Here is a 56148-nt window from a genome sequence, read left to right as displayed (position 1 = left end):
CCACCCTGGCACTGTTCCTGGTGTTTGCGTTTCCCGGTTTCATCGGCCGCTACTTCTGGAAGAAGCGCGGTATCTAAGCCGCTGCGCAGCACAACAAAAACGCCACGATCTGATCGTGGCGTTTTTGTTTGGCTGTCGACAGCGTGGGCCACGCTCCGGGTAGCCCGGGATGTTTGGAGATAAAGGTCTCAGCTCCCGATCGCAGCGGAGCAGGGCAGGGTTGGGGCTGTGCTGCGGCCATGTCGTCATGGTTGCGGCCAACCTTGGTCACGCGCAGGCCGGCACCAATCGGTATCACTTCTCTTCCGCTGCAACCGTGTCTTTACCCGGTGCGGAAAGCCCACTCACCGCCGGCTTGTCCCGAAAACAAAACGGGCAAGGTTGGCCGCAGCCGTCCTTGCCCGTGCTTGCTACCACCGGTTCAGTAAAAGCGAGCCTGTCCCTGTGGCCGGGTCTTGAAGCGCTTGTGCAGCCAGAAGTACTGTTCCGGCGCCTCCAGGATGCGCTGCTCCAGAAAGGCGTTCATGCGGCGGGTATCGGCTTCCAGGTTGTCGCTGGGGAAGTTGTCCAGCGGCGGATGGATGTCGAGCACGAAGCGCGCGCCTTCGCGGCGGGCGATCGCCGGCACTACCTTGGCTTTGGCGATGCTGGCAATGCGCGACAGGCCGGTGATGGTGGCAGCGTCGGTGGCGAAGAACTTCACAAAGATGGCGTCGCGCGGGCCGAAGTCCTGGTCCGGTAGGTACAGGAACGGGGTGTGTTCTTTGCGCATGGCCTTGATGATGCTGCGCAGGCTCTCCTGCCGCGACACGATAAAGGCATTGTCGAAGCGGTTGCGGCCCTGGTAGAACTGCGCGTCCAGCGTCTTGTTCTTCTGGTGCGAATAGACGCTGACCAGCGGTACCTCCAGGTTCAGGCGCAGCGCGCAGATCTCGAAGGCGACGAAGTGCGGGTAGAACAGCACCACGTCCTCGCCCGCCTCGCGCAGGCGGGTGATGTGTTCCAGCCCGCGCACCTCCACCAGCTGGCGCAGCCGCTGCGGCGACGACCACCACACGATGCCGTACTCCAGCACCAGCTTCATCATCTCGACAAAGTGGCGGCGGATCAGCTGGCGGCGTTGCGTCAGCCCCATGTCGGGAAAGCACAGGCGCAGGTTGATCAGACCGACGCGACGGCGTTCGCGGGCGAGCAGGTAGGCCAGTTGCCCCAGGCCCCAGGCCAGGGAGTGGATGACGGGCAGCGGCAACAGGCGGATCAGCCACAGCAGGGCTAGGGCGAATTTCATGCGGTATTCCAGTTAGGCTTGATCGGGGGACGGAGCGCCGGACGGCGTTTTGTAGCGGTTGTAGCTCCACAGATACTGTTGCGGCCAACGCTGGATCAGGCGTTCGACATTGGCGTTGACCACCGCGGCATCGGCCTCGCGTTCGCCGCTGAACTCGCCCTGCTGGCGGCTGATGTGGATGTGGAAGCCGGCACCGCCGGCCAGCCGTTCGCCTGTAAACCACAGCACGGCGACATTGTTCATCTGTGCCAGCCGCGCCAGCAGTGTCATGGTGAACGCCGGCTTGCCGAAGAACGGCGCCCACGCGCCTTCGCCGCTGCCGGGCACCTGGTCCGGCAGGATGATGGTGGCCTCGCCGGATTTCAGCGCCTTCATCAGCTGGCGCACGCCGGCGCCGGTGGCCGGCGCGGTGCGGCCTTTGCCGCGGGCGCGGCCCTCGTTCATGATCGGCTCCAGCCACGCCAGCTTCGGCGGACGGTACATCGCGGTCAGCGGGAACGGCAGCCGGGCCGAGATGTAGCGTCCGGCAATGTCGTAGCTGCCGAGGTGTGGGGTGACGAAGATTAGCCCCTTGCCCTCCGCCAGCGCCGCCTCGACATGCTCCCAGCCGTCGCAGCCCTGTACCAGCGAGGTGATGTAGTCCGGCTCGCGGCACCAGGCGATGGCCAGTTCCAGCGCACCCTTGCCGGTTTCTGCTGCACAGAGTTTGACGAGCGATTCGTAAAGCTGATAACTTCCAGCGATTTGACTGGTTTTGAGGTTTTCGCGTATGCGTTCGCGAAAACGCGGCGATAGGTAATAGAGGATTTTCCCCAGTAGGGCGCCCAACCGGTGCAGTGCCGGTAACGGCAACGCGGCCAGGGTCTGCAGGATGAGTCGTGCGATTCGGGTCATCATGGTCTGCTGGAAAGTAAACGCGCTATTTTATCATTAACTCAAAGGCCATTATTCGGGAACGGACACAATGAGCGAATATCTTTTTACATCTGAATCGGTATCTGAAGGCCATCCGGACAAGGTCGCGGACCAGATTTCCGACGCCATTCTGGACGCCATCCTGCGTGAAGACAAATACGCCCGCGTTGCGGCCGAGACTCTGGTCAACACCGGTCTGGTCGTACTGGCCGGCGAGATCACCACCACCGCCAACATCGACTACATCAAGATCGCGCGCGAAACCATCAAGCGCATCGGTTACGACAATACCGAGCTGGGTTTTGACCATCGCGGTTGTGCCGTGATGGTGTGCTACGACAAGCAGTCGCCGGACATCGCCCAAGGCGTCAACGAAGGCGAAGGCCTCGATCTGGACCAGGGCGCCGGCGACCAGGGTCTGATGTTCGGCTACGCCTGCGACGAAACCCCGACGCTGATGCCGTTCCCGATCTACTACGCGCACCGTCTGGTGCAGCGTCAGGCGGAACTGCGCAAGGACGGCCGTCTGCCGTGGCTGCGTCCGGATGCCAAGAGCCAGATCACCTGCGTCTACGACAGCGAAACCGGCCTGCCCAAGCGCATCGACACCGTGGTGCTGTCCACCCAGCACGCGCCGGAAATCGACCACAAGACACTGACCGAAGCGGTGATCGAGGACATCATCAAGCCGGTGCTGCCGGCGGAAATGATTACCGCCGAAACCAAGTTCCTGATCAACCCGACCGGCCGTTTCGTCATCGGCGGCCCGATGGGTGACTGCGGTCTGACCGGTCGCAAGATCATCGTCGACACCTACGGCGGTGCCGCACCGCACGGTGGTGGTGCCTTCTCCGGCAAGGATCCGACCAAGGTTGACCGTTCCGCCGCCTACGCCGGTCGCTACGTGGCCAAGAACGTGGTCGCCGCCGGTCTGGCGCGCCAGTGCCAGATCCAGGTTTCCTACGCCATCGGCGTCGCCGAGCCGACCTCGATCTCGGTGGACACCTTCGGCACCAACGCCATTCCGAACGAGCGCATCGTCGAGCTGGTAAAACAGCACTTCGACCTGCGTCCGAAGGGCATCGTGCAGATGCTGGACCTGTTGCGTCCGATCTACACCAAGACCGCCGCCTACGGCCACTTTGGCCGCGAAGAGCCGGAGTTCACCTGGGAACGTACCGACAAGGCCGCCGCGCTGCGCGCCGCTGCCGGCCTGTAAGCTACTCACCTTGTTGTGCACCAAGGCCTCGCAAGAGGCCTTTTTCTTTGCCGCCCGGCACCGCCCGCGGCGGCCTTGTCGCCAGTGCGGCGTGCTTGCGGCCAACCTTGCGCCGCAAGTTCTGCCATAATGGCGGGATTCCGGGGAGCGCTGCGAGGCCACGCCCCAGGCCCGGAAACGCAAAACGGCGCTCACCTGCTTTTCATTGAACGGCTCCGATCGGGCCGCTTCAGGATAACCCGTGCCGGGCACGGGATGCGCGGGTGAGCCATCCCTCCCGGCCTTCGTGACAAAGGAATACACGATGGCTGCATTCAACGACTATCTCGTTGCCGATATCAATCTGGCAGATTGGGGCCGCAAGGAACTCAATATTGCCGAGACCGAAATGCCGGGCCTGATGGCCACGCGCAAGGAATACCAGCACAGCCAGCCGCTGCGCGGCGCGCGCATCGCCGGTTCGCTGCACATGACGGTACAGACCGCGGTGCTGATCGAGACGCTGACCGCGCTGGGCGCCGAAGTGCGCTGGGCATCGTGCAATATCTTCTCCACCCAGGACCACGCCGCCGCCGCCATCGCTGCGGCCAACATTCCGGTATTCGCCTTCAAGGGCGAGAGCCTGGACGAGTACTGGGAGTTCAGCCACAAGATCTTCGAATGGCCGGAAGGTCAGCCGGCGAACATGATCCTCGACGACGGTGGCGACGCCACCCTGCTGCTGATGCTGGGCAGCAAGGCGGAGAAGGACCTCGGCGTGATCGGCCATCCGACCAACGAAGAAGAAACCGCGCTGTTCGCCTCCATCAAGCGTCACCTGGAAATCGATCCGCAGTGGTACTCCAAGCGTCTGGTACACATCAAGGGCGTGACCGAGGAAACCACCACCGGCGTGCATCGCCTGTACCAGCTGGAAAAGGACGGCCTGCTGCCGTTCCCGGCCTTCAACGTCAACGACTCGGTGACCAAGTCCAAGTTCGACAACCTGTACGGCTGCCGCGAATCGCTGGTCGACGGCATCAAGCGCGCCACCGACGTGATGATCGCCGGCAAGGTTGCTGTGGTGCTGGGCTACGGTGACGTGGGCAAGGGCTGCGCGCAATCGCTGCGTGGTCTGGGCGCTACCGTATGGGTCACCGAAATCGATCCGATCTGCGCGCTGCAGGCGGCGATGGAAGGCTACCGCGTGGTACGCATGGATGAGGTCTGCGATCAGGCCGACATCTTCGTCACCACCACCGGCAACGTCGGCGTGATCAATCACGAGCACATGAAGAAGATGCGCAACAACGCCATCGTGTGCAACATCGGCCACTTCGACAGCGAGATCGAAGTCGCTTCGCTACGCCAGTACCAGTGGGAAAACATCAAGCCGCAGGTCGACCACATCATCTTCCCGGACGGCAAACGCATCATCCTGCTGGCCGAAGGCCGCCTGGTGAACCTGGGCTGCGCCACCGGCCACCCGAGCTTCGTGATGTCCAACTCCTTCACCAACCAGGTGCTGGCGCAGATCGAGATCTTCGCCAACGAGCACAAGTACGAGAACAAGGTGTACGTGCTGCCCAAGCATCTGGACGAGAAGGTGGCGCGCCTGCACCTGGAGCGCATCGGTGCCCGCCTGACCGAGCTGTCCGACGAACAGGCCAGCTACATCAGTGTGCCGAAAGACGGCCCATATAAGCCGGCACACTATCGTTATTGATATTTGATGTCCGGTGAAAACGGACAGGGCCGTAAAATGCCCTGTCCGTTTTTTTGTGCGGCCAACGTTGGTCGCCGCCCGTCAGCGGCGCCAGACCGACACGGGATGCCAGGGAAACCATCACCAACCTTGCCGCAAGAGCTTGCCATGACCGAACGTAACCGTACCTTCAGCTTCGAATTCTTCCCGCCGCGCACCCCGGAAGGCGTGGCGAAACTGCGTACCACCCGCCAGCAACTGGCGCAGTTCAAGCCGGAGTTCTTCTCCGTGACCTTCGGTGCCGGCGGCACCACCCGCGACGGCACGCTGTCCACGGTGCTGGAAATCCGCAACGAGGGCTACGCCGCCGCACCGCACCTGTCCTGCATCGGTTCCACCCGAGACAATATCCGCTCCATTCTCAACGAATACCGCAACCACGGTATCCGCCACATCGTGGCGCTGCGCGGCGACATGCCGTCCGGCATGGTCGAGGCCGGGGAGTTCCGCTACGCCAACGAGCTGGTGGCCTTCATCCGCGAAGAGCACGGCGACCACTTCCATATCGAAGTGGCGGCCTATCCGGAATTCCACCCGCAGGCCAAGTCCGCCGAGGACGACATCAACAATTTCGTGCGCAAGGTGAACGCCGGTGCCAACTCGGCGATGACGCAGTACTTCTTCAACGCCGACAGCTATTTCCGCTTCGTCGACGAGGTGCAGGCACGCGGCGTGGACATCCCGATCGTGCCGGGCATCATGCCGATCGCCAACTTCGGCCAGCTGTGCCGCTTCTCCGACATGTGCGGTGCGGAAGTGCCGCGCTGGCTGCGTTTGCGGATGCAGGCCTATATGGACGACAGCGCGTCGATCCGTGCACTGGGGTTGGATGTGGTGACCGAATTGTGCGACCGCCTGCTGGCGAACGGCGCGCCGGGGCTGCACTTCTACACCCTGAATCAGGCCGGCACGGTGTCCACCATCTGGCAGCGCCTGGGGCTGTGAGCGCGGCCGCTAGCTGCGGCGCGATGGCACCATGAAAAACCGCAGCGCAGGCTGCGGTTTTTTCATGGGCTCACGGCGCTGACGCAGCGGTTGCGGCCCTGTGCCTTGGCCTGGCGCAAGGCGTGGGCCGCCTCGCCGATCAGGTCGTCGATATCGTCGTGGCGGCGCAGGTCCAGCGTGGCGCAGCCGACACTGACGCTGACAAAGCTGGATACCCGCGATGCCGGGTGCGGCAACTGCAGCGCGGCGACCGCCTGGCGCAGCTCCTCGGCCACGGCGGCGGCTTGCGCCGCGTCGTGCTGCGGCAGCAGCAACAGCATGGTGGCGCCCTTGATACGCACCGCGAGGCCGGGATGCGTCGTCAGCTGCGCCTGCAGCAGCTGCGCGATGTGCAGCAGGCAGTCGTCACCGGCTAGGTGGCCGGCGTGGCTGTTGTAGGCGGCGAACTGGTCGATGTCCAGCATCAACGCCGACAGCGCCTGCTGGCGCAGGAAGGCCTGTTCGAACAGCGGCTGCTTGTCCTGCTGCAGGCGGCTGACGCTGGCCAGCCCGGTCAGGCCGTCGCAGTGACTCTGCGCCTGCAGCCTGGCGTTGGCCACCGCCAGCTGCTGCGTCAGCGCCTCGTGCTGTTGCAATTGCTGGTGACGCAGCAGCAGTCCGGACAGCTGTTCGGCAAACAGCCGCAGCAGCGTCAGCTCCTTGTCCAGCCAGTCGTGTTGGCGGTTGACCACCTCGCAGCCGAAGATGCCGTGCAGCGGCGCCGCGTGATCGAGCGCGATCAGAACCAGGCTGCGGATGCCGTGCTCGGCCAGCAGCAGGCGCTCGCCGTGGCCGTCCGGCGGAATCTCCTCCAGCCGGCTGATGGTGAGCTGTGCCTGCTGTCGCAGCTGCGGCAGCAGCCAGGGCGAGTGCTGCAGTGACGTTTGCAGGTAAAAGCCGCCGTCTGGCGGCAACTGGGCGTTTTGCCAGCTGATGTGCTGCTGCAGCGCCTGCCTGTCATCCAGCAGCAGCAGGTAGCAGCGGTCGACGCCCAGCAGGTGGCCGATGCGCGCGAGGGCATCGGCGACGGCGTCGCGCTGTTCTGCCGGCGGCAGGAGCAGGAAACTGTGCGACAGCTTGGCCAGCAGTTGCTGCGAGCGGGTTAGCTGGTCGAGTTCAGTGGTGCGCTGGCTGGCCAGCTCGCTGAGCTGTTCGCGTTGCTTTTGCAGCTCGTTGCCACGCTGCTGTTGCTGCTGCAGCTGTTGCTGCCAGCCCTGGCGATAGCGCTGCAGCTGTTTGCCCAGCAGGCTCAGCTCGCGCTCGCCGTCGGTCAGCGGCAATGGCTGCTCCTTGTGCAGCTGGCCGACCAGCTGTTCCAGCGGGCGCAGCAGGTGGCGCTGCATGAAGTGACGGCACAGCAGCAGCATCAGCAGCATGGCGGTCATCAGGCTGGCGGCGAACAGCAGGCTGCGCAGGCGCAGTTGCAGCAGCAGCTCCTGCTGGCCGAGGTGCAGGCGCAGGCTGGCCAGCGGCTGGTTGCCGGAGCGTTCGGACTGTACCGGGAAATCGCGGATCCACTCGCTGTGCGCTGTCGGGTGCAGCTGGCTGCTCTGGCGCTGGCCGAGGTTGGTGATCAGCTCGACGCGGTTGACGCCGTCGAGCTGGTTGATGCTTTCCAGTAGTTGCTGGGTGTTGTGCTGGTCGAGGTCCCACACGCTTTGCGCCAGCACGCCGACGAAGCGCTGTTCCACCAGCGTGTGCAGCTGTGCCAGCCGCTGCTCGATGTCGCGCAGGCCGAGCAGGTAGTGGCTACCGCCGCCGAGCACGCCCAGCAACAACAGGCACAGCACGCCGCGCCATTGCAGGCGGCTGGATAAGGAATTGGTAGCGGCCACTGGGGATCCCGTTTTGCTGCCGAAGGTGTTCTGGATGATAGCGGAATGGGGCTGCGGCAGGAAATGCCCCCGCACGCGGCGGGGGCAGGGGACTTACGGATTCAGGTGCGAGATCGGCAGCGAGGTGGTCTGCTTGAATTCCTTCAGCACGAAGCTGGACTTCACGTCCTCCACCCCTGGCTGCTGCAGCAGGTCATCCATCACGAAGCGCGAGAAGTGCTCCAGATCCTCGAAGTACACCTGCAGCAGGTAGTCCATCTCGCCGGTCATTGCGTAGCAGTTGACCACTTCCGGCCAGCGCTGCACCGCGTCCATGAAGCCCTGCAGATGGGCGTTGCCGCGCTTTTCCAGCGTGACGCGCACGAAGGCCTGCAGGCCGAGGCCGATCTTGGCCGGATCCAGCAGCGCCACGTACTGACGGATGACGCCGGAGTCCTCCAGCTGCTTTAGGCGGCGCAGGCAGGGCGACGGCGATAGTGCCACCTTTTCCGCCAGTTCCACGTTGGTCAGCCGGCCATTGGCCTGCAATGCGGCCAACATTTTTATATCTGTCTTGTCCAGGGGTGCCGTAGGCATGTTATCTCCTGATGATGGGTTTGCTCTGGAATATTGTTTTAAGTTTTTTGTTTTCTCGGCACTATATCGCAAGAAAATTGCGGTTGAGTTTACTTAGAATAAAGCGCCTGAGCCAGACATTTTACACGGTGGCGCCAGATCGCCGGATATTGTCTACATCATGCGGCCGCGACTGCGTCCGACACGCAACGGCAAGCCAGCCGCCTCGCACACGCCGGGCGGCGGCACCACAGAGACAGCGTCGACCACGACGCGCAAGAGGAGAGATGAATGAAAATGGAACATCAACTGATGAACCCACTGGCAACCGATGGCTTCGAGTTTGTCGAGTACACCGCCCCCAACGCCGAAGGCGTCGAAAAGCTGAAAGCGCTGTTCCTGTCGCTCGGCTTTATCGAGATTGCGCGCCATCGCAGCAAGAACGTCAGCCTGTTCCGCCAGGGTGACATCAATTTCATCCTCAACGCCGAACGCACCCAGCCGGCCTCCGAGTTCGCCACCGTGCACGGCCCGTCCGCCTGCGCCATGGCCTGGCGCGTGAAGGACGCCGCCAAGGCTTATGACTACGCGCTGGCGCACGGCGCCAAGCCGTATGTGCGCCCGGTCGGCGCCATGGAACTGAACATCCCGGCGGTGGAAGGCATCGGCGGCTCGGCACTGTACTTCGTCGACCGCTACGGCCACGACAAGGACATCTACGAGATCGACTTCGTGCCGCTGGAAGGCGTCGACCAGCACCCGGCCGGTGTCGGCCTGCAGGTGATCGACCACCTGACCCACAACGTGATCCGCGGCAATATGGAGAAGTGGGGCTCGTTCTACGAGAACATCGCCAACTTCCGCGAAATCCGCTACTTCGACATCGAAGGCAAGCTCACCGGTCTGGTATCCAAGGCGATGACCAGTCCGTGCGGCAAGATCCGCATCCCGATCAACGAGTCGTCCGACGACAAGAGCCAGATCGAGGAATTCCTCAAGCAGTACAACGGCGAGGGCATCCAGCACATTGCGCTGACCACCGAAGACATCTACACCACAGTAGAAACGCTGAAGGCGCGCGGCACCCGTTTCCTCGACACCCCGGACACCTACTACGCCAAGGTTGACCAGCGCGTGCCGAACCACGGCGAGGACTTGGCGCGGCTGCAGAAGAACAGCATCCTGATCGACGGCGCGCCGGTGGAAGGCATCCTGCTGCAGATCTTCACCGAAACCGTGATCGGGCCGATCTTCTTCGAGATCATCCAGCGCAAGGGCAACGAAGGCTTCGGCGAAGGCAACTTCCGCGCGCTGTTTGAATCGATCGAGGAAGACCAGATCCGCCGCGGCGTGCTGAAGGCTGACTGAGCGCGCCGGCGGCGGCGTGACAGCCGCATTGCCGCGTGAACGCATAGCAGCACAAGGTTGGCCGCAGCAGATTGCTGCGGCCAACGTGTATCGACACCGTTCCAGACGAGACCACCCACATGAAACTCGCCACCTACCAGAACAACACCCGCGACGGCCAGCTGATGGTCGTCAGCCGCGACCTCTCCCGCGCCATCGCCGTACCGCAGATCGCCGCCACTCTGCAGCAGGCGCTGGATAACTGGGCGCAGGCCGAGCCGCAACTGCAGCAGGTCTACATTGCACTGAATCAGGACGAGGCCGCCGGTGCCGTCGCCTTCGACGCGGCGCGTTGCCACAGCCCGTTGCCGCGCGCCTACCAGTGGGCGGACGGCAGTGCCTACCTCAACCACGTCGAGCTGGTGCGCAAGGCGCGCGGCGCCGAGGTGCCGGAGAGTTTCTACCACGACCCGCTGATGTACCAGGGGGGCTCCGACGCCTTCCTGCCGCCACGCTCGCCGATTCCGCTGCGCGACGAGGCGTGGGGACTGGATTTCGAGGGCGAGGTGGCGGTGGTCACCGGCGACGTGCCGCTGGGCAGCGATGCCGCCGAGTGCGCCACCCACATCCGCCTGCTGATGCTGGTCAACGACGTCACTCTGCGTAACCTGATTCCGGGCGAACTGGCCAAGGGCTTCGGCTTCTTCCAGAGCAAGCCGGCGACCGCGTTCTCGCCGGTAGCGGTGACCCCGGACGAGCTGGGCGACGCATGGCAGGACGGCAAGGTGCATCTGCCGCTGCTGGTCGATTACAACCACGCCTTCTACGGCAAGCCGAACGCCGGCGTCGAGATGCAGTTCAGCTTCCCGCAGCTGGTGGCGCACGTGGCCAAGACCCGCGAACTGGTCGCCGGCTCCATCGTCGGCTCCGGCACCGTGTCCAACCACGACCGCAGCACGGGCAGCTGCTGCCTGGCCGAGCAGTGCATGATCGAGATCATCGACACCGGCGCGGCGATCACCCCGTTCATGAAGGTGGGCGACACGGTGCGCATCGAGATGAAGGATGCCGCCGGCCACAGCATTTTCGGAGCCATCGCACAGACGGTGGTCAAGCATGGCTGACGCGGCCAACGTTGGCCGCACGCTGTACGGCTATTTCCGTTCCTCGGCCGCCTACCGCGTGCGCATCGCGCTGAACCTGAAAGGGCTGGCCTACGCCCAGGCGCCGGTCAGCCTACTGCGCGGCGAGCAGCGTAGCGCCGATTATCTGGCGCTCAATCCGCAGGGACTGGTGCCGGCGCTGCTGGACAACGGCGTGCTGCTGACGCAGTCGCTGGCGATCTGCGAGTACCTGGACGAGGCCTATCCGGACAGTGCACGGCTGCTGCCGGACGGCGCGGTGTTGCGGGCACGGGTGCGTGCGGTGGCGCAGGCCATCGCCTGCGACATCCACCCGCTCAACAACCTGCGCGTGCTGAATTATCTGAAAACCGAGCTGGGACAGGGCGAGGACGCGCGCAACGGCTGGTACCGGCATTGGGTAGCGACGGGCTTTGCCGCGCTGGAGCAGCAGCTGGCCGCCAGCGCCGGACGCTACTGTTTCGGCGACGCGCTGACGCTGGCCGATGTCTGCCTGCTGCCGCAGGTGTTCAATGCGCAGCGCTTTGCCATCGACATGGGCGGCTACCCGTTGCTGGCGCGTATTGCGGCCAACCTTGAGCAGGTACCGGCGTTTGCGGATGCCCAGCCGTCACGGCAGCCGGACGCGCAGTAAATGGTTAAAAACCGCCGTTATCGGCGGTTTTTTCCGGAAATGCCTTGACGCGCAAATTCTGATCTGCTTTAATGCGTGCCTCTGATGCAGCACGCAAGTGCGCGGCAAAGAGGCCAATTAGCTCAGTTGGTAGAGCAACGGATTGAAAATCCGTGTGTCCTTGGTTCGATTCCGAGATTGGCCACCACTTTCCCCCTGCGCCAGATGTTTGGCCAATTAGCTCAGTTGGTAGAGCAACGGATTGAAAATCCGTGTGTCCTTGGTTCGATTCCGAGATTGGCCACCAAATATGAAAAGCCGCAATCCTTAACGGGTTGCGGCTTTTTGCATTGCTGTCCCTCCTGTGGCAGAGCAGGGCGGTCTTGGCTCCGGCGCGGAGCAGTGCCCGCCTGCGCGATTGCGCCGCAAAGAAGGCGCTGCCGCGGGCGCCGTTGCGGCCCGGGGCGCCCGCCTCAGGCCAGCTTCTTGATGTAGGCGGCGACGCCACCCAGCAGCATCTCGATCGAGATCGCGGTCAGCACCAGTCCCATCAGCCGCTCCAGCGCGGTAATCGCCTGTTCGCCGAGCAGTTTCTGCAGCCGGCCAGAGAACAGGAACACCAGTAGCGTCACCAGCATGGTCAGCGTCAGTGCGCCTATCCACTCCAGAATCCGCTCCGGCTCGCGCGTCGACATCAGCAGCACGGTGGCCATCGCCGACGGGCCGGCAATCAGCGGCACCGCGATCGGCACGATGAACGGCTCGCCGCTCAACTGGTTGCCGGCGTGGCCGCCTTCGCCGGGGAAGATCATCTTCAGCGCGATCAGGAACAGGATCACGCCGCCTGCCACGCGCAGGCTCTCGTCGGTGAGGTGCATCACCTCCAGGAAACCCTTGCCGAAGAACATGAAGGTCAATAGCACGCTGAAGGCGATGAAACACTCGCGGAACACCACGCGGCGGCGGCGCTCCGGTTTCACCTGCTTCAGTGCCGAGATGAACAGCGGGATGTTGCCCAGCGGATCGGTGATCAGGATCAGCAGGATGGTGGCGGAGAGAAAGGATGTGTCCATGGCTGCCTCGGTAGGGGTGGATGGCAAAAGGGCGTGCGATGAATTATCGCACGCCCTTGCTTAGTGGCTACTGCCATGCCCCGTTGCTGAACGGGGCTGTCGCATTATTCCTTGCGGTTGGAACCGGCCACCAGCGGGAAGGCATAGACGCGGCACTCCAGCGCGCCGTTGTACAGCAGCGGCCGCGCTTCGGCATTCAGGCGCATCAGGGCCGGCAGACGGCTGTCGGCGGTCATCAGGTGCGCGGTCCAGCCGGCAAAGTTGCGCTTCAGCCAGGTCGCCAGGCGCGGGTACAGCTCGGCCAGCGAATCCTGCTCGTCGAGGCGGACGCCGTACGGCGGGTTGCACACCAGCAGGCCGTTGGCGGCGGGCGCCTGCAGCTCGGTGGCGTCGCCGTGGCTGAGCGTGACCAGCGACTCCAGGCCGCAGCGTGTCAGGTTGTGGCGCGCAATCTCCACCATTTCCAGCGACGCGTCGTTGCCGTAGATCGCCAGCTTTTCCAGCGGCCGTACTGCCAGCTCGGCATCGTTGCGGATGCTGTGCCACAGCAGGTCGTTGTGGGTGTTCAGCTTTTCAAAGGCAAAGCTGCGCAGGCGGCCCGGCGCGCGGTTGAGCGCGATGTCGGCGGCCTCCACCAGGAAGGTGCCACTGCCGCACATCGGGTCCAGCAGCGGCTGGCTGCCGTTGTAACCGGCGCTGAGCAGGATGCCGGCGGCCAGGTTTTCACGCAGCGGTGCCTCGCCGGTTTCGTCGCGCCAGCCGCGCTTGAACAGCGCTTCGCCGCTGGTGTCGAGATAGATCTGCACGTCGAAGCCGGACAGGAACACGCGGATGCGGATGTCCGGGCGGCGTGTGTCCACGCTCGGGCGCTCGTCGTTCAGCGCGCGGAAGCGGTCGCAGATTGCGTCCTTCACGATCAGCGACACGTAGTCGATGCTGCGCAGGCGGGCGTGGCCGTCGGTCTTCACCTTGATGGTGTTGCTGACGTCGAACAGCGCCGGCCAGTCGATGCTCTTGGCCAGAGTGTAGATGTCGCGCTCGATCTGGAAGCTGCCTTGCGCCAGCTGTTGCAGCAGGCGGCTGGCGGTACGCGAGTGCAGGTTGACCCGCATCATCACTTCCTGGTTGCCGGTGAAGTGCACTCCGCCGTCGGTCAGCTGCAGTTCGCTGCCGCCTTGCTGGCTGATTTCCTCGGCCAGCAGTTTTTCCAGGCCGCGCGGGCAGCTGGCGAACAGCGCCAGCTGGCCTTGCTGCAGGATGCGCGGTTGCGGCTTGGCGTACGGTGTGCGGCCAACGTTGGCCGCATCGCCGCGTTGCGGTGCGCTGCCGCGCGGGGCATCGCTACGCTGTGGTGCATTGCCCTTGCCGAACAGCGTGCGGGGCGCCTGCTCGTCGCGCGGCGCGCTGCGTTCGCGGTCGAAGCGTGGCTTGCTGTCCTGCTGCCATGGCTTGCGTTCGCCGTCGCGTGCCGGGCTACTGCGGTCGAAGGTACGGTCACGCTGGAAGCCGCTTTCGCGCACGCCGCTTTGCTCGCCACGGGCGTCAAAGGTGCGGTTGCGCTGGAAGCTGCCTTCGCGGGCTTCGCCGTACGGGCGGTCGTCGCGGCGTGGTGCACGCTCGTCGCTATCGTGCGCTTCGTCACGGCGTGGCGATTTCAGAAACGATTTCGGGCGGGCTGGCTCGGCGGCTTCGCGCGGCTCGGCGGCCGGAAAGCTACGCGGTGCGCTGGCGTCATCGTCGCGGCGCGGCGTTTTCAGGAATGATTTCGGACGTGCCGGCTCGGCCGGTTCGCGCCGTTCCGGTGCCTGGAAGTCCGGGTGCGCTTTGCCGCGGATGCCGGCCACGCGGTCGCGGGTGTAGCTGCGCTCGCCACTGGCCGCCGCGCTGTCGCTGCTGCTTGGTGCTGCCGGGGTGTTGTCTTCGCTGATCTTGCGGTTGCCGAACAGTACTTTCGGGCCGTTGCCCTCGGCGGCCGGGCTGCGCGGTGCGCTATCGCGCTGGAAGCCGCCTTCACGCGGCTGCTCACCGCCGAAACGTGGCTTATCGTCAAAGCGCGGTTTGTTGAAACCACCTTCGCGTTGTGCCTGGTCGCGGTCACGCTGGAGGCCGCCTTCGCGCGGCTTGTCGCCACCAAAACGCGGTTTGTCGTCAAAGCGCGGCTTGTTGAAGCCGCCGTCACGTGGTGCCTGCTCGCGGTCGCGCTGGAGGCCGCCTTCACGCGGCTTGTCGCCACCGAAACGCGGCTTGTCAGCGTCAAAGCGTGGCTTGTTGAAACCACCTTCGCGCGGAGCCTGGTCGCGGTTGCGCTGGAAGCTGCTCTCGCGCGGCTTGTCGCCGCCAAAACGCGGTTTGTCGGCGTCAAAGCGTGGCTTGTTGAAGCCGCCGTCGCGCGGCGCCTGGTCGCGATCACGCTGGAAGCCGCCCTCGCGCGGCTTGTCGCCGCCGAAACGCGGTTTGTCATCAAAGCGCGGCTTGTTGAAGCCGCCTTCACGTGGTGCCTGGTCGCGATCGCGCTGGAAGCTGCCTTCACGTGGCTTGTCGCCACCGAAGCGCGGTTTGTCGTCAAAGCGTGGCTTGTTGAAGCCGCCTTCACGTGGTGCCTGGTCGCGGTCGCGCTGGAAGCTGCCCTCGCGCGGCTTGTCGCCACCGAAACGCGGTTTGTCGTCAAAGCGTGGCTTGTTGAAACCGCTGTCGCGTGGCTGATCGCCACCGAAGCGCGGTTTGTCGTTGCCGAAGCGCGGGTCCTTGTCACGGGGGGCGCCGAAGCGACCTTCCTGCCGTGCATCGCCGGCGCGTGGTTTTTGCTGGAATGGCTTGTCGCCACGCGGGCCGGGCGGGGCATTGTTCCCGGCTGGTGGCGTGGCGCGCTCGGCGGTCGGAGTGGGCTGACGGCGTTGCGCGGCGCGCTGGCGGGAACGGAAGGTCGACATCTGAGGGTAATCCTTTCAAAACAATCCTTTATTCTAGCTGATTTCGCCGGCAACTTCTTGGTAGTCGCGGATGATTGGTTTACCATGGCCGGTTCGATTCGGATTGGATGATGCGATGACCTTGCAGTCGGCGTTTGCGGCGCGCCTAGTCGCCTGGCAGAAACAGCACGGCCGGCACGGTTTGCCGTGGCAGGTCAGCGATCCTTATCGCGTGTGGCTGTCGGAAATCATGCTGCAGCAGACGCAGGTGAGCACGGTGCTCGGCTACTACGCACGCTTCCTCGGGCGTTTCCCGGATCTGGCCACGTTGGCCGCCGCGCCGGTGGACGACGTGCTGGCGCACTGGAGCGGCCTCGGCTACTACACTCGTGCCCGTAATCTGCACAAGGCGGCACAGCAGGTGATGGCCGGCTTTGGCGGCGAGTTTCCGGCGCGGCGCGAGGCGATCGAAACGCTGCCCGGCATCGGCCGTTCCACCGCGGCGGCGATTGCCGCCTTTGCCTTCGGCCAGCGTGAAACCATACTCGACGGCAATGTCAAACGGGTGCTGACGCGCTGCTTCGGTATCGACGGCTATCCCGGCGACAAGAAGGTGGAGGTGCAGTTGTGGACGCTGGCGGAGAGCCTGCTGCCGGCCGCCGACGGCGACATGGTCGCCTACACCCAGGGGCTGATGGATCTGGGTGCCACCGTCTGTAGCCGCGCGCGTCCGGCCTGCGGCGTCTGTCCGATGGCGGACGGTTGCGTCGCCGCCCGTGACGGGCGCACCGCCGAGCTGCCGCAGCGCAAGCCGAAAAAGGTGCAGCCGGAGCGGGAGACGGTGATGCTGATCGCGCTGCACCGGGGGCAGGTGCTGTTGCAGCGCCGGCCGCCTTCAGGCATCTGGGGCGGCCTGCTGTCGCTGCCGGAGTTCGAGTCCACGCTGGCGATTGCCGACTGGCTGGCGGACAACGGCGACGGCGAACTGCTGCCGGTGTGGCCGGAATTGCGCCACGTGTTTACCCATTTCCGTCTCACCATCACGCCGCAGTGCGTGCCACTGCAAAGGTTGGCCGCAAGCCATTGTGCCGAAGACGGCCGTGTGTGGCTGCCGCTGGCACGCGCGCTGGACGCCGGGGTACCGACCCCGGTACGCAAATTGCTGTTGCAGGCCTTGCAGTCGCCGGCCGGCGCCACCATTGATTAACCCCGATACGCCATCACAGGCAGGGTGAAAGACTAGACCATGGTTTCCGTTGTTCGATCTGTTGCCGATACGCTGGCCGATGCGGCCGATCCGGGGCGCTGGCTGGCGCAGCTGTCCAGTTCGGTCGCGCCCGACGACATGGCGATGCTGGAAAAGGCGTTTGCGGAAGCGCGCGAGCTGTACCGCGACAAGAAGCTGCCGCACACCGGCGAGGACGTGTTCAGTCACGCGGTGGCGGCGGCGGCGATCGTCGCCGACCTCAACCTGCTGACCGACGCCATCGTTGCCACGCTGCTGTTCGCGGTGCCGGACTACCGTGCCGACTGGCAGGAGTGGCTGCCGAAGGCGTTCAACCGCACCGTGCTGACGCTGGTGGAGGGCGGCAACCGTGTGCGCCGCCTCACCGAGATCGCGCGCATCGACAGGTTCGCCACTCCGGAAGACAGCGCGCGGCAGGCGGAAACCATGCGCAAGATGCTGCTGGCGATGGTGGCCGACATCCGCGTGGTGCTGATCAAGCTGGCGTGGCGCACGCAGACCATGCACTACCTGCCGCAGTGCGACGAGGTCATTCGCCGCCAGATCGCGCGCGAGACGCTGGAACTGTTCGCGCCGCTGGCCAACCGCCTCGGCGTGTGGCAGATCAAGTGGGAGCTGGAAGACCTCGGCTTCCGCCACACCGACCCGGATAACTACAAGAAGATCGCCAAGCTGCTCGACGAGCGGCGGCTGGAGCGCATCGACTACATCGAACGGGTGCTGGACACCCTGCGCGGCGAGCTGCGCCAGGCCGGAGTCAAGGGTGACGTCGCCGGCCGGCCGAAGCACATCTTCTCCATCTGGAAGAAGATGAAGAAGAAAAAGCTCGACTTCTCCGAGCTGTACGACATCCGCGCGGTGCGCATCCTGGTGGAAAAACTGCAGGACTGCTACACCGTGCTCGGCCTGATCCACAGCATGTGGCAGCCGATTCCCGGCGAGTTCGACGACTACATCAGCAATCCGAAGGCCAACGACTACCGCAGTCTGCACACCGCGGTGATCGGCCCGGAAGACCGCGTGGTGGAGGTGCAGATCCGCACCTTCGAGATGCACGAGCACGCCGAATTTGGCGTCGCCGCGCACTGGCGCTACAAGGAAGGCGGCAAGGGCGACAGCCAGTACGAGGAGAAGATCTCCTGGCTGCGGCAGTTGCTGGACTGGCGCGAGGACATGTCCGGCTCCGACCGCGAGGGCCTGGCCGATGCGTTCAAGACCGAGCTGTTCGCCGACACCATCTACGTGCTGACGCCGCAGGGGCGGGTGCTGGCGCTGCCGCAGGGCGCCACCGCCATCGACTTTGCCTACGCGCTGCATACCGACGTCGGCCACCACTGCCGCGGCGCCAAGGTCGAGGGCCACATCGTGCCGCTGTCGACGCCGCTGCAGAACGGCCAGCGCGTCGAGGTGCTGACCGCGAAGGAGGGCGGCCCGTCGGTAAACTGGCTGCACGAAGGCTGGGTCAAGAGCCATCGCGCCATCTCCAAGATCCGCCAGTACATCCGCCAGCAGAACCTGGACGCGGTGCGCGAAACCGGGCGCCACATTTTTGAGCGCGAGCTGGCGCGCCATCCCGGCGTGCAGCCTAACCTGGCGCAGGTGGCGGAAAAGCTGGGCTACGACAAGCTGGACGAGGTCTATGCCGCGCTGGGCCACGGCGAACTGGGCACCCGCGCCGTCAACCAGGCCTTCGTCAGCTTTGCGCCGCCGCCGCCACCGGACGTCAATCCGGAAGACATCGTCCGTCGCAGTCGCGGCGGCCACGACGCCGGCGGCGTGCTGATCGAGGGCGTCGGCAACCTGATGACGGTGCTGGCCAAGTGCTGCCGTCCGGCGCCACCGGACAGCGTGGTCGGCTTCGTCACCAAGGGCCGCGGCATCTCCATCCACCGCAGCAGCTGCATCACGCTGAAGCGGCTGTCGGCGGACGTGCCGGAGCGGCTGATCGCCGCCGACTGGGGTGAGCAGAAGGGCAGCGTGTTCCCGATCGACATCGACATCCTCGCCAGCGACCGCCCGGGGCTGTTGCGCGACATCTCCGACGTGTTCTCGCGCGAGAAGCTGAACGTGATCGGCGTCAACACCCTGTCGCGCGAGCAGAAGGCGCGGCTGCGCTTCACGCTGGAGGTGCGCCACGTGCGCGACATCAGCCGCGTGCTGTCGCACCTGATGGAAGTGCGCGGCGTGCAGGAAGCGCGCCGCGTGTAAGCGTCGGCCACGGCAGGCGGCAGTACCCGACAAGGTTGGCCGCAAGCGTTGCGGCCAACCTTGTTCCATTTGCGGGGCCGACGCCCGTGAGTCCGCCACCGGCGGCGCGCAGTGCCCTGGGTGGCCGCGCACTGCGCCTGGCTACCGTTTCGTGGTGTCAAGATCGCGGCCGGCGACAGCGCTGGCGCTTGCCGGGCGCCGCGCTATCATGGCAAGCATGGGCCGCACTCCGGGCGGCAGGCTGCGTGGCGGCCTGTTGCGCATGGCGGCATGACACAGGAGAGCAAACATGGCGACACCGCATATCGGCGCCGCAGCCGGCGACTTTGCCGACATCGTGCTGATGCCGGGCGATCCGCTGCGCGCCCGGCTGATCGCGGAAACGTATCTGCAGGACGCGGTGCAGGTCACCAGCGTGCGCAACGTGTTCGGCTACACCGGCAGCTACCGCGGCAAGCGGCTGTCGGTGATGGCGCATGGCATGGGTATCCCGTCGGCCAGCATCTACGCCACCGAGCTGATCAAGGACTATGGCGTGGGCACCCTGATCCGCATCGGCTCCTGCGGCTCGGTGGATGACGTGCGCCTCAAACTGCGCGAAGTGGTGATCGCCATGGGTGCCTGCACCGACAGCAAGGTCAACCGCCTGCGCTTGCTGGATCATGACTTTGCCGCCATCGCCGACTTCGAGGTGCTGCGCACCGCGGTGGAGGTTGCCGCGCGGCTGGGCAAGCCGGTGCGGGTCGGCAACGTGTTCTCTACCGACCTGTTCTACGGCGTGCAGCCACAGCTGCTGGACGCGCTCAAGGGCATGAATGTCAATGCTGTGGAAATGGAAGTCGCCGGCATTTACGGTGTTGCGGCGCAATATGGTGCCCGCGCGCTGGCCATGCTCACGGTGTCGGACGTGATTCCGACCGGGGAGGCCATGGACGCCGAAGCCCGCCAGAACAGCTTCCACGACATGATGGAAATCGCGCTGGAGACCGCGTTGCAGCTGGATTGAGCGGGGCCGGCTGCGGCATGCGGGCCACAGTTGGCTCCACTGTGGCGCAACTTAATACTGCGCTGCACAAAAAAACTTGCAAAACCCAATACGGGTCACCATAATCACAACTGCATCAGGACGTTGCATATCGTGTGCGTTTTGGTGTTGTCTCCTCCATCCTCCTTCTAAAGGTGGAACTTGGCGCGATCAGTCTCTTGGTTGCGCCCTTTTTTTTGCTTGTTGTCCACACTCTGTTGCCGCAGCGGGTGTTTTTGGTCGCGATTCCCCGGTGAAAGCCAGCTTCGGTTTGACAGCGAAATAGTCTTGTAATAGACTCCGGAACTTTCAAGAATTACGATGGTAGAGTTCCATGAAGACCTTTTCTGCCAAGCCGCATGAGGTAAAGCGCGAGTGGTTTGTGGTCGACGCCGAAGACAAGGTGTTGGGCCGTCTTGCCGCTGAAATCGCACGCCGCCTACGTGGCAAGCATAAGCCGGAGTTCACTCCGCACGTTGATACTGGTGATTACATTGTTGTCGTTAACGCAGAAAAACTGCGCGTAACCGGTAACAAGGCACTGGACAAGAAATACTATCGCCACTCTGGCTACCCTGGTGGTATCTATGAGCGCAACTTCACCGAACTGCAAGACAAGTTCCCTGAGCGCGTTCTGGAGAAAGCCGTAAAAGGCATGCTGCCTAAGGGTCCGCTGGGTTACGCGATGATCAAGAAGCTCAAGGTTTACGCCGGCACCGAGCATCCACACACCGCGCAACAGCCTAAAGTGCTGGAAATCTGATCAGAGGCAATTAATAGATGAACGGTAAATATTACTACGGTACCGGCCGTCGCAAGAGCTCTGTAGCTCGTGTGTTCATGCAAAAAGGCTCCGGCCAGATCATCGTTAACGGCAAACCTGTCGACCAGTACTTCGCTCGCGAAACTGGCCGCATGGTAATCCGTCAGCCACTGCAAATCACCGATCACCTCGAGTCCTTCGACATCATGGTGAACGTATGCGGTGGTGGCGAAACTGGCCAGGCTGGTGCCATCCGTCACGGTATCACCCGCGCTCTGGTTGACTTCAGTGCTGAACTGAAACCGACCCTGTCGCACGCCGGCTTCGTTACCCGCGATGCCCGTGAAGTTGAACGTAAGAAAGTCGGCTTCCGCAAGGCACGTCGTCGCAAACAGTTCTCCAAGCGTTAATCTGTTTGTACCGATCGAAAAAGCCACCCAGCAGGGTGGCTTTTTTCTTTGTTGCAATGCCTTGCCGCACTCCTTACCATGTCGCCTTTGCGACATTTTTTTATATTGTTAGGAGCGCAGCATGATCAAGGTGGGCATTGTTGGCGGCACCGGGTATACCGGCGTGGAGCTTTTGCGTCTGTTGGCCAACCATCCTTCGGCCAAGGTGACCGCCGTCACTTCGCGCAAGGAAGCGGGGATGAAGGTCGCCGAGATGTTCCCGTCGCTGCGTGGCCGTGTCGATATCGCCTTTTCCACGCCAGATGAAACCGATCTGAAAGCCTGCGACGTGGTGTTTTTCGCCACGCCGCACGGGGTGGCGATGGCGCAGGCGCGCGAGCTGCTGGAGGCCGGGGTCAAGGTCATCGACCTGGCCGCCGACTTCCGCCTGAAGGACCCGGCCGAGTTCGCCAAGTGGTACGCGATGGAGCACGGCTGTACCGACCTGCTGGCCGAGGCGGTCTACGGCCTGCCGGAAGTGAACCGAGACGCGATCAAGAGCGCGCGCCTGATCGGCATGGCCGGCTGCTATCCGACCTCGGTGCAGCTGGGGTTGTTGCCGCTGCTGGAAGGCGGCAAGCAGTATGTCGAAACCACCACCCTCATCGCCGACTGTAAGTCCGGCGTCTCCGGCGCCGGGCGCAAGGCCGAGGTCGGTACCCTGTTTGCCGAGTCGGCCGACAACTTCAAGGCCTACGGCGTGAAGGGGCACCGCCACTCGCCGGAGATCGAGCAGGGTCTGTCGCTGATCCATGGCGCGCCGGTGAAGCTGACCTTCGTGCCGCACCTGACGCCGATGATTCGCGGCATCCACTCCACCATCTACGCCCGCATCAAGCCGGAAGGCCGCGATGTCGACTACCAGCAACTGTTCGAGCAGCGCTTTGCCGCCGAGCCGTTCGTCGACGTGATGCCGGCCGGCAGCTGCCCGGAAACACGCTCGGTACGTGGCGGGAATACCGCACGCATCGCGGTGCATCGCCCCGGCAATGGCGATTTGCTGATCATCCTGGTGGTGGAGGATAATCTGGTGAAAGGGGCATCCGGCCAGTCGGTGCAGGTGATGAACCTGATGTTCGGGCTGCCGGAAAATGCCGGTCTCGACATCGTGCCGTTGCTGCCCTGAACTTGAAGACTCGCCAGACGACCCAATATCCGACTAAAATAGTAGGATGAAAGGCCGTCTTGCGGCCTGTCCTGTACCGTGAGGCTTAAAATGACTGCTGCTGCTGAAACCCTGTCCCCGATCAACTTTACCGACAGCGCCTGCGCCAAAGTGCGTGACCTGGTGGCTGAAGAAGGTAATCCTGACCTGAAACTGCGCGTGTTCGTCACCGGCGGTGGCTGTTCTGGCTTCCAGTACGGTTTTACGTTTGACGAGATTGCCAACGAAGACGACACCACCATTGAACGCGAAGGCGTGGTGTTCCTGGTCGACCCGATGAGCTACCAGTATCTGGTCGGTGCCGAAATCGACTACCAGGAAAGCATCGAGGGTTCGCAGTTCGTGATTCGCAATCCGAATGCAGAGACCACTTGTGGCTGCGGCTCGTCGTTTTCGGTATAAGTACGGCATTGCCAGCACCTGAAACCCGGACCTGGTGTCCGGGTTTTTCAACTTCAGGGTCCCCACGATGCAAAACAAGATGCCGCCCATCATTCTGCCCAAGATCGACTTCACCCGCGAGTTCGCCTTCAGCGACCAGGAGTTCGAGCGCATCCGGCAGCTGATCTACAAGGAAGCCGGCATTGCGCTGAACCCGACCAAGAAGGACATGGTCTACGGCCGGCTGGTGCGCCGCATCCGCGAGCTGAAGCTGAACAGCTTCGCCGCTTATATCGACTTCCTGCAATCGATCGCCGGCAAGCGCGAGTTCGAGCAGTTCGTCAACGCGCTGACCACCAACCTGACCTTCTTCTTCCGCGAAGAGCACCATTTCCAGATCCTGGCGGAGCACCTGAAGAAGCTGGCCGGCAAGGGCGAGATCAATATCTGGTGTGCGGCGTCGTCGACCGGCGAAGAGCCGTACTCGATCGCGATCGCCGCGCTGGAAGCGCTGGGCAGTGGCAGCCGCATCCAGATCCAGGCTACCGACCTCGATACCAGCGTGCTGGAGGTTGGCCGCAAGGGCATTTACAGCGCCGACAAGATCTCGCGGCTGCCGGCGGGGCATGCCGCGCGTTACTTCGACAAGCTGCCGGACGGCAACTACCAGGCCAAGGCGCAGCTGCGCGAGATGATCAGCTTCTCGCGGCTGAATCTGGTGGATGCCAGCTGGGCGCAGCGCAAAAGCTTCGACGCGATCTTCTGTCGCAACGTGATGATCTATTTCGATCGTGACACCCAGCTGGCGGTGCTGAAGAAATTCCACCCGCTGCTGAAGGCGCACGGTCTGCTGTTTGTTGGCCACTCCGAGAACTTCTACTTCGCCGCGGACTATTTCACCCTGCGCGGCAAGACGGTGTACGAGCTGGCCAAGGCCCGGGCGTAATCGGGCGTACCGATATTCACGCGGGCAGCGCCCGCGGCAAGGAAAAACATGCAGGAAATGACCCCTTACGAGCTGCTCGGCGGCGCCGGCGTGGTGCGCTGGCTGACCGACCGCTTCTACGACATCATGGACAGCGACCCGGCGGTGAAGCCGCTGCGCGACATGCACCCGGCGGATCTGACCGCATCGCGAGAGAAGCTGTACATGTTCCTCTCCGGCTGGCTGGGTGGCCCGCCGTTGTTCATGGATACCTTTGGCCATCCGCGACTGCGGCAGCGGCACATGCCGTTCGCGGTGGACGGCGAGGCGCGCGACCAGTGGATGAAGTGCATGACGCAGGCGGTGAACGAGCTGGTGTGCGAGGACTGGCTGAAGGCCAGGCTGCTGGAGGCGTTCTACAATACCGCCGACTTCATGCGCAATCGTGAAGACTGAGCGGTCTTCCACTCCCCCAAAAACATTGCGGCCAACCTGATACCAGGTTGGCCGCAATGTTTTGCCGTGAGCGGGGGATCAGCGCGGGCGGTGGCCGCGTTCGATCATCACGCCGACGTGCTTCACGTCCGGCAGTATGTTGAGCTTGGTGACCGCCACCTTGGTCCACGGCGCGCCGAATTCCTCGCGCACCATGCGGGCGATGTGCTCGGCCAGCGCCTCGATCAGCAGGAAGTGCTGCTCGGCCAGCGACTGGCGAATGCGCTCCACCACCACGCCGTAGTGGATGGTGTCGCCAATGTCGTCGCTATGGCAGGGTACTTCGCTGGGGATGCCGATCTCCAGATCCAGCAAGATAGTCTGGGGCGCCAGGCGCTCCCAGTCATAAACGCCGATCACTGTCTCGGCGCGCACTTCGCGCAAAAATATGATGTCCATCGCTGCGGGCTTTGGGTTTACTGCCCGATACCGTAAAATGCCAAGTCTTGCATTCTAGTGGATAAGCCATGACCACAACAGCGTTTGCCTTTATTTTGGGCGCCTACCTGATCGGATCCCTGTCGTTTGCGGTGATTGTCACCCGTCTGATGGGGATGGCCGATCCGCGCACCTACGGCTCGAAAAATCCCGGTGCCACCAATGTGCTGCGTTCCGGCAAAAAGCTGGCCGCGGTGCTGACGCTGCTGGGCGATGGCGTCAAGGGCTGGCTGGCGGTGTTCCTGGTCGCCAGTTTTGGTCCTGACTACGGTCTGGGCGAGCAGCAGGTCGCCATGGCCGGTCTTGCGGTGCTGTTCGGCCACATGTGGCCGGTGTTCTTCGGCTTCAAGGGCGGCAAGGGCGTGGCCACCGCAGTGGGCGTGCTGCTGGCTTTCAGCCCGTGGCTGGCGCTGGCGGCGCTGGCTACCTGGCTGTTCATGGCCTTCGTGGTGAAGATTTCCTCGCTGTCGGCCATCGTCGCCTGTGTGATGGTGCCGGTGTACGCCTACTTCATCGTTGGCCCGCAGAGCGTCTACTTTGGCACCTGCATCATCATCGCCATTCTGGTGGTGCATCGCCACAAGTCCAATCTGGTGAACCTGCTCACCGGCACCGAGGACAAGATCGGCAAAGCGGACGAGCAGGGCAAGTCCTGAACCCTGGGCGCCAGCAAAAAAAAAGCCTGTCACTGACAGGCTTTTTCTTTGTGCGCACGGTTAATGTTGATCGCGTGCGAACAGTTGCAGCGCCGCGGCGCGCTGCTGCGCATGGTCGACCACCGGTGCCGGATAGTCGCGGCCGAGCACAAAACCGGCCGGCAGCGCTTTCGCCAGCCATGGCGCATGGATTGCCTTGTCGTCCAGTGTCGCCAGCTCCGGCACGTAGCGACGGATGAACTGGCCCTTGCTGTCGAATTTTTCCGATTGCGTCACCGGGTTGAAGATGCGGAAGTAGGGCTGCGCATCACAACCGGTGGACGCCGCCCACTGCCAGCCGCCATTGTTGGCCGCCAGATCGAAGTCCAGCAGCTTCTGCGCAAAATAGGCCTCGCCCCAGCGCCAGTCGACCAGCAGATCCTTGACCAGGAAACTGGCGGCAATCATGCGCAGCCGGTTGTGCATGTAGCCGCTGTGGTTGAGCTGGCGCATCGCGGCATCGACGAGCGGGTAGCCGGTACGCCCGTCGCACCAGGCCTCGAACAGCTCCGTGTCATTGGGGAAGGGCAGGCCGCGGTACTCCGGCTTGAAGCTGTCGCCGGCCACCGCCGGGAAATGCCACAGCAGCTGCTGGTAGAACTCGCGCCAGATCAGCTCGTTCAACCAGCACTCCGCCCCTTCCGATGGTTCCGCCAGCGCGGCTCGCACCGCCTCGCGTACCGACAGCGTGCCAAAGCGCAGGTGCGCCGACAGGTAGGACACGCCCTTTACCGCCGGGAAGTCACGCAGCGTCTTGTAGTGCGCGATGCGGTGGCAGAAATCGTCCAGCAGCGCCAGCGCGCCACTGCGCCCGGTCTGCACCCGCAGTCCGTCCAGCGAAGCCTCGCCGAAACCCAGCTCCGCCAGTGTCGGCAGCGGGCGAAGCGCGGCCGGCGTCGCCAGTGCGCCGCGCAAGGCGGTGCTGGCTTCCGCCGCCAGCGCCGGGTGAAAGCTCTGCCGCCAGCACTTCATGTACGGGGTATACACGGTGTAAGGCTTGCCCTGGCCGGTGAGCAGCTGGTCCTGCTCGAAGATCACCGTATCCTTGTATAGCTGCAACTGGCCAAGGTTGGCCGCAAGCTGCTTCGCCACTTCCGCATCGCGCTGCCGCGCATACGGTTCGTAGTCGCGGTTGGCGTAGACGCTGGCACAGCCTAGCTCGCGCGCCAGCGCCGGAATCTCTTGCACCGGATCGCCATCCCGCCACAACAGTTCGCCGCCGGTGTCGCGCAGTGTCTGCTGCAATTCCGCCAGGGCGGCGTGGATGAAGACCAGGCGTTTGTCGTCCGGCGGCAGAGTGGCCAGAATCCTGCGGTCAAACACGAACACGCAATGCACGCTGGCACCGCTGCGCAAGGCGGCATTCAGCGCCACGTTGTCACTGGCACGCAGATCGCGGCGAAACCACATCAGAACGCTTGCTTGGCTCATGGTTTTGACTGGGTTATGTGTGAAAAAACAACAGATATCTTGGTTGTGATCAATTGTGTTGCGAAAAAGATACTGCTGTTGTTTTTTGTATTTTTTAAAAAAAACAATGACTTGTGTTGATTTTGTGCCGGCTTTGTATCTGGCTTCAACACAAATGCGTAAAGCGCTTTTGTTTTTTCGCAACGCCCCGCTGTATATTGCCATCCAGAAACCGCCGCCTAACCGCGGTGGTCAATACAGCCCCGCCGGGCCACAGGCTCCGGCAAAACACGGGCAGTGTACATGACCTCGAAAGGAACACACATGAAGAAGCTGATCGTTCTGGCTACTCTGGCTGCGCTGCCAGCTGCTGCAATGGCTGACGTTGTTATCTCCGGTAACCTGGCTGTTGGTATCACCAACACCAAAGAGTCCGGCACCGGTTCCCTGACTACTCAAGACCGTACTTCCGGCGAAATCAAATTCGCTGGCAAAGAAGATCTGGGCAACGGCCTGAAATCCATCTGGCAGATCGCTACCAAGATCAACCTAGCTGACTCCAAAGACGAAAGCGCTGCTGAAGAGAATGCTTGGGGCACCCGTGAGTCCTTCGTAGGTCTGCAAGGTGACTTCGGTACCGTGAAGCTGGGTAACATCTACAACATGCCAACTTCCGGTCAGCTGGCTATCTTCGAAGACCTGTCGGCTACTTTTGATTCTGCTATCTACGACCAAGGCACTCGTGTAAACAACACCGTTGCCTACGTAACTCCGTCGATCGCCGGCTTTACCGCTACCGTACAGCACTCCTTCGGCAAATCCAAGGATGCTGAAGAAGCCAAAGCGCACGCTCAGACTCTGAGCCTGGCCTACGAAGGCGAAGGCTTTGGCGTATCTTATGATGGTCGTCGCACCAAGGATGCTGATCTGAACAAGACTGGCAAACTGCACGAACTGAACGCAACCGTATCGCTGGATGCACTGAGCCTGGTAGCCGGTTATGCCCACGATAAGGCTGCTAACGGTGACAAGCGTAGCGGTTATGGTCTGTCCGCTTCTTACGCTCTGGGCAACCTGAAGCCGATGGTTGGCTTCTGGAAAGAGGGCGACCTGAAAGAAGCTGACGGCGACAAGATCAACGACGGTCACAAGGCTTACGCTGTTGGTGTTGAATACGCTCTGTCCAAGCGCACTCGCGCTGGTGCCCAGATCTCCAAAGTCAACTACGACGACAACGCTGATGGTTCCGTGCGCCGTGCAATGGTATACCTCGGTACCAAGTTCTAATCATCGCTTGATGGTTTGATCTGAAAAGGCTGCTTCGGCAGCCTTTTTTTATTGCAACCGCCATTGCAAAGCGCTAAAGCCGACGGCAATGCCATCATTTGTTGCGCCACCATGAATCCCGTCCCGTTTTCTTCGTATAATCCCCTCATCCTTTTCTGGCGAATAATGTCATGAGCACAGCAAGCATTTCCGGACTGGCACGTGCCCTGGTGCAGAACGAGCGGCTGGCGACGGCAGATGCCGAGGCGCTGTTCAAGCAGGCGCAGACCACGCGGGTGAGCTTTGTCGAGCTGCTGGTGCAGAGCAAGAAAATGAGCGCCATCGAGGTGGCGGTGTTTGCGGCCAACATGTTCGGCTTGCCCTTGCTGGATCTGGCCGCGCTGAGCCAGGACGGACTGCCGCGCAATCTGGTGGACGATGACACGGTCAATAACGGCCGCTTGCTGCCGCTGTACAAGCGCGGCAACAAGCTGTTCATCGCTACCTCCGATCCGACGCAGGCGACGCTGTTCCATACCATTACCTTCAAGACCGGTCTCAGCATCGATCTGGTGGTGGTGGAGGACGACAAGCTGGCGCGGGCGATTGGCCGCTATGCCAGCAATCCGAGTAAGGTGCTCAATGATCTGGCCGGTGACGAGTTTGGTGAGCTGCAGCTCACCGATGGCGATGCCCAACTGGAGAGCGACAGCCTGCCGGATGTCGATGATGCACCGGTAGTGAAGTTCGTCAACAAGGTGCTGATGGATGCCATCAATGGCGGCGCATCCGACATTCACTTCGAGCCCTACGAAAAGTTCTTCCGTATCCGCTATCGTATCGACGGTATCCTGAAGGAGATCGCGCAGCCACCGCTGGCCATTCGCGAGAAGCTGGCATCTCGCATCAAGGTGGTGTCGAAGATGGACATCTCGGAAAAGCGGGTGCCACAGGACGGTCGCCTGAAGCTGGTGATCTCCAAGCACCGTGCGGTGGATTTCCGGGTCAGCACCTTGCCGACGCTGTATGGCGAGAAGATCGTGATGCGTATTCTCGACTCCTCCAGTGCCGCGCTGGATATTGAGCAGCTCGGTTTCGAGCCGGAGCAGAAGGAGATGCTGCTGCGGGCGATCGAGAGGCCTTACGGCATGGTACTGGTGACCGGGCCGACCGGTAGCGGCAAGACGGTGTCGCTGTATACCTGCCTCAATATCCTGAACCAGCCGGACAGTAATATCTCTACCGCGGAAGACCCGGTGGAGATCAACCTGCCCGGCATCAACCAGGTCAACGTCAACGAGAAGGCCGGGCTGACCTTTGCCTCGGCGCTGCGCGCCTTCCTGCGTCAGGATCCGGACATCATCATGGTCGGCGAGATCCGCGACTTTGAAACTGCGGATATCTCGATCAAGGCGGCGCAAACCGGGCACATGGTATTTTCTACCTTGCATACCAATAATGCCCCGGCGACACTGACCCGGCTGCTGAACATGGGCGTGGCGCCGTTCAACGTCGCCAGCTCGGTATTGCTGATCATGGCGCAGCGACTGGCGCGACGGCTGTGCCCGCACTGCAAGGCACCGGTCGAGATTCCCGAGCCGGCCTTGCTGCGTGCCGGCTTTAGCAAGGAAGAGCTGGACGGCAGCTGGCAGCCGCACGGCCCGGTCGGCTGCGAGGAGTGTCGTGGCGGCGGTTACAAGGGACGGGTCGGCATCTACGAGGTGATGCCGATCACCGACGCCATGGTGCGGTTGATCATGAGCGGCGGCAACGCGATGGATATTGCCGACCTCGCACGCAAGGAGGGCATGGTCGATTTGCGCCATGCCGGCCTGCTGAAAGTAAAACGTGGCCTGACGTCGCTGACTGAAATCGAAGCCGTTACCAACGAATAATAGACAAGCGATCACTATGCCCACGCCAAGCAAGAAGCCCGTTTCCCATGTCTTTGTCTGGGAAGGGCGCGACCGGGCCGGCAAGGCCATCCGCGGGGAAATTCGTGCCGAGTCGGAAACCGTGGCCCGCGCCCAGTTGCGGCGGCAAGGGGTCAGCCCGACCAAGCTGAAGAAGCGCAGCGCCAGCCTGCGGCAGCACATCACCGAGAAGGATGTTGCGCTGTTTACCCGCCAGCTGGCGACGATGATGAAGGCCGGGGTGCCGCTGTTGCAGGCCTTCGACATCGCGGCCAAGGGCCACAGCAATGCCGCCTTTGTGCGCATCCTGCTGGATGTGCGCTCGGAGGTCGAATCCGGCAGTAACCTGGCCGATGCCTTTCGCAAGTATCCGCTGTACTTCGACAAGCTGTTCTGCAACCTGATCGCCGCCGGCGAGGCGGGCGGGGTGCTGGATGCCTTGCTGGACAAGCTGGCGACCTACAAGGAAAAGGTGATTGCCATCAAGGGCAAGATCAAGTCGGCGATGATCTATCCGGCGGCGATTATCGCCACCGCCTTCATCATTACAGCGGTGATCCTGATCTATGTGATTCCGGCGTTCAAGGAACTGTTTTCCAGTTTTGGAGCCGATCTGCCGGCACCGACGCAGATCGTGATCTGGCTGTCCGACCTGTTCGTCGAGTACTGGTGGATGGTGTTCGGCTCCATCGCAGTGGTGATCATCGGTACCGTCAAGCTGTACCAGCGCTCGCCCAAGATGCAGGCGGCGATGGACCGTTTCGTGCTGAAGGTGCCGGTGATCGGCGACGTGGTGCGCAAGGCGACCATTGCGCGCTGGGCGCGGACGCTGTCGACGCTGTTTACCGCCGGCGTGCCGCTGGTGGAGGCGCTGGACTCGGTGGCCGGGGCTGCCGGCAATCAGGTGTATGCCGAGGCCACCAAGGTCATCCAGTCGGATGTCAGCGCCGGCTCGACCCTCAACAACTCAATGCAGCGTTCCAACCTGTTTCCCAATATGGTGCTGCAGATGACCTCGATCGGCGAGGAGTCCGGCTCGCTCGACTCCATGCTGGACAAGGTGGCGGATTTTTATGAAGACGAAGTCGATAATGCGGTGGCGTCGCTGTCCAGCTTGCTGGAGCCGATGATCATGATCATTCTCGGGGTGCTGATTGGTGGCTTGGTGATCGCGATGTACATGCCGATCTTCCAGATGGGGCAGGTGGTCGGTTGATGCTGGCGCTATTGGCGGAGTTGCCGTTCGGCGGCCAGGTGGCGATTGCGGCGCTGTTGGGCCTGCTGCTCGGCAGTTTTCTCAACGTGGTGATCTATCGTCTGCCCTTGATGCTGGAGCGGCGCTGGGCGGCGGAGTGCGCGCAGTGGCAGGGTAACGAGTTACCGGAACAGCCGCTATTCAATCTGCTGGTGCCGGCGTCGGCCTGTCCGCATTGCCAGGCGCCGATCCGCGCGTGGCAGAACATTCCGCTCGTCAGTTACCTGCTGCAGCGCGGTCGTTGCAGCCATTGCCGGGCACCGATTTCCTGGCGTTATCCCTTGGTGGAACTGGCCAGCGGCCTGCTGTTTGCCGGCTTTGCCTGGCACTACGGCCTGTCGCCGTGGTGGCTGGTGGCCTCGCTGTTTTCGGTGACACTGCTGACCCTGGCGCTGATCGATGCCAGTACCCAGCTGTTGCCGGATGACCTGACCCTGCCCTTGCTATGGGCCGGCCTGCTGTTCAATCTGTGGAGTGGCCGGGTACCGCTGGCGGATGCGGTAATGGGCGCGGTGCTGGGCTATCTGGCGCTGTGGTCGGTGTACTGGTTGTTCAAGCTGGTGACCGGCAAAGAAGGTATGGGCTACGGCGACTTCAAGCTGCTGGCGGCACTGGGTGCCTGGCTGGGTTGGGTGCTGTTGCCGCTGGTGATCCTGCTGTCGTCGGTGCTGGGGGCTGTGTTCGGCATCCTGTTGCTGTTGCTGTCGAAGCATGAAAAAGGGCAGGCCATGCCCTTCGGGCCATATCTGGCGCTGGCCGGCTGGTGTGCCTTCGTGTGGGGGCCTGCCATCATGCAGTGGTATCTCGGTGTCTAGCCCGGTGATCGGCCTCACCGGCGGAATTGGCGCCGGCAAGAGCACCGTCGAGGTGCTGTTTGCCAGACTGGGAATTCCCTGTGTCGATACCGACCGCATCGCGCATCAGCTGACCGCTGCCGGTGGCGCCGCGATGCCGGCACTGGTGGCACAGTTTGGTGCCGCGATCCGGACACCGGAAGGCGCCATGGACCGTGCCGTGATGCGGCAGAGGGTGTTTGCCGATGCCTGCGAGCGGCAACGGCTGGAGGCCATTCTCCATCCGTTGATCCTGGCGGAAAGCCGGCGGCAGCTGGCATTGCAACAGGCGCCCTATGTGTTGCTGGCGGTGCCGCTGCTGTTTGAAACCGCGGCTTATCGAAATCTGGTGGCCGAAACGCTGCTGGTGGATTGCGAGCCGCAATTGCAGCGCGAGCGGGTGATACAGCGCAGCGGCCTGCCGGCGGCGCAGGTGGACGCCATCATCGCCGCGCAGATGCCGCGCGAACAGCGGCGGGCACTGGCGGATGCCGTGCTTGATAATAGTGGCGATTTGGCGCTATTGTCGCTTCAAGTCGAGAACAAACATCGTTATTATCTGCAACGTTTCGCTGCGGCCAACCTTGCTACCCCTTCAAATTCTGTGGATCCGGCGCTGTGACTAGTTTCGAGTTTCCTGTTACCGAACGTACCAGAACGCTGCTCCGGCTGGAGCAGCTCTATCAGCGCTTGGCTTTCTTCATGGCGCAGGACGAGCCATACCAGCATCACGCCGCCTTGATGGCGCTGTTCGAGGTGCTGGAAGCGGCCGGCCGTACCGAGTTGAAGTCAGAGCTGCTGCAGGAGCTGGAGCGGCAGAAGCAGGCGCTGGAGAGCTGGCGTGAAAGCCCGGCCATCGAACAGGTGGCGCTGGAGCAGGTACTGGACGAGATCGAGCTGGCGTCGCAGCATCTGCTGGAGCTGAGCAGCCGCTTTGGCCAGCATCTGCGCGAAAACGAGTGGCTGATGGCGATCAAGCAGCGCTCCATCATTCCCGGCGGCACCTGCTCCTTCGATTTGCCGTCCTATCACCTGTGGCTGCAGCAGCCGGTGGCGCAACGCCGCGCCGACCTGCAGCGCTGGTCGCTGCCGCTGATGCCGACGGCGCAGGCGGCGGCCATCCTGCTGAAACTGCTGCGCGACAGCGGCAAGCATTTTTCCTATGTCGCGCGCCGTGGCGCGTTCCAGCAGATGTCCGGCGGCAAGGTGGTGCAGCTGATCCGTGTCAGCTTTGACGACAGCTACCAGGTGGTGCCGGAAGTCTCCGCCAACAAGTACGCGCTGAATATCCGTTTTGTCGATGCCGGCACCGGCGAGGTGCGTTCGCGCCAGGCGGAGCAGGATATCGAGTTCACCCTGACCTTTTGCAAGTTCTGATTACCGATGACGTCACCCACTATCGTTCCCTGTCCGCAATGCAAGACCCCGGTACGCTGGGGGCCGGACAGTCCGTACCGCCCGTTCTGCAGCGAGCGCTGCAAGCTGATCGACCTCGGACAGTGGGCCGACGAACAGTACCGCGTACCGGCGACACCGGATCTGCCGTTTGACGAGCATCCCGATTGAGCTCCGAGCGCCAGCAATGAAAAAGCCGTTGCCCGCAAGGCAACGGCTTTTTCATTGCTGGCCGGTGATTCAGATGCGGGCCAGCACCGCTCCCTGCGCAAAATACTGGCGCACGCCGGACATGATCGCCTCCGCCATCTGCTGCTGGAAGGCCGGGCTGACCAGTTTCTTTTCTTCCTCGTAGTTACTGATGAACGCGGTTTCCACCAGGATGGAGGGAATGTCCGGCGCCTTGAGTACGGCAAAGCCGGCCTGCTCCACCTGCGACTTGTGCAGGCGGTTGAGGCTGCCCATCTTGCCGAGCACCGACTTGCCCAGCTTGAGGCTGTCATTGATGGTGGCGGTCTGCGTCAGGTCGAACAGGGTGTGGGCGAGGTAGCGGTCCTTGCCGTTGATCTTGACGCCACCGATCAGGTCGGCGTCGTTCTGGCTCTTGGCTAGCAACCGCGCCATGCTGCTGGTGGCGCCGTTTTCCGACAGCGCGAACACCGAGGAGCCGTTGGCGGTGCGGTTGGCGACGGCATCAGCGTGGATGGAGATGAACAGGTCGGCGCCGAGCTTGCGCGCCTTGGCCACGCGGACCCCCAGCGGGATGAACACGTCCTCGTCGCGCGTCAGATGCGCCTTCATGTTCTTTTCGCTGTCGATCAGCTTCTTCAGCTGGCGGCTGATGCGCAGCACAACGTCTTTTTCATAGACACCGGACGGGCCGACGGCGCCCGGGTCTTCGCCACCGTGTCCCGGGTCGATCACCACGGTAATGATGCGGTTCTTGTCGGCGCGGCCCTTGCTGCCCAGCGGCGCCTGCTCGTTTAGCTGCCCCTTGTTGTAGTCCTGCAGCAGCGCCAGCAACGGATCGTCCTGCTGGCCGCTGGCCGGATACAGGTCCACCACCAGCCGGTGCCGGTACTCGCCGATCGGTTGCAGCGAGAAGATCTGCGGCTTGACCTCGTTGCGCAGGTCCAGCACCAGGCGTACGGTGTTGCTGTTGAACTGGCCGGCGCGGGCGGTCTGGATGAAGGGGTCGGCGCTCTGGATCTGCTTGTTGATGTCCTGCAGGATGCCGGTCAGCTGCACACCTTCCAGGTCGATCACCAGCCGGTTCGGCTCGGCGAGGCTGAAATGCTTGTAGCGGATGGCTTCGCTGGCCTCGATGGTGACGCGGGTGTAGGTCGACGACGGCCACACCCGTACCGCCACGATCTGGCTGCTGCTGGCGAAGCCGATGCGGCTGACGCTCAGGAAAAACGTGGCCGCGGCGGCGCCGATTAGCTGGCGGCGGCGGGGGTCGCGAGGCGGGAGAGGCATTGGTGTCCTGTTTCACTAAAGGCTTGAAGACGATAGTTGCGACCAGCGTCGCAAACCGAGAGTTCCAGCGCCAGGTCGGGCGGTGGCAGGCAGCCGCCGGCCTTGTCCGGCCATTCGACGATGCACAGCGTGTCGGCGGCAAAGTAGTCGCCGAAGCCGGCATCGTGCCACTCGTCCGGATCGGCAAAGCGGTACAGGTCGAAGTGGTGCACCGTCAGCGGCGGCAGGCTGTAGCTTTCCACCAGGGTGTAGGTTGGGCTTTTCACCCGCCCCGGATGGCCCAGTGCCTGCAGCAGGCCGCGGGTGAACGTGGTCTTGCCGGCGCCGAGGTCGCCGTGCAGTTGCAGCTGGATGCCGCCGTGCAGCACGGCGGCCAACGTGGCGCCCAGTTGCAGTGTGGCGCTTTCATCGGCAAGGAAGCCTTGCCGCAGGCTGGTATCATCCGTTGCCATGAGTGAAATATCCTGTAAAAGCGAGAATTATCGCCAATTGGCCAGCCAAATCAAGGGATGGGCCAAAGAACTCGGTTTTGCCGACGCGCGCATTACGCGGGCGGCACTGCCGGCTGAGGCCGAAACCAGCCTGCTGGCGTGGCTGGCGGCGGGCAACCACGGCGAAATGGAGTACATGGCGCGCCATGGCGTACTGCGCGTGCGTCCGGCGGAGCTGGTGCCCGGCACCGTGCGCGTGATCAGCCTGCGCATGAACTACTGGCCGGCGGCGGCGCGCGCGGCCGAGGCGGTGCTGGCCGATGGCACGCGTGCCTACCTGTCGCGCTACGCGCTGGGCCGCGACTACCACAAGGTGGTGCGCAACCGGCTGCAGAAGCTGGCCGAGCGCATCACGCAGGCGGTAGGCGAGCATGGCTACCGCGTGTTCACCGACAGCGCGCCGCTGGCCGAGGTGGCACTGGCGGCACAGGCTGGGCAGGGCTGGCGCGGCAAGCACACGCTGCTGCTCAACAAGAAGCAGGGCTCGCTGTTTTTCCTCGGCGAGATTCTCACCGATCTGCCGTTGCCGGAAGATGACAGCGAGGATGGCCACTGCGGCAGTTGTACCCGCTGTCTGGACGTCTGTCCAACCGGCGCCATCGTGGCGCCGTACCAGGTCGACGCCCGGCGCTGCATTTCCTACCTCACCATCGAGCTGAAAGGCGCGATACCGGAGCCGTTGCGGCCGCTGATCGGCAACCGCGTCTATGGCTGTGACGACTGCCAGCTGGCCTGCCCGTGGAACCGCTTCGTGGTACACACGCAGGAGGACGATTTTGCCGTGCGCCACGGGCTGGACGATGTCAGCCTGCTGGAGCTGTTCGGCTGGGACGAGGCGACCTTCGCCAGCCGCATGGCCGGCAGCCCGATCTACCGCATCGGCTACGCCAAGTGGCTGTCCAATCTGGCCATCGGGCTGGGCAATGCGCCGTATGCGGTAGAGATTGTTGTTGCGTTGCAACAGCGGCAGGATCATACGGAAGAGATGGTGCGCGAGTCGGTCGCCTGGGCGCTGGTGCAGCAACAGGCGAGAGCGTGAAAGGTTGGCCGCAATACCTGCGGCCAACCTTGGGTACCGGCTCAGTCCAGCGCGCGGGTGAAGTGGAAGGAGGAGATCACGAACTCCTTGCGCAGGTACAGCTTGTGCGCGGCGGTGCGCCAGGTGCCGGAATCCAGCACCAGGAAGCGGCAGCCCAGCGCGCGCGCCTCGGCCTCGCACCAGTCGATCAGCGCACTGCCGACGCCTTGCGAGCGCAGGCGCTCGTCGGTGACCAGGTCGTCGATGTACAGGCGCAGGTCTTCGTAGGTGTTCTCGTAGACGCGGTACAGCGCCAGTCCCAGTACCTGGTCGTCCTCGTTTAGCGCCGCCACCAGCCGCGCGCCGTAGCCACAGATGCGCGCCATCTTGGCGACGTAGTGGGTCGCGCTCTCCGGCAGCATCGGCCGCAGCTGGCGATGTACCGCCAGTGCCGCGGCCAGGATTTGCGGCTGGGTGATGTGGCCGTGCTCGTCGCACAGCCGTTCGATGCGCAGCGTGCTCATCAGGCGGGACGCGACGGCGCGATGACCAGCGATTCGCCTTCCAGTACCACATTGCCTTTCACCAGGCACTGGGTGGCGAACTTGACGCGCTTCTTCGCCGGATCCAGCTCGGTGACGGTGACGCGGGCGGTGACGGTCTCGCCGAGGCGTACCGGCGCCTTGAACTTGGTCGATTGCGACAGGTAGATGGTGCCGTTGCCCGGCAGGCGGGTGCCGACCACGGTGGAGATCAGGCCGGCGGTGAGCATGCCGTGGGCGATGCGGGTCTTGAACATCGACGCTTCGGCGTATTCCTGGTTGATGTGCACCGGATTGTCGTCGCCGGAGACGGCGGCAAACATCAGGATATCGGCCTCGGTGATGGTTTTGGCGTATTCGGCGCTGTCACCGATCTGGATATCTTCGAAGTAGACAGTCATGCTGTGCTCCCTGTTTTGGCAAGAAAAGCCGCAAGTAGGCACCACGATGGCAGCACTTGCGGCAGGAATGTCCGCTCTGTCGGCGTGTTATGACATGCTCAATTGTTGCAGCGCATTCTGACACGCTTTACCTCAAATGCAAATTACGGGGAAAATGGCGTAATATTTGTGTCACCCCTGTTGTACTGCAGTTTTTTTGTAGGCAATCTACCAATTAAACGCTTGTTTGAGATTGCGCTGTCGCCTCACGCAAAACAGCCGCACATTGACGACAATTGTTCAACTCAGAGAGTTCGCTGGAGGAATATGAAAGCTCTAGTCGCTGTGAAACGCGTTGTCGATTACAACGTGAAAGTCCGGGTCAAGGCCGATGGCACTGATGTGGATGTCGCTAACGTCAAGATGTCGATGAACCCGTTCGACGAGATCGCGGTGGAAGAGGCCGTGCGTCTGAAAGAAGCTGGCAAGGTCTCCGAGATCGTGGTGGTGTCGCTGGGGGTGAAGCAGTGCGAGGAAACCCTGCGTACCGCACTGGCGATGGGTGCCGATCGCGCCATCCTGGTGGAAACCGACGCCGAGCTGCAGCCGCTGGCGGTGGCCAAGCTGCTGAAGGCGATCGCTGACAAGGAGCAGCCACAGCTGCTGATCGTCGGCAAGCAGGCGATTGATGACGACGCCAACCAGACTGGTCAGATGGTGTCGGCGCTGCTGGGCTGGGCGCAGGGTACCTTCGCCTCGAAAGTGGATGTGGCTGCGGAAACCGTGGACGTGACCCGCGAAGTGGATGGCGGCCTGGAAACCGTCAAGCTGCGTCTGCCGGCGGTGGTGACCACCGACCTGCGCCTGAACGAGCCGCGCTACGTCAAGCTGCCGAACATCATGGCTGCCAAGAAGAAGCCGCTGGACAAAACCACCCCGGCCGAGCTGGGCGTAGATGTCGCCCCGCGTCTGAAGACCCTGAAAGTGGCCGAGCCAGCCAAGCGCTCCGCCGGTATCAAGGTAGCCAATGCCGCCGAGCTGGTGGCCAAACTCAAAAACGAAGCAAAGGTGCTGTAAGCCATGGCCATTCTCGTTATCGCTGAACACGACAACCAGAGCCTGAAAGCAGGCACTCTGAACACCGTTACCGCCGCCGCCAAGCTGGGTGAAGTGCACGTGCTGGTCGCCGGTCACAACGCCGCCGCCGCTGCCGACGCCGCTAAAGCCGTCGCCGGCGTGGCCAAGGTGCTGCTGGCTGACAATGCCGCCTACGCCCACGGCCTGGCCGAAAACCTGGCACCGCTGGTGGTGGAGCTGGCCAAGGGTTACAGCCACGTGCTGGCACCGGCTACCTCCTACGGCAAGAACCTGCTGCCGCGCGTCGCCGCGCTGCTGGACGTGGCGCAGCTTTCCGACATCATCGCCATCGAGTCGGCCGATACCTTCGTGCGTCCGGTGTACGCTGGCAACGTGCTGGCCACGGTGCAGTCGTCCGACAGCATCAAGGTGATCACCGTGCGTACCACCGCCTTCGAAGCGGCGGCTACCGGCGGTGCGGCCAACGTTGAAGCGGTCGCCACCGTGTCCGACGCCGGCCTGTCCAGCTTTGTTGGCCAGGAGCTGACCAAGTCCGACCGTCCGGAACTGGGCGCCGCCAAGATCATCGTATCCGGTGGTCGCGCGCTGGGTTCGGAAGAGCAGTTCAAGGCGGTGATCGAGCCGCTGGCCGACAAGCTGTCCGCCGCCGTTGGTGCCTCGCGCGCCGCGGTGGATGCCGGCTACGCGCCGAACGACTACCAGGTCGGCCAGACCGGCAAGGTGGTGGCACCGCAGCTGTACGTGGCGGTGGGCATCTCCGGTGCCATCCAGCATCTGGCGGGCATGAAGGATTCCAAGGTGATCGTGGCGATCAACAAGGATGAAGAGGCACCGATCTTCCAGGTGGCCGACTACGGCATCGTCGGTGACCTGTTCACCGTGGTACCGGAGCTGATCGCCGAGCTGTCCAAGTAACACCCGCAGTAATCAAAACGCAGTAATCAAAATAAGGTGCGGCGCTACGGTGCCGCACCATACAAGAACACCGGCCATGACCGGTTCGTCGGGAGGAGTCCACACCGCGCAGTGCGCAGCGTGCGGCTTGTCCGTTGGCGGACACATGGCCGGTTTTTTTGCACGAAAAATGACACAGAGGAGCTATCGATGATTTACAAGGCACCCAGCAAAGACATCCGCTTTGCCCTGAACGAGCTGGCGGAACTGCCGGCAATCTGCACCCTGCCCGGCTACGAGGACTGCTCGGTGGAACTGACCGACGCCATCCTGGAGGAGGGCGCCAAGTTCGCCGAAAACGTGCTGGCGCCGATCAACCAGCTGGGCGACAAGGGCGCCAAGTGGGCGCCGGACTGCACGGTTACCGCACCGGAAGGTTTCAAGGACGCGTGGCAACAGTATGTCGAATCCGGCTGGGTCGGCCTGCGCGCGCCGGCCGAGTTCGGCGGCCAGGGCCTGCCGGCGCTGGTGGCGCTGGCGGCTGAAGAAATGTGGTGCTCGGCCAACCTGGCGTTCTCGCTGGCGCCGATGCTGACGCTGGGCGCGATCGAGGCGATCAACCACCACGCCTCCGATGAGCTGAAAGCAATCTACCTACCGCGCATGTCCACTGGCGAGTGGACCGGTACCATGAACCTGACCGAGCCGCAGGCCGGTTCCGACCTGGCGCAGGTGCGTTCGCGCGCCATCCCGGTCGGCGACGGCAGCTACAAGATCAGCGGCCAGAAGATTTTCATCACCTGGGGCGAGCACGACATGGCGGACAACATCGTCCATCTGGTGCTGGCCCGTCTGCCGGATGCGCCGGCCGGGGTGAAGGGTATCTCGCTGTTCATCGTGCCGAAATTCCTGGTGAATGCCGACGGCAGCCTCGGTGCGCGCAACGACGTGCGCTGTGTGTCGATCGAGCACAAGCTGGGCATCCACGGCAGCCCGACCGCGGTGATGAGCTTCGGCGACGACGGCGGCGCCATCGGCTACCTGGTGGGCGAGGCCAACAAGGGTCTGTCTTATATGTTCACGATGATGAACCACGCCCGTCTTGGCGTCGGTATCGAGGGCATGGCGGTGTCGGAGCGCGCCTACCAGAAGGCGGTGGAGTACGCGCGTGAGCGGGTGCAGAGCCGCGCCGTCGGCTCGCCGGATGCGGCCGGTGTCGCCATCATCCAGCACCCGGACGTGCGCCGCATGTTGATGATGATGAAGGCGCAGATCGAGGCGCAGCGCGCACTGGCGTTCTACGCTGCCGCGGCGCTGGACCGCGCCGCACGCGATCCCGTGGCCAGCGAGGCGGCGCGCAGCCAGGCGCTGGTCAACTTCCTGATCCCGATCGTGAAGGGTTGGAACACCGAGCAGGCCAACGAGATCACCAGCCTGGCGATGCAGATCCACGGCGGCATGGGCTACATCGAGGAGACCGGCGTCGCGCAGTACTGCCGCGACGCGCGCATCACCGCCATCTATGAAGGCACTACCGGCATCCAGGCGCTGGACCTGATCGGCCGCAAGACCGCCAGTGAGGACGGCGTCACCGCGCGCTGGCTGCTGGAGGAAGTCAAGGTCACCGCCGGCAAGCTGGCGGCGGCGGGCTACGCCAGCCTTGCGGCCAACCTTGAGGTCGCGGTGAAGGACGCCGAGCGCTGCGTCGCCTTCATTCTGGAGACCTTCGGCAGCCGGCCGCAGTTGGCAGCAGCCGGTTCGGTGCCCTTCCTCAAACTGATGGGCATCGTGCTCGGCGGCTGGATGATGGGGCGCGCCGCGCTGATCGCGCGGGCGCAGCAGGGCGACGAGGATGCCGATGCCGAATTCCTCGCGGCGAAGATCGTCACCGCCCGTTTCTACGGCGAGCACCTGTTGCCGCAGACCTCCGGGCTGGCGGCTGCCATCGTCCACGGTGGCGACAGCGTGTTGGAGCTGGACGCCGCGCTGTTCTGAGTGAGCTCTCGTGAAGTGAACACCGCCGGTGCCGCAGCTGCGGCACCGGCGGTTTTTTATGCGGCGATCACCGGTGGCGGTGAACTGCGGGACGCGTGGCTAGCCGGCGGCCGACGCGGAACAACTTGCCGGCTGCGCGCATTTTTTGTAAGGTTGACGCTAGCGTAAACAAGGGCTTAGATGGTGATGGCGACTGTATCCATTGTTCAGAAAAGCATCAGTCGCCGCGCGCGGCCTTGCCGCGATGGCCGAAAACAGGATATACTTGAAAAGTTTAACCGAACGGGACAAGCGCACGTCGCTATAGTCCCGTTTGTTGTATCAATAAATCAAAAATATCATTATTAGGAGCCAGCCAGTGACAACCGTACCCGCGATTCTTGCCTTGGCTGACGGCACGCTGTTCAAAGGCGTCGCCATCGGAGCCAACGGCCACACCGTCGGAGAGGTAGTATTCAATACTGCCATGACCGGTTATCAGGAAATCCTTACCGACCCGTCCTATACCCGGCAGATCGTCACCCTGACTTATCCTCATATCGGCAACGTCGGCGCCAACTCGGAAGATACCGAGTCCGGCGCCGTCTTTGCATCTGGCCTGATCATCCGTGATCTGCCGCTGCTGCACAGCAACTTCCGTGCGGAAGAGTCGCTGTCCGATTATCTGAAGAGAAACAATGTCGTCGCCATCGCCGACATCGACACCCGCAAACTGACCCGCATCCTGCGCGAAAAAGGCGCCCAGCCAGGCTGCATCATGGCCGGCGACATCGACGAGGCGAAAGCCGTCGAACTGGCGCGCGGTTTCGGCAGCATGGCCGGCCAGGATCTGGCCAAGGTGGTCAGCTGCAAGGAAGCCTACGGCTGGACGACGCGCGAATGGCGTCTGGGCCAGGGCTATGTCGAGCAGACCGAGACCCCGTTCCACGTGGTGGCCTACGACTTCGGCGTCAAGCGCAACATCCTGCGCATGCTGGCCGAGCGCGGCTGCAAGCTGACCGTGGTACCGGCCGAGACGCCGGCCCGCGACGTGCTGGCACTGAAGCCGGACGGCGTGTTCCTGTCCAACGGCCCTGGCGATCCGGAGCCTTGCGACTATGCGATCACCGCCATCCGCGACATCCTGGATACCAAGCTGCCGGTATTCGGTATCTGCCTCGGCCACCAGCTGCTGGGCCTGGCCACCGGCGGCAAGACTTCCAAGATGAAGTTCGGTCACCACGGTGCCAACCACCCGGTGCAAGATCTCGATTCCGGCCGCGTGATGATCACCAGCCAGAACCACGGTTTTCAGGTCGACGAAGCCAGCCTTGCGGCCAACGTGCGCATTACCCACCGTTCGCTGTTCGACCAGACGGTGCAGGGCATCGCGCTGACCGATCGCCCGGCGTTCTCGTTCCAGGGACACCCGGAAGCGAGCCCGGGTCCGGAAGACGTGGCTTACCTGTTTGACCGTTTCATCTCGCTGATGGCCGCGCACAAGCCGGCCTGATCTCGGAGGACGCATCATGTTCGGTATCACTGACCTGACCACCTACCTGCTCGGCACCATCTTCATCGTGCTGCTGCCGGGCCCCAATTCGATGTATGTGCTGTCGGTGGCGGCACAGCGCGGGGTGCGGGCCGGCTTTGCCGGCGCCTGTGGCGTGTTTGTCGGTGATTTCGTGCTGATGACCCTGGCCGCAACCGGCGCCGCCGGTCTGCTGCAGGCCAACCCGGCGCTGTTTGCCATCGTCAAGTATGCCGGCGGCGCTTATCTGGCGTGGATCGGCATCGCCATGCTGCGTGGCGCCTGGGCCGGCTGGCAGCAGCGCCGCCAGGGCCAGGCTGCGGTGGCGGCACCGGTGCTGGACATCAACCGCCCGTTTTCCAAGGCGCTGCTGATCAGCCTGATGAACCCGAAGGCGATCCTGTTCTTCGTGTCGTTCTTCGTGCAGTTCGTCGATCCGGCCTATCACTACCCGGCACTGACCTTCGCCATCCTCGGCGCCATCGTGCAGCTGTTCAGCGCGCTGTACCTGACCACGCTGATCCTGGCCGGCAACCATCTGGCCGAGGCGTTCCGCCGCCGCCGTCGCCTGTCGGCGGCAATGGGCGGGGCGGTCGGTGCCATGTTTATCGGTTTCGGCGCCAAGTTGGCCGCCGCCAGCCTGTAACTACCCAGCGTCTCCGGCAGCAGGCCGCGTCAGCCTGCCGGAGCGTGTAAAACATTGAACAATATTGAGCGATTACCATGCCTAAACGTACTGATATCAAGAGCATTCTCATCATTGGCGCTGGCCCGATCGTCATCGGCCAGGCCTGCGAGTTTGACTACTCCGGCGCGCAGGCGTGCAAGGCACTGCGTGAAGAAGGCTACAAAGTCATCCTGGTGAACTCCAACCCGGCCACCATCATGACCGATCCGGACATGGCCGACGTGACCTATATCGAGCCGATCTCGTGGCCGGTGGTGGAGAAGATCATCGCCAAGGAGCGTCCGGACGCGATCCTGCCGACCATGGGCGGCCAGACCGCGCTGAACTGCGCACTGGACCTGGCGCGCAACGGCGTGCTGGAAAAGTACAAGGTCGAGTTGATCGGCGCGACCGAAGACGCCATCGACAAGGCGGAAGACCGCGGCCGCTTCAAGGAAGCGATGGCCAAGATCGGCCTGTCCTGCCCGCTGTCCTTCGTCTGCCACACCCTGGAAGAGTCGCTGGAAGCGCAGACCAAGGTCGGCTTCCCGACGCTGATCCGTCCGTCGTTCACCATGGGCGGTTCCGGCGGCGGCATCGCCTACAACAAGGAAGAGTTCCTGGCCATCTGCGAGCGCGGTTTCGAAGCGTCGCCGACCCACGAACTGCTGATCGAGCAATCGGTACTCGGCTGGAAAGAGTACGAGATGGAAGTGGTGCGTGACCGCAACGACAACTGCATCATCATCTGCTCGATCGAGAACTTCGACCCGATGGGCGTGCACACCGGCGACTCCATCACCGTGGCCCCGGCGCAGACGCTGACCGACAAGGAATACCAGATCATGCGTAACGCCTCGCTGGCGGTACTGCGTGAGATCGGTGTCGACACCGGCGGTTCCAACGTCCAGTTCGCGACCAACCCGGACACCGGCGAGATGATCGTGATCGAGATGAACCCGCGCGTGTCGCGTTCCTCGGCACTGGCCTCCAAGGCCACCGGCTTCCCGATCGCCAAGATCGCCGCCAAGCTGGCGGTCGGCTTCACCCTCGACGAACTGAAGAACGACATCACCGGCGGTGCCACCCCGGCCTCGTTCGAGCCGTCCATCGACTACGTGGTCACCAAGATCCCGCGTTTCGCCTTCGAGAAGTTCCCGCAGGCCGACGACCGCCTGACCACGCAGATGAAGTCGGTCGGCGAAGTGATGGCCATGGGCCGCACGCTGCAGGAGTCGATGCAGAAAGCGCTGCGCGGTCTGGAAACCGGCCTCTCCGGCTTCAACTCGGTGAGCCAGGACGAAGAAACCATCCGTCACGAACTGGGCGCGCCTGGTCCGGACCGCATCCTGTACGTGGCCGACGCCTTCCGTCTTGGCATGAGCCGTGACGACATCTTTGCCATCAGCAAGATCGATCCGTGGTTCCTGGCGCAGATCGAAGACTTGATCGGTGAGGAAAAAGCGCTGGCCGGCCGCAAGGCGGACAGCCTGGGTTACGACGAACTGCGTCGCCTGAAGCGCAAGGGCTTCTCCGACCGTCGCCTCGGCGAGCTGCTGGGTACCGACCAGGCCGCCGTGCGTGCGCACCGTTGGGGCCTGAACCTGCATCCGGTGTACAAGCGCGTGGATACCTGCGCCGCCGAATTCGCCACCAACACCGCCTACATGTACTCCACTTACGAAGAAGAGTGCGAGTCCAAGCCGACCGACCGCAAGAAGGTGATGGTGCTGGGTGGCGGTCCGAACCGTATCGGTCAGGGTATCGAGTTCGACTACTGTTGCGTGCACGCCGCGCTGAGCCTGCGCGAATCCGGTTTCGAGACCATCATGGTCAACTGCAACCCGGAAACCGTGTCCACCGACTACGATACCTCCGACCGCCTGTACTTCGAGCCGCTGACGCTGGAAGACGTGTTGGAAATCTGCCGCATCGAGAAGCCGTTCGGCGTCATCGTGCAGTACGGCGGCCAGACGCCGCTGAAACTGGCGCGCGCGCTAGAAGCCAACGGTGTGCCCATCATCGGTACCAGCCCGGACATGATCGACGCTGCCGAAGACCGCGAGCGCTTCCAGCAGCTGCTGAACGATCTGGGCCTGAAGCAGCCGCCGAACCGCACCGCGCGCAATCCGGTTGACGCCATGCGCTTGGCCGAAGAAATCGGCTACCCGCTGGTGGTGCGTCCGTCCTACGTACTGGGCGGCCGCGCGATGGAAATCGTGCACGAGCCGGCCGATCTGGAACGCTACATGCGCGAAGCGGTGAAGGTGTCCAACGACAGCCCGGTGCTGCTGGACCGCTTCCTGAACGACGCGATCGAGGTCGATGTCGACTGCGTGTCCGACGGCACCACCGTGGTGATCGGCGGCATCATGCAGCACGTGGAACAGGCCGGTGTCCACTCAGGTGATTCCGCCTGCTCGCTGCCGCCGTACAGCCTGTTCCCGGCGGTGCAGGACGAGATCCGCCGCCAGACCGAAGCGATGGCGCGTGCGCTGAACGTGGTCGGCCTGATGAACGTGCAGTTCGCGATCCAGAAAGACACCATCTACGTGCTGGAAGTGAACCCGCGCGCGTCGCGTACCGTGCCGTTCGTGTCGAAAGTGACCGGCGCGCCGCTGGCCAAGATCGCCGCCCGCGCCATGGCCGGCATCAGCCTGATCGAACAGGGCTTCACCAAGGAAGTGATTCCGCCGTACTACGCGGTGAAGGAAGCGGTGTTCCCGTTCATCAAGTTCCCGGGCGTGGATACCATCCTCGGGCCGGAAATGAAGTCGACCGGTGAAGTGATGGGCGTTGGCCGCACCTTTGCCGAAGCCTTCGTCAAGGGCCAGCTGGCTGCCGGCGACCGCCTGCCGCGTACCGGCAAGGTGTTCCTGTCGCTACGCGAAAGCGACAAGGAAGGCGGCATCGAAGTGGCGCGCGAACTGCAGAAGCTGGGCTTCGGCGTGTGCGCCACCCGCGGTACCGCCAAGGCGATGGCCGATGCCGGCATCGTGGTGCAGGTGGTGAACAAGGTGAACGAAGGCCGTCCGCACATCGTCGACATGATCAAGAACGGCGAAATCGACGTGCTGGTCAATACCGTGGACGAGAAGCGCAAGGCGATCCAGGACAGCCACGCCATCCGCCGCTCCGCGCTGCAGATGCGCGTGCCGCAGTACACCACCCTGGCCGGTGCCAAGGCGGTCTGCGTCGGCCTGTCGCACGTCGATGATTTCGACGTCTACAGCGTGCAGCAGCTGCACGCCGAGCTGAAGGGCTAAGCACGGTCAAAGGTTGGCCGCATGCGGCCAACCTTTGAACCCGGAGCAAAATCTCGTTACAATCACCACTGAATCAAACGTCCAGCAAAGCCGCCGTCCCGTACGGCGGCTTGCGCTTTTATCACAGGGCAGCAGTACGCCCTTGGAGAACCGAGTCATGAACAAAGTCCCGTTGACCGTGCGTGGTGCCGAACAGCTGAAGGCCGAATTGCAGCGTCTGAAAAGCATTGAGCGTCCGTCGGTGATCGAGGCCATTGCCGAAGCGCGCGCGCAAGGCGATCTATCCGAGAATGCAGAATACGACGCCGCCAAAGAGCGCCAAGCCTTTGTCGAGGGCCGTATTGCCGAGCTGGAGGGCAAAATCTCCAACGCCCAGATCATCGATCCGACCGAGCTGGATGCCGACGGCCGCATCGTGTTCGGCACCACCGTGCTGCTCACCGATCTGGAAAGCGAAGAAGAAAAGACCTACCAGATCGTCGGCGACGACGAAGCCGACATCAAGCTGGGCAAGGTGTCGGTCAACTCACCGATCGCGCGCGCGCTGATCGGCAAAGTGGAAGGCGACGTGGCCGAGGTGATGGCCCCGGGCGGTATCCGCGAGTACGAAGTGCTGGAAGTGCGCTACATCTGAGTGCGGGTCTGGCTGCGGCCAGACTGGTGCTGTAACGTTGGCCGCAAGCCGGCCGGGAAGAGGAAGACCAATGGACGGATTGCGTGCGATTGCCCGGACCCTGTGGATCGGCGGCATGTGGGTGGTCGGCATCATCGTGGCCCCCATCCTGTTTTCGGCACTGGATAACGTGATCGCCGGCATGGTGGCGGGGCGGCTGTTTGCCGCCATCGCCTGGGTCGGGCTGGTATGCGGCATCTTCCTGCTTGCCGACTACGTGCTGCGCTACGGTGCACGCGGCCTGAAGCAGGGCGGTTTCTGGCTGCTGCTGGGCATGCTGGTGTGCATCGTGATCAACCACTTCGCGGTGACGCCGATCATCGCCAGCCTCAAGCTGCAGATGAACCATGCCGCCGAAGGGCTGTTCGGTGGCGGCTTCGCCACCTGGCACGCGATCTCCAGCCTGATCTACCTGCTGCAAAGCCTGATGGCGCTGGTGTACCTGCTGCGCAGCGACAACTGAGCCGCCCTACGTTTTAGTGGGCCGACAAAGACAAAGCGGTGGCATCGCCACCGCTTTTTGTCTGTCATGCACGCGCCGAGGTCAGTGACCGCCGCCCGCTAGCCGGCAACGTTCAAGGGCGTGCCTTGAGTGCCTTCTTGCTTTTCGGCAGGTCGATGCGCTTGGCCTCGGACGGGCGGAACAGCACCAGCAGCTTGCCGATGTGCTGCACTTGACCGGCGCCCAGATCGTTTGCAATCTGGTCATACATGGCCACGCGTGCCGCGCGGTCGTCGCCTAGAACGCGGACCTTGATCAGTTCGTGGGCGTCCAGGCTGATGGCGATTTCACGAATAACCGACTCGGTCAGGCCATTGTTGCCGATCATCACGACGGGGCTGAGCGAGTGGGCCAAACCCTTCAGATATTGGCGCTCGACTGGGGTCAGTTCGATTTTCATTGTGGCTTCAAGTTTCAGATTAAAAAACGATTTTACTAAACTTTAGGTCATTCCCCAAACGGCACATGCATTAATTACTGGAATCCACATGGCAAGAAGCAAGTCTAGCAACGCCTGGCTGCGTGAGCACGTCAACGATCACTATGTGCAAATGGCCCAAAAAGACGGCTATCGCGCGCGCGCCGCGTACAAACTGCTGGAAATCAACGACAAGGACAAGCTGATCCGGCCGGGCACCGTGCTGGCCGATCTCGGCTCGGCGCCGGGTAGCTGGTCGCAGGTGGCGGCACGCATCGTCGGCGACAATGGCAAGGTGTTTGCCATCGATATCCTGCCGATGGACCCGATCGCCGACGTCGCCTTCATTCAGGGAGACTTCCGCGACGACGAGGTGCTGGAGGAGTTCGTGACCATGCTCGGCGGGCGGCAGCTGGACCTTGTAATTTCCGATATGGCGCCCAATATCTCAGGGATGAGCGGGATTGATCAGGCCAGAAGCTTTCATCTGAATGAGCTGGCTCTGGAATTTGTCCGTGACCATTTGAAACCCGGCGGCAGTTTTCTCGTCAAAGTGTTCCAGGGCAGTGATTTTCAGCCCTATCTGAAAGCCATGCGCGAGCTGTTTGGCGAAGTCGTAACGCGTAAACCCAAGGCCTCGCGCGACCGTTCCAGTGAAATCTACCTGCTGGGCAAAGACCGTCGCTGACAGTGCGACGTGCCGGGTTTACAATAGAAAAAACCATTTACCAAGTCAGGGCACATAGGAGCACGCTCTTGTGAACAATATCGGAAAAAACATCGCGATCTGGGTCATCATCGGTCTTGTACTGATGACTGTGTTCAACCAGTTTACCAAGCGCCAGGAAACCCAGAATCAGGTCGAGTATTCGCAATTCATGAGCGATGTGGAGTCCGGCAAGATTCAGACGGTGAGCATTGAAGGCAATCCGCTACGCGGCCAGTGGGTGCGCGGCAAGCGTACCGACGGCTCCAGTTTCAGCACCTATGCCCCGTTCGACGTGAAGATGGTGGACGTGCTGATCAAGAACAACGTGACCTTCTCCGCTAAGCCGGAAGAGGAACCATCGATGCTGATGAGCATTTTCATCAGCTGGTTCCCGATGCTGCTGCTGATTGGGGTGTGGTTCTTCTTCATGCGCCAGATGCAGGGCGGCGGCAAGGGCGGCGCATTCTCGTTCGGCAAGAGCAAGGCGCGCATGCTGGACCAGGACACCAACACTGTGACCTTTGCCGACGTGGCCGGTTGCGATGAAGCCAAGGAAGAAGTGAAGGAGATCGTCGACTACCTGCGCGATCCTTCCCGCTACCAGAGCCTGGGCGGCCGCATCCCGCGCGGCATCCTGCTCGCCGGCTCGCCGGGTACCGGTAAGACGCTGCTGGCCAAGGCCATCGCCGGCGAAGCCAAGGTGCCGTTCTTCAGCATTTCCGGTTCCGACTTCGTCGAGATGTTCGTCGGCGTCGGCGCCTCCCGCGTGCGCGACATGTTCGAGCAGGCGAAGAAGAACGCGCCGTGCATCATCTTCATCGACGAGATCGACGCCGTCGGTCGCCAGCGTGGTGCCGGCCTCGGTGGCGGCAACGACGAACGCGAACAGACCCTCAACCAGCTGCTGGTGGAAATGGACGGTTTCGAGACCAACCAGACGGTGATCGTGATCGCCGCCACCAACCGTCCGGACGTGCTGGACCCGGCGCTGCAGCGTCCCGGCCGTTTCGACCGCCAGGTAGTGGTGCCGCTGCCGGATATCCGCGGCCGCGAGCAGATCCTCAATGTGCACATGCGCAAGGTACCGATTGCCGCCGACGTCGACGCGCAGATCATCGCGCGCGGTACGCCGGGTTTCTCCGGCGCTGACCTCGCCAACCTGGTCAACGAAGCCGCACTGTTCGCCGCGCGCCGCAACAAGCGACTGGTCGACATGCTCGACTTCGAATCCGCTAAGGACAAGATCATGATGGGCGCCGAGCGCAAGTCGATGGTGATGTCCGAGGACGAGAAAAAGAATACCGCCTACCACGAGTCCGGCCATGCGGTGGTGGCCAAGCTGCTGCCGAAGTCCGATCCGGTGCACAAGGTCACCATCATCCCGCGCGGCCGTGCGCTGGGGGTGACCATGCAGTTGCCGGAGGAAGACCGCTACGCCTACGACCGCGGTTACCTGATGGACCGCATCGCCATCCTGTTCGGCGGCCGCATCGCGGAAGAGCTGTTCATGAACCAGATGACCACCGGTGCCTCCAACGACTTCGAGCGTGCCACGCAGATGGCGCGCGACATGGTGACCCGCTACGGCATGTCCGACCGTCTCGGTCCGATGGTCTACGGCGAGAACGAGGGTGAAGTATTCCTCGGCCGCTCGGTGACCACCCACAAGAATATGTCGGAAGCCACCATGCAGCAGGTGGATCAGGAAATCCGCCGCATCATCGACGAGCAGTACGCGCTGGCGCGCCGCCTGCTGGACGAGAACCGCGACAAGGTGGAGGCGATGACCGCCGCGCTGCTGGAGTGGGAAACCATTGATGCCGAGCAGATTAACGACATCATGGCCGGCAAGACGCCGCGTCCGCCATCGCCGGGCGCCGGTTTCAACAAGCCGGACACCAAGCCGCCGGCACCACCGGCACCAGAACCATCGGTGACGGCGGCACAAGAACTGTAAGGCAGGTCAGGTAAACAACAGGGTGTCAGTTCAGGCTGACACCCTGTTTTGCATTTGGAGAAAGCTATGTCGGTTTTTGCCTGCGGCAGGTTCAGCCTGTCGCTCGAGCGCCCGCTGCTGATGGGCATTTTGAACGTGACGCCGGATTCCTTTTCCGATGGCGGCAGCTACAACCGGCTGGATGCGGCGCTGGCGCATGCCGAGCGCCTGCTGGCCGACGGTGCCGACATCCTCGACATCGGCGGTGAGTCGACACGGCCGGGCGCGCCCTACGTCAGCCCGGAAGAGGAGCTGCAGCGGGTATTGCCGGTATTGCAAAGGTTGGCCGCACTGCAGGTGCCGCTGTCGGTGGATACCCGCCGCACCTCGGTGATGCGCGCCGCGCTGCAGGCCGGTGCCGTCGACCTGGTCAACGACGTGTCGGCGCTGGAAGACGACGGTGCGCTGGCGCTGGTGGCGGCGGCCAAGGTCGGCATCTGCCTGATGCACAAGCAGGGCAACCCGGACACCATGCAGCAGCAGCCGGACTACGCCGATGTGGTGCAGGAAGTCGGCGGCTATCTCGCCCGCCGCATCGAGCTGTGTCTGGCAAATGGCATCGCCCGTGACCGGCTGCTGGCCGATCCTGGCTTCGGTTTCGGCAAGACGCTGGAGCACAATCTGCAACTGCTGCGCGCGCTGCCACAGCTGGAGACGATGGCCGGCGCGCCGCTGCTGGTCGGCATGTCGCGCAAGTCGATGCTGGGTGCCATCACTGGCGAGCAGCAGCCGGACCAGCGCCTCGGTGCCAGCGTGGCGGCGGCGCTGCTGGCGGCGCAGCGCGGTGCCAAGGTAATCCGCGTGCACGACGTGAAGGCCACGTACCAGGCGCTGCAGGTGTGGCATGCGCTGGGCTGAAACCGGCTGCGGCGGCAGTTGCCCCCGCAAGCTGGTGGCGATGTAAAATCGGCAGGATAAAAGTCTGAAGGAACAATAATGAGCCGCAAATATTTTGGTACCGATGGTGTGCGTGGCGAAGTCGGCCAGTTTCCGATTACCCCCGACTTCGTGCTGCGCCTCGGCTACGCCGCCGGCAAGGTACTGGTCGATCACGAGCGGCAGGAACACCCGACGGTGATCATCGGCAAGGACACCCGCATTTCCGGCTACATGCTGGAAGCGGCGCTGCAGGCCGGCCTCACTGCCGCCGGTGTCAACGTGCTGCTGACCGGGCCGCTGCCGACGCCGGGCATCGCCTACCTGACGCGCGCGCTGCGCTTGTCGGCCGGGGTGATGATTTCCGCGTCGCACAATCCGTATCAGGATAACGGCATCAAGTTTTTTGCCGAGGGCGGCAAGAAGCTGGACGACGCGCTGGAGCGCGAGATCGAGGCGATGCTGGATTCGCCGATGCAGACCAGCGCGTCGCGCGAGCTGGGCCGGGCACGGCGTATCAACGGTGCTGCCGATCGCTACATCGAATTCTGCAAGAGCACCTTTCCCAACGAGCGCAACCTGAAGGGCCTGAAGCTGGTCGTTGATTGCGCGCATGGCGCCACCTACCACATCGCGCCCAAGGTGTTCCACGAGCTGGGTGCCGAGGTGATCACCATCGGTGGCGAGCCGAACGGCTACAACATCAATGACGGCGTCGGTGCCACCCACACCGAGGCGATCAGCCAGGCGGTGCTGCAGCATGGCGCCGATCTCGGCATCTCGCTGGACGGCGACGGCGACCGGCTGATGATGGCCGACCAGCACGGCAAGGTCTACGACGGCGACCAGCTGATCTACGTGATTGCCAAGGCACGCGCGGCGCGCGGCCAACTAGGCGGCGGCGTGGTCGGCACGGTGATGACCAACCTGGCGATGGAGCTGGCGCTGCAGCAGCAGGGCATCGCCTTTGGCCGCGCCAAGGTCGGCGACCGCTACGTGCTGGAGCTGCTGCACGAGAACGGTTGGCAGGTCGGTGGCGAGGCGTCCGGTCACGTGCTGTGCCTGGACAAGCACACCACCGGTGACGGCATCATCTCCAGTCTGCAGGTGCTGGCGGCACTGGCCGAGTTGGACCGCGATCTGGCCACCATCTGCAGCGACTGGCAGCCGTTCCCGCAGAAGATGATCAATGTGCGTCTCAACGGCCAGGACTGGCAGGCCGCCAGTGCCGCCAAGTACGCCGAGGCGCAGCTGGCGCTGGCCGGCCGTGGCCGCGTGGTGTTGCGTCCGTCCGGTACGGAACCGGTGGTGCGCGTGATGGTCGAAGCGGATGAACTGGCGCTGGCCGAGCAGTGGGCCGGCCAAATCGCCGCGGCGATCGAAGCGGCCTGACGGCGTACCGGCATCGGCGCAAGCCACCTGAGAAGGTGGCTTTGTTTTTACACGACCATAGTCAAGCGGGGGGTAACGGGGGCTGTGCTATGATGGCAGCCGCTCTCTGAACTGCTTCGCCTGGCCTTGCCGGAAGTACTTCGACCGATCAACAGCTTGTCAGGCCGACATGGATATCCTGCAGATTCTTCTCGATTTGTTCACGGGATATGGCTACTTTGCCGTATTCATCGTGTTGCTGGTGTGTGGTTTTGGTGTGCCGATTCCGGAGGATATTACCCTGGTCGCCGGCGGCATCATTTCCGGGCTGGGCTATACCGACGTGCACGTGATGTTTGCGGTGGGCATGGCCGGTGTGCTGTTCGGCGATGGCCTGATGTTTCTCGCCGGCCGCGTCTACGGCGACCGCGTGCTGCGTTTCAAGCCGATTGCCAAGGTGATGACGCCGGAGCGTTTTGCCGCGGTGCAGGAGAAGTTTTCCCGCTACGGCAACTGGGTGCTGTTCGTCGCCCGTTTCCTGCCCGGCCTGCGTTCGCCGATCTTCCTCACCGCCGGGCTGACGCGGCGTATCCCGTACTGGCGTTTCCTGTTGATGGACGGTTTTGCCGCGCTGATCTCGGTGCCGGTGTGGGTGTATCTCGGTTATTTCGGCGCCCGCAACCACGAGTGGCTGATGCAGATGGTGCACCGTGGTCAGGCCGGCATCCTGATCGCCATCGCGCTGCTGGCGGTGGTGCTGGGCGGCTTCTACTGGCGTCACAAGCGGCGTGAGTCGAAAGCCCGGCGCAACGCCGAAGACCTGATCGCCAAATGAACAATGCCCCGCAGCGCGGGGCATTATTCATTACCGGGGGAGGCTGGATCAGCCAACCTGCAGCAGCTCGACCTCGAATACCAGCGTCGCGTGCGGCGGGATCACGCCACCGGCACCGCGGGCGCCGTAGCCCAGCTCGGCCGGGATGGTCAGCTTGCGCTTGCCGCCGACCTTCATGCCCTGTACGCCCTGATCCCAGCCCTTGATCACGTAGCCTTCGCCCAGCACGAAGCTGAACGGCTGGTAGCGATCCTTGCTGGAATCGAATTTGGTGCCATCGGTCAGCCAGCCGGTGTAGTGCACGGTCACTTCCTGAGCGGCCACGGCTTCCGCGCCGTCGCCTACCAGCAGGTCTTCGATGATCAGTTCTGCCATGAGATGTCCTTGTTTTGCTGCATTAGCGAAAGCGGCATTTTAGCAGTCCGCTACCGCGCCGTCGAAATCTTGATATTGTCTTTGCCCTTCAATTGCTTATAAAGAGAAAGCGGAGAAGTTTTCGCCTACGACTTTATCTGACATAGGGGAATGGCAATGGACATTACTCATCTACCTTCTCATGAGCATGTCGTCGTCAGGCATGTGACGCCCGATCAGCCGCTGCAATGGCTGCGCATGGGCTGGCAGGACCTGCGGCGCGCACCGGCGGATTCGCTGTTCTACGGCGCCGTGTTTGTAGTGATGGGCTTTTTGCTGAACATGTATTTCGACTTCGCACCACAACACGTGATTACCCTGGCAACGCTGTTCCTGCTGGGCGGCCCGTTCCTCGCCATCGGCCTGTACGATATCGCGCGCCAGCTGGAGGATCCGGCGGGCGGGAAGGTGATGCTGATGCACAGCATGACCGCGTGGCGCGTCAACATGCCGGGCTTTACCCTGTTTGCCGCCCTGCTGGCTGTGCTGGTGTTCGGCTGGTTCCGCATCTCGCTGCTGATGTTCGCGCTGTTCTTCCAGGGGAGCGTACCGTCGCTGGACCAGCTGGTCGTCTCCGCCTTCACCGCCGAGAACCTGCCGTTCCTGATTGCCTACTTCGGCACCGGCTTCTTCTTTGCCGTGGCGGTGTTCGCGCTCAGCGTCTGCGCCATTCCGATGATGCTGGACAAGGACGTCGATACCATCACCGCGATGGTGATGAGCGTGCAGGCGGTGTACCGCAATTTGCTGACGATGCTGGTGTGGGCGGCTATGATCGTGGTCCTGACCGCGATCGGTTTTGCTACCCAGTTCATCGGCCTGCTGCTCATCATGCCCCTGATCGGGCTGTCCAGTTGGCATGCCTATCGCGCCCTGATCAACTTCGAGCGCTAGCACCTGTCCATTCCATGACTCTTCACATCGTGTTTGTCGACCGGGACAGCTTGCCTGTCCCGGTGCCGTCTTGTGCCTTCCCGCACCGCTTCACCGCCTATCCCGCCACCAGCCGCGAGCAACTGCTGGCCCACTGTGCCGATGCCGACATCCTGATCAGCAACAAGGTCGCGTTCGACGCGGCCACGTTGGCCGCATTGCCGCGGCTGAAGCTGCTGGCGGTGGCCGCCACCGGTTACAACCACATCGACCTCGCCGCCTGCCGCGAGCGCGGCATCGCGGTGTGCAATATCCGCCACTACGGCGACGACACTGTGGCGGAGCACGCCTTCATGCTGATGATGGCGCTGATGCGCAACCTGCCGGCCTACCAGCGCGATGTCGCCGCCGGGGTGTGGCAGCAGGCGGCGCAGTTCTGCCATTTCGGCGCGCCGATCCGCGACCTGCAGGGCGCGACGCTTGGCATCGTCGGCAGCGGCGGCATCGGCCAGGCGATGGCGGCCCGCGCCCGCGCCTTCGGCATGCGCGTGCAGTTTGCCGAGCGCAAGGGCGCGGCTGTGGTGCGCGACGGCTACGTGGCGTTTGACGCGCTACTGGCCAGCTCCGACGTGATCTCGCTGCACTGCCCGCTGAAC

General features: G+C 63.0%; 54 protein-coding genes, 2 tRNA genes and 1 riboswitch (2 of these 57 only partly in view). Of the genes, 42 read left to right on the top strand and 14 right to left on the bottom strand.

The window, feature by feature from the left end:
- On the top strand, positions 1–77 hold the end of the coding sequence (locus tag PQU89_RS14115; protein WP_272766378.1) for a DUF2818 family protein. 220 nt of this gene lie to the left of the window's left edge; the window shows 77 of its 297 coding nt (coding positions 221–297); the start codon falls outside the window, past its left edge; it ends in the stop codon at positions 75–77.
- Positions 78–421: 344 nt separating this feature from the next.
- Here the strand turns inward: PQU89_RS14115 and PQU89_RS14110 are convergent, their stop codons facing one another.
- Together PQU89_RS14110 and PQU89_RS14105 are read right to left on the bottom strand one after the other, a co-directional pair.
- The gene (locus PQU89_RS14110; RefSeq protein WP_272766377.1) at positions 422–1288 is read right to left on the bottom strand and encodes a lipid A biosynthesis lauroyl acyltransferase; all 867 of its coding nucleotides are present in this window, start codon (positions 1286–1288) and stop codon (positions 422–424) included.
- Between the two features lie 12 nt (positions 1289–1300).
- Entirely contained in the window at positions 1301–2182 is an 882-nt protein-coding gene (locus PQU89_RS14105; protein WP_272766489.1) for a lysophospholipid acyltransferase family protein, read from the bottom strand.
- A gap of 70 nt (positions 2183–2252) precedes the next feature.
- Here PQU89_RS14105 and metK point away from each other — a divergent pair, with 70 nt between their 5' ends.
- The 3 genes from metK (at position 2253) to metF (ending at position 6111) form a co-directional block, all read left to right on the top strand.
- Positions 2253–3422, top strand: a complete 1170-nt coding sequence (gene metK / locus PQU89_RS14100) for a methionine adenosyltransferase (RefSeq protein ID WP_047966938.1) — start codon at positions 2253–2255, stop codon at positions 3420–3422.
- Between the two features lie 136 nt (positions 3423–3558).
- A riboswitch (S-adenosyl-L-homocysteine riboswitch) is annotated at positions 3559–3622 on the top strand.
- Positions 3623–3726: 104 nt separating this feature from the next.
- Positions 3727–5127 (top strand): adenosylhomocysteinase, encoded by a 1401-nt coding sequence (ahcY, locus tag PQU89_RS14095; protein WP_272766376.1) that lies wholly within the window; start codon positions 3727–3729, stop codon positions 5125–5127.
- Positions 5128–5274: 147 nt separating this feature from the next.
- The gene (gene metF, locus PQU89_RS14090; protein WP_255909129.1) at positions 5275–6111 is read left to right on the top strand and encodes a methylenetetrahydrofolate reductase [NAD(P)H]; all 837 of its coding nucleotides are present in this window, start codon (positions 5275–5277) and stop codon (positions 6109–6111) included.
- 62 nt (positions 6112–6173) lie between these two features.
- Here metF and PQU89_RS14085 read toward each other — a convergent pair whose 3' ends face one another.
- The gene (locus PQU89_RS14085) at positions 6174–7985 is read right to left on the bottom strand and encodes a sensor domain-containing diguanylate cyclase (RefSeq protein WP_272766375.1); all 1812 of its coding nucleotides are present in this window, start codon (positions 7983–7985) and stop codon (positions 6174–6176) included.
- 93 nt (positions 7986–8078) lie between these two features.
- Complete coding sequence (locus PQU89_RS14080) at positions 8079–8561, bottom strand: Lrp/AsnC family transcriptional regulator (RefSeq protein WP_047966942.1); 483 nt, start codon at positions 8559–8561, stop codon at positions 8079–8081.
- 270 nt (positions 8562–8831) lie between these two features.
- On the opposite strand from PQU89_RS14080, the gene hppD reads away from it, so the two are divergent.
- The 5 genes from hppD to PQU89_RS14055 all read left to right on the top strand — a co-directional run bounded on the left by hppD (position 8832) and on the right by PQU89_RS14055 (position 11949).
- Complete coding sequence (gene hppD, locus PQU89_RS14075) at positions 8832–9908, top strand: 4-hydroxyphenylpyruvate dioxygenase (protein WP_272756694.1); 1077 nt, start codon at positions 8832–8834, stop codon at positions 9906–9908.
- A 119-nt stretch (positions 9909–10027) separates the two neighbouring features.
- A complete protein-coding gene (locus PQU89_RS14070; protein WP_272766374.1) occupies positions 10028–11011 on the top strand; it encodes a fumarylacetoacetate hydrolase family protein in 984 nt (327 codons plus the stop codon).
- On the top strand, positions 11004–11663 hold the full coding sequence (maiA, locus tag PQU89_RS14065) for a maleylacetoacetate isomerase (RefSeq protein ID WP_272766373.1): 660 nt from the start codon (positions 11004–11006) through the stop codon (positions 11661–11663). The genes PQU89_RS14070 and maiA overlap by 8 nt, the downstream gene beginning before the upstream one ends.
- 111 nt (positions 11664–11774) lie before the next feature.
- Positions 11775–11850, top strand: a tRNA-Phe gene (locus PQU89_RS14060).
- Positions 11851–11873: 23 nt separating this feature from the next.
- Positions 11874–11949: transfer RNA gene (locus PQU89_RS14055), tRNA-Phe, on the top strand.
- A 166-nt stretch (positions 11950–12115) separates the two neighbouring features.
- Here the strand turns inward: PQU89_RS14055 and PQU89_RS14050 are convergent.
- Together PQU89_RS14050 and PQU89_RS14045 are read right to left on the bottom strand one after the other, a co-directional pair.
- Positions 12116–12715, bottom strand: a complete 600-nt coding sequence (locus PQU89_RS14050) for a MarC family protein (RefSeq protein ID WP_272766372.1) — start codon at positions 12713–12715, stop codon at positions 12116–12118.
- Between the two features lie 104 nt (positions 12716–12819).
- Complete coding sequence (locus PQU89_RS14045; protein ID WP_272766371.1) at positions 12820–15645, bottom strand: THUMP domain-containing protein; 2826 nt, start codon at positions 15643–15645, stop codon at positions 12820–12822.
- Positions 15646–15760: 115 nt separating this feature from the next.
- Here PQU89_RS14045 and mutY point away from each other — a divergent pair, with 115 nt between their 5' ends.
- The 9 genes from mutY to PQU89_RS14000 all read left to right on the top strand — a co-directional run bounded on the left by mutY (position 15761) and on the right by PQU89_RS14000 (position 24241).
- Complete coding sequence (mutY, locus tag PQU89_RS14040) at positions 15761–16831, top strand: A/G-specific adenine glycosylase (protein ID WP_272766370.1); 1071 nt, start codon at positions 15761–15763, stop codon at positions 16829–16831.
- Positions 16832–16870: 39 nt separating this feature from the next.
- Positions 16871–19078: a RelA/SpoT family protein gene (locus PQU89_RS14035; RefSeq protein ID WP_272766369.1), complete on the top strand. Its 2208-nt coding sequence runs from the start codon at positions 16871–16873 to the stop codon at positions 19076–19078.
- A 289-nt stretch (positions 19079–19367) separates the two neighbouring features.
- Positions 19368–20084, top strand: a complete 717-nt coding sequence (gene deoD, locus PQU89_RS14030; protein ID WP_272766368.1) for a purine-nucleoside phosphorylase — start codon at positions 19368–19370, stop codon at positions 20082–20084.
- 352 nt (positions 20085–20436) lie between these two features.
- Positions 20437–20865, top strand: coding sequence for a 50S ribosomal protein L13 (gene rplM, locus PQU89_RS14025; protein WP_047966949.1), 429 nt, complete (start codon positions 20437–20439; stop codon positions 20863–20865).
- A 17-nt stretch (positions 20866–20882) separates the two neighbouring features.
- Positions 20883–21275: a 30S ribosomal protein S9 gene (gene rpsI / locus PQU89_RS14020; RefSeq protein WP_047966950.1), complete on the top strand. Its 393-nt coding sequence runs from the start codon at positions 20883–20885 to the stop codon at positions 21273–21275.
- Positions 21276–21396: 121 nt separating this feature from the next.
- Positions 21397–22440, top strand: coding sequence for an N-acetyl-gamma-glutamyl-phosphate reductase (gene argC, locus PQU89_RS14015; RefSeq protein WP_272766367.1), 1044 nt, complete (start codon positions 21397–21399; stop codon positions 22438–22440).
- A 90-nt stretch (positions 22441–22530) separates the two neighbouring features.
- Positions 22531–22881, top strand: a complete 351-nt coding sequence (erpA, locus tag PQU89_RS14010) for an iron-sulfur cluster insertion protein ErpA (protein ID WP_120809234.1) — start codon at positions 22531–22533, stop codon at positions 22879–22881.
- 79 nt (positions 22882–22960) lie between these two features.
- Positions 22961–23806 (top strand): CheR family methyltransferase, encoded by an 846-nt coding sequence (locus PQU89_RS14005; protein WP_272766366.1) that lies wholly within the window; start codon positions 22961–22963, stop codon positions 23804–23806.
- 48 nt (positions 23807–23854) lie between these two features.
- Positions 23855–24241 (top strand): group II truncated hemoglobin, encoded by a 387-nt coding sequence (locus PQU89_RS14000; protein ID WP_047966954.1) that lies wholly within the window; start codon positions 23855–23857, stop codon positions 24239–24241.
- Positions 24242–24319: 78 nt separating this feature from the next.
- Here PQU89_RS14000 and PQU89_RS13995 read toward each other — a convergent pair whose 3' ends face one another.
- On the bottom strand, positions 24320–24679 hold the full coding sequence (locus PQU89_RS13995; RefSeq protein ID WP_047966955.1) for a dihydroneopterin aldolase: 360 nt from the start codon (positions 24677–24679) through the stop codon (positions 24320–24322).
- 68 nt (positions 24680–24747) lie between these two features.
- Between PQU89_RS13995 and plsY the strand changes: the two genes are divergently transcribed.
- Entirely contained in the window at positions 24748–25374 is a 627-nt protein-coding gene (gene plsY / locus PQU89_RS13990) for a glycerol-3-phosphate 1-O-acyltransferase PlsY (protein WP_272766365.1), read from the top strand.
- Positions 25375–25434: 60 nt separating this feature from the next.
- On the opposite strand, the gene PQU89_RS13985 is transcribed toward plsY, so the two are convergent.
- Positions 25435–26823 carry a cryptochrome/photolyase family protein gene (locus PQU89_RS13985; RefSeq protein WP_272766364.1) on the bottom strand — a complete coding sequence of 463 codons (1389 nt, stop codon included), beginning with the start codon at positions 26821–26823 and terminating at the stop codon, positions 25435–25437.
- A gap of 324 nt (positions 26824–27147) precedes the next feature.
- Here PQU89_RS13985 and PQU89_RS13980 point away from each other — a divergent pair, with 324 nt between their 5' ends.
- The 7 genes from PQU89_RS13980 to yacG all read left to right on the top strand — a co-directional run bounded on the left by PQU89_RS13980 (position 27148) and on the right by yacG (position 33656).
- Positions 27148–28110 (top strand): porin, encoded by a 963-nt coding sequence (locus PQU89_RS13980; RefSeq protein WP_272766363.1) that lies wholly within the window; start codon positions 27148–27150, stop codon positions 28108–28110.
- A gap of 170 nt (positions 28111–28280) precedes the next feature.
- The gene (gene pilB, locus PQU89_RS13975) at positions 28281–29984 is read left to right on the top strand and encodes a type IV-A pilus assembly ATPase PilB (RefSeq protein WP_272766362.1); all 1704 of its coding nucleotides are present in this window, start codon (positions 28281–28283) and stop codon (positions 29982–29984) included.
- 16 nt (positions 29985–30000) lie between these two features.
- Positions 30001–31218 carry a type II secretion system F family protein gene (locus tag PQU89_RS13970; RefSeq protein ID WP_272766361.1) on the top strand — a complete coding sequence of 406 codons (1218 nt, stop codon included), beginning with the start codon at positions 30001–30003 and terminating at the stop codon, positions 31216–31218.
- Positions 31218–32072 carry a prepilin peptidase gene (locus PQU89_RS13965; RefSeq protein ID WP_272766360.1) on the top strand — a complete coding sequence of 285 codons (855 nt, stop codon included), beginning with the start codon at positions 31218–31220 and terminating at the stop codon, positions 32070–32072. Before PQU89_RS13970 ends, PQU89_RS13965 begins: the two co-directional genes overlap by 1 nt.
- A complete protein-coding gene (gene coaE / locus PQU89_RS13960) occupies positions 32065–32712 on the top strand; it encodes a dephospho-CoA kinase (protein WP_272766359.1) in 648 nt (215 codons plus the stop codon). The genes PQU89_RS13965 and coaE overlap by 8 nt, the downstream gene beginning before the upstream one ends.
- Positions 32709–33467 carry a cell division protein ZapD gene (zapD, locus tag PQU89_RS13955; RefSeq protein ID WP_272766358.1) on the top strand — a complete coding sequence of 253 codons (759 nt, stop codon included), beginning with the start codon at positions 32709–32711 and terminating at the stop codon, positions 33465–33467. Before coaE ends, zapD begins: the two co-directional genes overlap by 4 nt.
- Positions 33468–33473: 6 nt before the next feature.
- On the top strand, positions 33474–33656 hold the full coding sequence (gene yacG / locus PQU89_RS13950) for a DNA gyrase inhibitor YacG (RefSeq protein WP_272766356.1): 183 nt from the start codon (positions 33474–33476) through the stop codon (positions 33654–33656).
- A 69-nt stretch (positions 33657–33725) separates the two neighbouring features.
- Here the strand turns inward: yacG and PQU89_RS13945 are convergent, their stop codons facing one another.
- Both PQU89_RS13945 and tsaE read right to left on the bottom strand, forming a co-directional pair.
- Positions 33726–34964, bottom strand: coding sequence for an N-acetylmuramoyl-L-alanine amidase (locus tag PQU89_RS13945; protein ID WP_272766355.1), 1239 nt, complete (start codon positions 34962–34964; stop codon positions 33726–33728).
- Positions 34925–35416 carry a tRNA (adenosine(37)-N6)-threonylcarbamoyltransferase complex ATPase subunit type 1 TsaE gene (gene tsaE / locus PQU89_RS13940; RefSeq protein WP_272766354.1) on the bottom strand — a complete coding sequence of 164 codons (492 nt, stop codon included), beginning with the start codon at positions 35414–35416 and terminating at the stop codon, positions 34925–34927. The genes PQU89_RS13945 and tsaE overlap by 40 nt, the downstream gene beginning before the upstream one ends.
- Here tsaE and queG point away from each other — a divergent pair.
- On the top strand, positions 35415–36494 hold the full coding sequence (queG, locus tag PQU89_RS13935) for a tRNA epoxyqueuosine(34) reductase QueG (protein ID WP_272766353.1): 1080 nt from the start codon (positions 35415–35417) through the stop codon (positions 36492–36494). The genes tsaE and queG overlap by 2 nt on opposite strands.
- Positions 36495–36535: 41 nt before the next feature.
- On the opposite strand, the gene PQU89_RS13930 is transcribed toward queG, so the two are convergent.
- Both PQU89_RS13930 and PQU89_RS13925 read right to left on the bottom strand, forming a co-directional pair.
- Positions 36536–36997, bottom strand: a complete 462-nt coding sequence (locus tag PQU89_RS13930; RefSeq protein WP_272766352.1) for a GNAT family N-acetyltransferase — start codon at positions 36995–36997, stop codon at positions 36536–36538.
- Positions 36997–37416 (bottom strand): MaoC family dehydratase, encoded by a 420-nt coding sequence (locus tag PQU89_RS13925; RefSeq protein WP_047966967.1) that lies wholly within the window; start codon positions 37414–37416, stop codon positions 36997–36999. The genes PQU89_RS13930 and PQU89_RS13925 overlap by 1 nt, the downstream gene beginning before the upstream one ends.
- 306 nt (positions 37417–37722) lie before the next feature.
- On the opposite strand from PQU89_RS13925, the gene PQU89_RS13920 reads away from it, so the two are divergent.
- The 8 genes from PQU89_RS13920 (at position 37723) to PQU89_RS13885 (ending at position 47961) form a co-directional block, all read left to right on the top strand.
- Entirely contained in the window at positions 37723–38472 is a 750-nt protein-coding gene (locus PQU89_RS13920) for an electron transfer flavoprotein subunit beta/FixA family protein (protein ID WP_120809220.1), read from the top strand.
- 3 nt (positions 38473–38475) lie between these two features.
- Positions 38476–39408: an electron transfer flavoprotein subunit alpha/FixB family protein gene (locus PQU89_RS13915; RefSeq protein ID WP_272766351.1), complete on the top strand. Its 933-nt coding sequence runs from the start codon at positions 38476–38478 to the stop codon at positions 39406–39408.
- Positions 39409–39597: 189 nt separating this feature from the next.
- On the top strand, positions 39598–41382 hold the full coding sequence (locus PQU89_RS13910) for an acyl-CoA dehydrogenase (RefSeq protein WP_272766350.1): 1785 nt from the start codon (positions 39598–39600) through the stop codon (positions 41380–41382).
- A 358-nt stretch (positions 41383–41740) separates the two neighbouring features.
- Positions 41741–42874 carry a glutamine-hydrolyzing carbamoyl-phosphate synthase small subunit gene (gene carA, locus PQU89_RS13905; RefSeq protein WP_272766349.1) on the top strand — a complete coding sequence of 378 codons (1134 nt, stop codon included), beginning with the start codon at positions 41741–41743 and terminating at the stop codon, positions 42872–42874.
- A gap of 16 nt (positions 42875–42890) precedes the next feature.
- Entirely contained in the window at positions 42891–43538 is a 648-nt protein-coding gene (gene leuE / locus PQU89_RS13900) for a leucine efflux protein LeuE (RefSeq protein ID WP_272766348.1), read from the top strand.
- Positions 43539–43615: 77 nt separating this feature from the next.
- Entirely contained in the window at positions 43616–46825 is a 3210-nt protein-coding gene (carB, locus tag PQU89_RS13895; protein WP_272766347.1) for a carbamoyl-phosphate synthase large subunit, read from the top strand.
- Between the two features lie 157 nt (positions 46826–46982).
- On the top strand, positions 46983–47459 hold the full coding sequence (gene greA / locus PQU89_RS13890; protein WP_047966974.1) for a transcription elongation factor GreA: 477 nt from the start codon (positions 46983–46985) through the stop codon (positions 47457–47459).
- A 70-nt stretch (positions 47460–47529) separates the two neighbouring features.
- A complete protein-coding gene (locus PQU89_RS13885) occupies positions 47530–47961 on the top strand; it encodes a DUF4149 domain-containing protein (RefSeq protein ID WP_272766346.1) in 432 nt (143 codons plus the stop codon).
- Between the two features lie 112 nt (positions 47962–48073).
- Here the strand turns inward: PQU89_RS13885 and yhbY are convergent, their stop codons facing one another.
- Positions 48074–48400, bottom strand: a complete 327-nt coding sequence (yhbY, locus tag PQU89_RS13880) for a ribosome assembly RNA-binding protein YhbY (protein ID WP_189352637.1) — start codon at positions 48398–48400, stop codon at positions 48074–48076.
- Between the two features lie 88 nt (positions 48401–48488).
- On the opposite strand from yhbY, the gene rlmE reads away from it, so the two are divergent.
- The 5 genes from rlmE to PQU89_RS13855 all read left to right on the top strand — a co-directional run bounded on the left by rlmE (position 48489) and on the right by PQU89_RS13855 (position 54205).
- Complete coding sequence (rlmE, locus tag PQU89_RS13875) at positions 48489–49106, top strand: 23S rRNA (uridine(2552)-2'-O)-methyltransferase RlmE (protein WP_047966977.1); 618 nt, start codon at positions 48489–48491, stop codon at positions 49104–49106.
- Between the two features lie 70 nt (positions 49107–49176).
- Positions 49177–51084 (top strand): ATP-dependent zinc metalloprotease FtsH, encoded by a 1908-nt coding sequence (gene ftsH, locus PQU89_RS13870; RefSeq protein WP_272766345.1) that lies wholly within the window; start codon positions 49177–49179, stop codon positions 51082–51084.
- Between the two features lie 66 nt (positions 51085–51150).
- Positions 51151–51981 (top strand): dihydropteroate synthase, encoded by an 831-nt coding sequence (gene folP, locus PQU89_RS13865; RefSeq protein WP_272766344.1) that lies wholly within the window; start codon positions 51151–51153, stop codon positions 51979–51981.
- 78 nt (positions 51982–52059) lie between these two features.
- A complete protein-coding gene (glmM, locus tag PQU89_RS13860; RefSeq protein ID WP_272766343.1) occupies positions 52060–53391 on the top strand; it encodes a phosphoglucosamine mutase in 1332 nt (443 codons plus the stop codon).
- 169 nt (positions 53392–53560) lie between these two features.
- Positions 53561–54205 (top strand): DedA family protein, encoded by a 645-nt coding sequence (locus tag PQU89_RS13855; protein ID WP_272756735.1) that lies wholly within the window; start codon positions 53561–53563, stop codon positions 54203–54205.
- Between the two features lie 48 nt (positions 54206–54253).
- Here PQU89_RS13855 and PQU89_RS13850 read toward each other — a convergent pair whose 3' ends face one another.
- Positions 54254–54580, bottom strand: coding sequence for an FKBP-type peptidyl-prolyl cis-trans isomerase (locus PQU89_RS13850; RefSeq protein WP_047966982.1), 327 nt, complete (start codon positions 54578–54580; stop codon positions 54254–54256).
- A 156-nt stretch (positions 54581–54736) separates the two neighbouring features.
- On the opposite strand from PQU89_RS13850, the gene PQU89_RS13845 reads away from it, so the two are divergent.
- Both PQU89_RS13845 and PQU89_RS13840 read left to right on the top strand, forming a co-directional pair.
- Positions 54737–55513, top strand: a complete 777-nt coding sequence (locus tag PQU89_RS13845) for a DUF2189 domain-containing protein (RefSeq protein WP_272766342.1) — start codon at positions 54737–54739, stop codon at positions 55511–55513.
- A gap of 14 nt (positions 55514–55527) precedes the next feature.
- Positions 55528–56148, top strand: partial view of a D-2-hydroxyacid dehydrogenase gene (locus PQU89_RS13840; protein WP_272766341.1) — the 5' portion only. The gene runs 330 nt beyond the window's last position; 621 of the gene's 951 nt are visible here — the first part of the coding sequence; it begins with the start codon at positions 55528–55530; its stop codon lies off the right edge, out of view.

Source organism: Vogesella indigofera (assembly GCF_028548395.1).
Lineage (GTDB): Bacteria > Pseudomonadota > Gammaproteobacteria > Burkholderiales > Chromobacteriaceae > Vogesella > Vogesella indigofera_A.
The sequence above is the reverse complement of the archived record's forward strand: the minus strand, read 5'-3'. Positions and strand labels throughout refer to the sequence as shown.

Coding starts and splice junctions, on each gene's coding strand:
- leuE (WP_272766348.1), top strand. CDS start 42,891: ATGTTCGGTATCACTGACCTGACCACCTACCTGCTCGGCACCATCTTC.
- PQU89_RS13855 (WP_272756735.1), top strand. CDS start 53,561: ATGGATATCCTGCAGATTCTTCTCGATTTGTTCACGGGATATGGCTAC.
- PQU89_RS14050 (WP_272766372.1), bottom strand. CDS start 12,715: ATGGACACATCCTTTCTCTCCGCCACCATCCTGCTGATCCTGATCACC.
- PQU89_RS13970 (WP_272766361.1), top strand. CDS start 30,001: ATGCCCACGCCAAGCAAGAAGCCCGTTTCCCATGTCTTTGTCTGGGAA.
- rpsI (WP_047966950.1), top strand. CDS start 20,883: ATGAACGGTAAATATTACTACGGTACCGGCCGTCGCAAGAGCTCTGTA.
- yhbY (WP_189352637.1), bottom strand. CDS start 48,400: ATGAAAATCGAACTGACCCCAGTCGAGCGCCAATATCTGAAGGGTTTG.
- rplM (WP_047966949.1), top strand. CDS start 20,437: ATGAAGACCTTTTCTGCCAAGCCGCATGAGGTAAAGCGCGAGTGGTTT.
- PQU89_RS14035 (WP_272766369.1), top strand. CDS start 16,871: ATGGTTTCCGTTGTTCGATCTGTTGCCGATACGCTGGCCGATGCGGCC.
- rlmE (WP_047966977.1), top strand. CDS start 48,489: ATGGCAAGAAGCAAGTCTAGCAACGCCTGGCTGCGTGAGCACGTCAAC.
- PQU89_RS14045 (WP_272766371.1), bottom strand. CDS start 15,645: ATGTCGACCTTCCGTTCCCGCCAGCGCGCCGCGCAACGCCGTCAGCCC.
- PQU89_RS13910 (WP_272766350.1), top strand. CDS start 39,598: ATGATTTACAAGGCACCCAGCAAAGACATCCGCTTTGCCCTGAACGAG.
- PQU89_RS13925 (WP_047966967.1), bottom strand. CDS start 37,416: ATGACTGTCTACTTCGAAGATATCCAGATCGGTGACAGCGCCGAATAC.
- PQU89_RS14080 (WP_047966942.1), bottom strand. CDS start 8,561: ATGCCTACGGCACCCCTGGACAAGACAGATATAAAAATGTTGGCCGCA.
- greA (WP_047966974.1), top strand. CDS start 46,983: ATGAACAAAGTCCCGTTGACCGTGCGTGGTGCCGAACAGCTGAAGGCC.
- hppD (WP_272756694.1), top strand. CDS start 8,832: ATGAAAATGGAACATCAACTGATGAACCCACTGGCAACCGATGGCTTC.
- PQU89_RS13980 (WP_272766363.1), top strand. CDS start 27,148: ATGAAGAAGCTGATCGTTCTGGCTACTCTGGCTGCGCTGCCAGCTGCT.
- PQU89_RS13850 (WP_047966982.1), bottom strand. CDS start 54,580: ATGGCAGAACTGATCATCGAAGACCTGCTGGTAGGCGACGGCGCGGAA.
- deoD (WP_272766368.1), top strand. CDS start 19,368: ATGGCGACACCGCATATCGGCGCCGCAGCCGGCGACTTTGCCGACATC.
- PQU89_RS13965 (WP_272766360.1), top strand. CDS start 31,218: ATGCTGGCGCTATTGGCGGAGTTGCCGTTCGGCGGCCAGGTGGCGATT.
- PQU89_RS14000 (WP_047966954.1), top strand. CDS start 23,855: ATGCAGGAAATGACCCCTTACGAGCTGCTCGGCGGCGCCGGCGTGGTG.
- argC (WP_272766367.1), top strand. CDS start 21,397: ATGATCAAGGTGGGCATTGTTGGCGGCACCGGGTATACCGGCGTGGAG.
- plsY (WP_272766365.1), top strand. CDS start 24,748: ATGACCACAACAGCGTTTGCCTTTATTTTGGGCGCCTACCTGATCGGA.
- PQU89_RS13845 (WP_272766342.1), top strand. CDS start 54,737: ATGGACATTACTCATCTACCTTCTCATGAGCATGTCGTCGTCAGGCAT.
- PQU89_RS14005 (WP_272766366.1), top strand. CDS start 22,961: ATGCCGCCCATCATTCTGCCCAAGATCGACTTCACCCGCGAGTTCGCC.
- tsaE (WP_272766354.1), bottom strand. CDS start 35,416: ATGGCAACGGATGATACCAGCCTGCGGCAAGGCTTCCTTGCCGATGAA.
- yacG (WP_272766356.1), top strand. CDS start 33,474: ATGACGTCACCCACTATCGTTCCCTGTCCGCAATGCAAGACCCCGGTA.
- PQU89_RS14110 (WP_272766377.1), bottom strand. CDS start 1,288: ATGAAATTCGCCCTAGCCCTGCTGTGGCTGATCCGCCTGTTGCCGCTG.
- metF (WP_255909129.1), top strand. CDS start 5,275: ATGACCGAACGTAACCGTACCTTCAGCTTCGAATTCTTCCCGCCGCGC.
- pilB (WP_272766362.1), top strand. CDS start 28,281: ATGAGCACAGCAAGCATTTCCGGACTGGCACGTGCCCTGGTGCAGAAC.
- PQU89_RS13995 (WP_047966955.1), bottom strand. CDS start 24,679: ATGGACATCATATTTTTGCGCGAAGTGCGCGCCGAGACAGTGATCGGC.
- maiA (WP_272766373.1), top strand. CDS start 11,004: ATGGCTGACGCGGCCAACGTTGGCCGCACGCTGTACGGCTATTTCCGT.
- PQU89_RS14070 (WP_272766374.1), top strand. CDS start 10,028: ATGAAACTCGCCACCTACCAGAACAACACCCGCGACGGCCAGCTGATG.
- glmM (WP_272766343.1), top strand. CDS start 52,060: ATGAGCCGCAAATATTTTGGTACCGATGGTGTGCGTGGCGAAGTCGGC.
- folP (WP_272766344.1), top strand. CDS start 51,151: ATGTCGGTTTTTGCCTGCGGCAGGTTCAGCCTGTCGCTCGAGCGCCCG.
- PQU89_RS13985 (WP_272766364.1), bottom strand. CDS start 26,823: ATGTGGTTTCGCCGCGATCTGCGTGCCAGTGACAACGTGGCGCTGAAT.
- PQU89_RS13945 (WP_272766355.1), bottom strand. CDS start 34,964: ATGCCTCTCCCGCCTCGCGACCCCCGCCGCCGCCAGCTAATCGGCGCC.
- PQU89_RS13920 (WP_120809220.1), top strand. CDS start 37,723: ATGAAAGCTCTAGTCGCTGTGAAACGCGTTGTCGATTACAACGTGAAA.
- ahcY (WP_272766376.1), top strand. CDS start 3,727: ATGGCTGCATTCAACGACTATCTCGTTGCCGATATCAATCTGGCAGAT.
- carB (WP_272766347.1), top strand. CDS start 43,616: ATGCCTAAACGTACTGATATCAAGAGCATTCTCATCATTGGCGCTGGC.
- PQU89_RS13930 (WP_272766352.1), bottom strand. CDS start 36,997: ATGAGCACGCTGCGCATCGAACGGCTGTGCGACGAGCACGGCCACATC.
- PQU89_RS13915 (WP_272766351.1), top strand. CDS start 38,476: ATGGCCATTCTCGTTATCGCTGAACACGACAACCAGAGCCTGAAAGCA.
- erpA (WP_120809234.1), top strand. CDS start 22,531: ATGACTGCTGCTGCTGAAACCCTGTCCCCGATCAACTTTACCGACAGC.
- PQU89_RS14105 (WP_272766489.1), bottom strand. CDS start 2,182: ATGACCCGAATCGCACGACTCATCCTGCAGACCCTGGCCGCGTTGCCG.
- metK (WP_047966938.1), top strand. CDS start 2,253: ATGAGCGAATATCTTTTTACATCTGAATCGGTATCTGAAGGCCATCCG.
- PQU89_RS13885 (WP_272766346.1), top strand. CDS start 47,530: ATGGACGGATTGCGTGCGATTGCCCGGACCCTGTGGATCGGCGGCATG.
- queG (WP_272766353.1), top strand. CDS start 35,415: ATGAGTGAAATATCCTGTAAAAGCGAGAATTATCGCCAATTGGCCAGC.
- mutY (WP_272766370.1), top strand. CDS start 15,761: ATGACCTTGCAGTCGGCGTTTGCGGCGCGCCTAGTCGCCTGGCAGAAA.